This is a genomic window from Weissella cibaria KACC 11862 (assembly GCF_000193635.1).
Lineage (GTDB): Bacteria > Bacillota > Bacilli > Lactobacillales > Lactobacillaceae > Weissella > Weissella cibaria.
In genome coordinates this window covers 1-57,671 of record NZ_AEKT01000012.1, presented here as the reverse complement: position 1 = coordinate 57,671, position 57,671 = coordinate 1, and the positions used below count along the sequence as shown (strand labels likewise).

Here is a 57,671-nt window from a genome sequence, read left to right as displayed (position 1 = left end):
ACCAGCAATTGAGCCCGCTTTTTTATCATCCACATCATAAATTTCAGTTGATGATTGTAATCGCGCCTTTAAGTCTGAGACATCCGTTGTTTTAGCTTCAAATGTCCCTACTGCACTAATCACAAAAATTAATGCCAAAAAGGCCACAATCAGCCATCTCGTTAGCTGGAACCGCGTCCAAAACGGGCCGATTTTCCGATTAATCCAGGCTAACGCACTTTTTATTCGTTCCATCATATTTATTGCATCCAATTATCAAAATCTGCTGCTAATTTTTCGGCAGCTGTGACAGACGGGCTTGTCACGTAAATTGTGTTGTGCCCCGCTAACGTCGCAACGACCTCAGGAATGTTGGCGTCATCAATAATTGCGGCCAGTCGATTACCATTTCCCTGCGTCGTCTTGACAATTGTCATAAATTCAACGCGCGTAATTGAGACCGCTGTTTCGGCAAATACTTCCTGAACATGCGCTGTATCCACAATCGGCGCGTCTGACATCACTTGATAACGTGGTCGTCCAGTGGCGTCAGCCCTCCGAACAATGCGCATTTCTTTAATATCTCGCGAGACAGTTGCTTGTGTCACATCAATACCAGCATTTTGCAGGTGGTGCATCAGCCCTTCTTGTGAATCAACGACCTCACGCGCCAAAATATCTAAAATCAGCGCTTGTCGTTCTTGCTTTTTTAAAGCCATGGTTTTTAGTCCTCTTTTTTTGCATATATAATTTTATTATACAGACTTTTGGACCATTTGCCTTAAATTACACCGAGCAAAAAGTCTGTGCAATCGACACAGACCGGCGCTTAATTCAAAATTGTCTGGATACCTGTGGCGAAACTTGTCACGTGAAAATCAGGAAACCGTCGCATAAATTTATCGGTAATAAACACATTATCAAATTGGTACCGAACCAAAATTTCTAATTGTTCAGCCCGCATACGATTCGTGGTTGCTTCATTTTGAAATACTGACAACGGTATCACATCATACGGAATTGGCCGCCCGACGACTTTTTCAGCTAACGCCAGTAATGCTTGGTAACTAATACCTGGCGCCACTGGCAAATGCCAAGTTTGGCCATAGGTATCTGGGGTATTCCCGAGTAACGCCAGGGCCCGGCTCGCATCCGGTGTCCAAATAAAGGTGCGCAAGGCCGTATCACTAACCGGAATTTGTGGACGTTCACCCGCTTTGATTCGGTCGAACACCATACCGTTGGTAATGCCCTGTGTCCGATCAGGTCCATAAAATTCTGGTGCGCGGCCAATAACCGCTTCCAATCCCTCGTTCGTCATCGCCTCAAAAAGCCGGGTTGCCATTTTCGCCCTAATGACCGATTTACGACCAACCGGTAAGAATGGACTCGTTTCTGTCTGTGGTGTGGCATCTTTTTGATACATGTAAGTGTTATCAAAGAATGCCAACTTGGCATTTGATTTAATAGCCGCTTGAATGACATTTTCTGTTATTTGTAAAAATTGCGCTTCCCAAACAGACGTATCCATCGGCAAGCCAACTGTGAAATACACCACATCACTGCCCTGAATCGCCTGGAACGCTTGGTCAGCATCTGTTAAATCTGCGACAACGACTTGATCAGTGTCATGAATTTTTTGCGGATGCCGTCCGACCAATCGGAGTTCCTTTGTATAATTTTGATACAACTCATTAGCCAATTCGTAACCGATTTGACCATTGCTGCCTAATATTGTTTGCATCGTTAATGACCACCTTCCCTGTCCTAAATATAACACAATACCCACACCTAATTCTTTGTTTACCCTGTATTTCCCAAGAGTGCTAGTTATCAGGTTTTGCCAGCTTTTGCTTCAAATCCTGATAACCGTATATACCTCTAATTCACCCTACTTTTTGGTTATTATTTTGTTATTTTTTATGCTGTTTTTTCCTTAGACTTTTTAATGAGACGCAACTTTTTATTATCTGTCTCCCCAAATTCATGAAACTTCATCATCTTCTAAAGATTTTCTCCAATCAATTTGTGAATCAATATGAATCCCCCCTTGATTGGCATGACTCCAAGTTAAGCCAGCCGCTTCTCCATACCGAGTCCCATTCAGATAACAGAATTCCACAAATAAACGGTAACGGTGTTTGTTCCGGCGCAATAGGTAACTTCTTCCCTCTTTTTCGTCTTTTATCATGAGTTCTTTTAATTTCTTAAACTCATCAGAGAAGAAACCCTTGTCTTTAATTTTATCCAGTTCTGCCTGTGTCATTGGTTGGCCCTTAAAACGTAACTCATTCATTGGCGATGCGGGTTCGTATCTAACCAGCAATAATCAAAGAACATATTGAGGTTAGAGCGAACGTTGACTTTAGAATTTCGAGAAATTTCATAGGCATCTAAAAAGTCTTTTATATCTTTTCCTCTGATTGCCTTAATTCGCCAACTGCCAAACTTCTCTTTAAACTTCTTTAGAATAGCTTCTGACTTTTCTTGGGTTGTATCAGCGAGCATTCCCTCTTTTAACATGAATATCAGCGGTGTTAATCGGGACGAAGTAAGCGGCGTTTTGTTTCAAGAGGGTATAATCGGGAAACGGCGCCACATTCACGATCTTGAAAATCCGAAAATAGAGGTCATCATCAATCGGGTAAGAGGCAGGAAGTCGTGGAATAAATAGAAAGCCATTCTCTGTCACTTCCACATCAAAGGAGTTGGCGTAGCTGGTCTCATTGCCAATGTCTAGCGCCATGTTTAGACTCTGGACAATGTAACGAATCAGTTCTGAGAGGGTAAGGTTCATTTGATAATCCATTGTAATTCTTTTACAAAATTCTAAAAGAGTCATTTTGGGGGTAATTTTCTTGTTTTTGACCCCCTTTTTAAACCACGCAAAAAAGCCCCATTTCTAGGGCTTTCGGTCTCTCTTTTCACTTTAGACTTATTTCGCAAATCTCACAAGTTCATCATCGGTTAATAATTTAAGTAAGAGATACTGAGTATCTATAAAGTGTTCAATGGAGTCAATGGCATTATCATTGAGCCGTTGTTGTAGTCTCAAAGAAATCTGGCTGTTATTCGTCAAATATCCTGGAATGGATTGGTGTTCAAATTTGAAAGAACTATTTTTTGGTTCTGTGAGTACTGATAGAAAGCGCTGGCGGCTCCTTCAGCACTCATTTTTTCCGTTTTTCAATCGCTTGATCAATCTGTTGCAAAGCTCTGTCCTGACGCTTTTCGCTGGTGCGATAAAAACCATTGGCAACGCCTAGCGCTGTCAAAATTAAAAGCGCGAGCAAAGTTTTGAAAAGCAATCCGTGCGTGGTCAACTGCGCCACAGCCAAATAGGTCTCGGCTACCGCCAAAAGCCAACCGCCCAGCGCCACGTAAAACCAGCCCGTGGCCTTGTCCAGAAAGCCCACCACCTTTCGCAGTTGGTCGCGGCTGACTTGATTTTCTGCCAAAATCGTCAAAATTCGCTCTTTTTCCTTGCGCATTTTTACCGGCGGCAGCAGCCACAGCCAAGGCGAAACCTTGTCTTGACTGGTCTGAATCGGCTGCTCGCGCACACTCGCCAGTTGCCCCGTCAACTCCAGCAACCCCTGATACAGCGAAAACGTGAAAATCAACCAACTACTCAGAAATTCTAATAGTAGAATCATAAAAACCTCATTTCTTATTTTTGACAGCTTTGTCAAAAGGTGTGAGTACTACAGAAAGACCGTCAGTACTGATGAAAAGTGCTGACAGTTTCGTCAGTATTTTTTTGACAGGTCTGTCAAAAAAATCTCACTTAGATTTTGCTATCATCCGCCAAAATGACTTGCCAATCAATCCGAATCAGTTTACCATCCGCATCACTCGGCAAAATATCGCTCAACTTATGGTTAGCTAGTCGCTCACGATAGGCCTGCTCAGCTTCATTTAGAAGATCAATCAAACGATTTGATTTTTCCTCGATCAAAGTTGGCGTGATAAAAATACCTTGCGCGATTTCAACGTCAAAATTTTCATGGAAAGCCTCCCCCGACTCAACGGCATCAAATAAGTCAAGAAAACTGATTTCCTCGGGCTTTTTAGCCAATGAATAGCCACCATTTTTAGAAGCCGATGAGGTAATCACCCCCGCGTCCTTGAGCTTTTTGGCGATTTTCAAAAGATAGGAGTGCGACACCTGCATACGGGCGCTCATCTCCTGCGATTTCAGGGTTTCGTCCTCGGGCAATTGGGCCAACATGACCACAATTCCCACCGTTTGAAAAAATGCTTTACTAAGTTTCATAAAAAATACCAATCCTTTTTTATTTGCTTTTCCTTATCCGTGGACATATAATATCCAAAGATAATAATCATCCAAAGAAATGTAAAATCTTTCACAGATAATTCTTATCTAAGGATAAACAAATATCCACTAAAAATTCAATTCAAAAAGGCAAGCAATCTCATGAAAAAGAAAGTTATTTTCACGCTGCTCATCGGCTTCTTAACCATTCTTCCCTCTCTCTACTCCGGTCTTTTCCTCGGCGCCATCCGCGACCCTTACGGAAAAATCAATCAACTTCCCGTGGCATTGGTGGCAAATTCAACCGACCAAGCAAGTCCCATTTATCAAAACATCAAATCAAGCAAGACTTTTGGCTTCAAGCAAGAAAGCTTGAGCCAGGCCAAGCAGGAGCTCAAAGCGGGCAAGATTTTTGGCATTCTGGACTTCAAAGCTAATTTTTCAAAGTCACTTGAAACATTCGCGATGACGCAAAAACCCGCACAAATCGAACTTTTCACCAGCAGCGGCCTGAATTTCTCTGCTCAGAAAATCCTGACAACAGCCGCCAATCAGATGGTGAACGACAGCAACCAAGCCATCGCGCAAAGCACCATCGCCAAGCTAAATAGTGCCAAAATGGCTGTTCCAACGGGAATTTCGCAAGCCATTGTACTCAAAACTCACGATATTTCCCCTGTCAAAAATAACGCTGAAGGCCTCGCACCTTACTTCTTTGCCCTGACGCTGTTTGTGGGCGGCATCATCATAAATCAAGTTTTCATGCGCCTTTTCGCAAGCAAAAAAGGGAAATTCAAAACTTTTTATCTGTGGCAATTTGCCTTACCCGCAGGAATGTCGCTGATTCAGGCCGCCGTTATGACGCTTTTGACCGCTGTCATTTTCCATTTCTCAGTGCTTAGCTGGACTGGTCTGTTTGGCTTATTAGTCCTTCTCGCCTTGACATTTGATAGTCTGATTATTGCATTAAATAAGCTTTTCCCTCGTTTTGGGGTCTTAGTTGTTTTGGTTATTTTAATGCTGCAAACGGCGATGGCGGGAGGCTCTTACCCACTGGCCTTGTCAGATAAAATCTTCCAAACGGGTTCCCACTTTCTGCCGATGACTTACGGTGTGCTGGGGTTGCGTAAGCTCTTTAACTTAGGGATGTCTGACATTTGGTCACAAATCTGGCCTCTACTGATTTTCCTTGTCATTGGACAAATGCTGCTCATACTCGCTTATTTTTGGCACAACCATGGAGAAAGAATCCTCGAAAAATGACCTCAAATCTTCTCATTTCATTACTTTTGCTCGTTTTGATTTTAATTCGTCAGTTAAGCGCACGAGTCGTGCTGCATCAAACACGGACTTTCCTGATTCTCATTGGAATTGGCTGTCTCCTTGCTTATCAAGGACGTAGCACAATTCATTGGAACCTTCTTTTGCTGAGCGCGATTGGGTTCGGCGACATTTTCTTACCTATTTTCTTTGGCTGGCTGCGGGCCATTTCGAGCAAGATTTGGTTTGATTCTGAAAAGCAGCTCATTTTTTGCAAAGGCACGCTCATCACAGCAGGACTTTGGCTGGCCTACATTGCCTTGCGGGGCATGATAGGCTACCTTATCAAAGGGAGTGATAATTTTATGCTCATTTCACTTGGGCTTTCACTTTTGACGCAGCGCGAACTGATCTGGCAGCGTGTCAGCCGTTTATTCCCCAGAGAAATTTCTAAAAACCAAGCTTTCCAGCTGGAACACGACAAAAAAGACAAATAATCTATTCACAGTGCCATTTTAAGGACACCTAAACGCTGTGAGTACTTACAAAAAATCATTGGCAGGACTGTCAGTGATTTTTTCATTATCAGCGCTATCAGAGGTATCTATCAAATTAGAGGCAGATTTTTTAGCGCAATGACATTGCTCACAGGCAGCAGGATAATGATCAAAAGTAAAATGGCGAGTTCCATGACCCACTTAGAGCCTGACAGTTAACAGATATAAAGATTCACAAAAGTCCTATTCTTGCGTTGAGAGTTTGCAAAAAAAGCAACGCCGTTTCCGACGCTGATTTCTGACAATCTTCCATTTTGTTGACTTTTCGGTTATTACCGTGGTTATTTGCAATTTTGAAATTGAGCTTTAAACTGAAAGGGATTGCTGTGACAGCTTCCATGGGATAAAGCAAATTGTTATAACACACTTCAGCGTCTCACTTGAAAAACCAGAAGAAAACTTAATTTTTGGCAATAAAAAACACTCATCAACCTCGCTGCTGATGAGTGTTTTAGCTGTTAACCGACTTTCGTGAATTGCGAGTTGTACAGTTTCGCATACTCTCCGCCAGCCGCCAAAAGATCATCATGACGGCCACGTTCCACAATATTACCATTTTCCATGACCAAAATTTGGTCCGCATAACGAATCGTTGATAAGCGGTGTGCCACTACAAAACTTGTTCGACCCGCCAATAATTTAGCCATGGCATCTTGAATCATGCGCTCAGTTCGTGTATCGACCGAACTCGTGGCTTCATCCAAAATTAAGATTTCGGGATTTGCAATAAACGCACGCGCAATCGTTAACAATTGTCGTTGTCCCTGCGAAATATTCGTGGCGTCCTGATTTAGGATCGTGTCATACCCGTCTGGTAACGTGCGAATAAATTCATCCGCATGAGCCATTTTTGCAGCTGTGATGACATCATCGTCCGTTGCTTCAAGGCGTCCATAACGCAAATTATCCATGATACTACCTTCAAAAAGCCAAGTCTCTTGGAGCACCATTGCGAAATGCTGGCGCAAGTCTTCACGTGTCATACCGCGTGTATCGGCTCCACGTAACCGAATCACCCCACTGGTTGTGTCATAGAAACGTTCCAACAAATTAATCATAGTAGATTTACCGGCGCCAGTTGGACCAACAATCGCAATCATTTGTCCCGGCTTAACCGACATACTGTAGTCAGTCATCAATGGTTGGTCAGTCTGATAACTAAAGGCAACGTGTTCAAACGTCACGATGTCATCAGTCGTAATTGGGCCAACCGGGGTTAATTCGGTCATTTCTGGTTCATCCAGTACCTGAAAAATACGTTCGGCTGACGCAACCGTTGCTTGAATCGTATTTGTTAAATTAGCAATTTGTGTAATGGGCTGACTAAATTGATTGGTGTATTGCAACATAGCTTGCACATCACCCAAACTAACGGTACCGCTGGCCACTTTAATCCCACCAATCACCGCCATAGCTAAATAATCCAAATTATTAACAAACCGCATCGATGGAAAAATAACGGTCGATACAAATTGTGCTTTCCAAGCGGCCTTGTAATAATCTTCGTTTTGCGCATCAAACTTCATAATCATTGGTTGCTCTTGGTTAAATGTTTTCACCACGGTGTGACCAGCAAAGGTCTCCTCAACCTGGTCATTCAGCAACCCCAAGGCCGCCTGTTGCCGGGCAAAATAACGTTGTGATCGTGGCGCGATAATCCGGACAATTAACAAAGACAATGGCACCGTCAAGAAGGCCACCAACGATAATTGCCAGCTAATTGTTAGCATGAAATAGATAACACCAACAAACGTCAGAGCGGAATTGACCAATTGAATTAACGACTGGTTCAACGTCCCTTGAATATTGTCCATATCGTTAACCATGCGGGACATGATATCCCCATTTTGATGTGAATCATAATAAGAAACTGGCAGGCGCGCCATTTTATCCTTGAAATCCTTACGCAACTGGTAAACCGTTCCTTGGGCAACCCGGGTCATGATGTACTGCTGGATTACCGAGAAAAGGGCGGCAATTAGATAGAGGGCCGAAACAAGCATTAAAATTTGCACGACTTTATCCATCTGAATATGCAAGGCTGTGTGCTGACGCATCGACTTTGTGACATCATCAAAAATGACCGTTGTTGCTTCACCTAAAACCTTTGGTGCTCGTACTGATAAGACCACGGAAATGGCCGTGATAACTAACGAAACAATGACACCGGCCCGATAATTACCGAGATAGCCAAATAATCGGCCGATGGTTTGCCAGAAATGAACCGGCTTCTCAACCGGTTGATTCATGCCCCCACCACGGCCACGTCCGCCACTTTGAAAACTACGCATCGACGCCCACCTCCTTCAAATCTGCATCCGACAACTGACTTCGCATAACTTCTTGGTAGGCAGGGCACGTTTGCGCAAGTTCTGCGTGTCGGCCAGCGCCAACCATTTTACCGTTGTCCAACACAACAATCACATCGGCATTCATGACTGTTGCAATACGTTGGGCGACGATAATCTTAATAGCTGGTTGCAAACGCGGCGAATCATTAATCGCCCCACGCACCCGACTATCCGTCTCAAAATCCAACGCAGAAAACGAATCATCAAAGACATACACTTGCGCCGCTTTAATAAGGGTTCGCGCAATTGCGAGTCGTTGACGTTGACCACCTGAAAAGTTGGCACCGTCTTGTTGAACAACCATATCCAACCCACCACCAGCTTCAATAAAATCAGTTGCTTGGGCAATTCGAAGGGCCTCCCACATCTGATCGTCCGTTGCCAACGGTAGCCCAAACTGCAAATTTGACCGAATGGTGCCGGCAAACAAAACCGCCTTTTGCTGCGTAATTGAAATTGCAGCATGTAAGTCTGTCTGAGACAACTGGCGAATGTCCACGCCATTCAACGTAATGGTTCCAGATGTCGCATCTAGCAATCTTGGTATCAAATTCAGAATTGTTGACTTACCTGAACCCGTGCCACCAATAATTGCCATGGTTTGGCCAGAGGAAACTTTCGCCGTCAAACCAGACAGTGCTGGCTTCTCAGCTCCTGGAAAACAATACAAGACATGATTAAATGCCAACTCAGGCGCTGTTGCGGGCAACTTTTGTGGTGTGGCAACATCCACAATTGTATCTTCAGTATCCAAAACCTCATTAATACGATCAGCAGAGGCTTGCGCACGCGGCACCATCACAATCACCATTGACAATTGCATAAAGCTCATCAGAATTTGGGTGGCATACGTCAAGAAGGCCACCAAATTCCCCATCGGCATCAAGTTAGCACCAATCAACTTGGCACCCAACCACACAATACCAACGTTCGTAAATGACAAGATAATTGTCATTACCGGCATCATCATTGCAACCGTCGTAAAGACAACTCGGGCTGTGTGCGTTAAATCACGGTTGGCCGTATCAAATTTCTCACGTTCAAACCCATCGCGACCAAACGCCCGAATGACGCGCACCCCAGTCAATCCCTGTTGGAACACCAAATTAATTCGATCAACCTTTGTTTGCATTGTCTTAAAACGCGGTACAGCAATTTTAACAATCACAAAGACCGCGATTGCTAAGATTGGCAGTGAAAAAGCGAAGACTGTTGTTAGGCGCGTATTCAAGCGCAACGCCATAATCATGGCGCCGACGAATAGGAACGGCGACATCAACATCATGCGCAACGCAGTCTGAAACACATTCTGCAATTGCGTCACGTCATTCGTCGTACGCGTAATCAGCGTGGCATCCCCAAATTTTGACACATTGCTGGCGTCCATATAAGTCACTTTTTTAAACAAGCTACTCCGTAATTTCGACCCTAACTTCTGACTTTGGGTGGCCGCAAAAAACACATTTAACACGGCACCCGTCCAACCAAGAATGGCGATAACCAACATTACCCCACCCATTTGCCAAATATATCCAATGTTTTGTTTTGCAATCCCCTTATTAATGATGTCGGAGGTAATCGTCGGCAGTGATAAATCTGCTGACACCTGGACAATCAAGAATATAACTGCTAACAAAACAGGTATTGGCTCGAGATACTTTTTTCCAATCCGTATCATTTGCTATGGCCTCTTTTTCGTTATAGTTAAGCCTTATTAAACCACACATCTGCCAATATGATTAGAATTTTTTGTTGTCCTTGTGTTATTTAAACAAGGCATGATGACATTTAGTTATTTTCTAAACATAAACAAAAAGAGTCTGGGACAGCAGTATCTGTCTCAGACTCTTAGTCATTATTTCTAAATTACATTTCCTTAGGTGCCTTAACACCCAACAAACGTAGTGATTCTGTCAAAACTTGTGACACAGCCGTTACCAATGCCAAACGGGCGTTCAATTGCTCGTCCTCTGCCAAAATCTTTGAGTTTGCATAGTACTTGTTGAACGTGCGAGACAAGTTCAATGCGTACTTGGCAATAACTGATGGTTCGCGATCACGCCATGCGCGACGAACAACATCACCAAAGTCAGCCAACAACTTCTCAGTTTCCCAAACGTTCTCATCATCGATAACCAAGTTAGACATATCTAGCTCTGGGTTACCAGCCTTGCGCAAAATTGATTGCGCACGGGCGTTCGCATATTGTACGTATGGACCAGTATCACCTTCGAAACGAACCACTTCTTCCAACTTAAAGTCGAAGTTTCCAATACGCTCGTTCATCAAGTCGTGGAAGACAACGGCACCCGTTCCAACTTCATGCGCAACCAATTCCTTGTTACCCAAAGTTGGGTTCTTTTCGTTGATTTGTTGCAAAGCCAAATCAACAGAGTCCTTCAACACATCCTTCAACAAGATGATACGACCTGAACGCGTTGACAACTTCTTACCATCAACCGTAATCAAACCAAATGGAATGTGTTCAACATCATCTGACCACTCGTAGCCCATTTCCTTCAAAACGGCCTTTAATTGCATGAAGTGTTCACGTTGTTCGCCACCAACCACGTACAATGACTTGACGAAGTTGTAGTTCTTCTTACGGAAAATAGCTGCCGCCAAATCACGTGTCATGTACAATGTGGCACCGTCAGTACGTTGAATCATTGCAACGTTCAAGTTGTACTTTTCCAAGTCAACCACTTGGGCACCTTGCGACTCAATCAACAAGCCCTTTTCCTTCAACGTGTCGATAACGCCATCCATCTTATCGTTGTAGAAAGCTTCACCGTTGAATGAATCAAACTCGATGTCCAACGTCTCGTAAAGCTCCATGAATTCCTTCAATGACTCTTCACGGAACCATGACCACAATTGACGGGCCTCTTCGTCACCATCTTCAAGCTTCTTAAACCAAGCACGACCTTCATCGTCCAAAGCTGGATTTTCCTTCGCTTCTTCGTGGAAACGGACATAGTACTTAACCAGCGTGTTGATTGGATCAGCTTTCACTTCGTCTTCTGAACCCCAGCGCTTGTAAGCTGAGATCAACTTACCAAACTGTGTTCCCCAGTCACCCAAGTGGTTAATCTTGATTGGTTGGTAACCATTGGCCTTTGAAATTTCAGCCAATGAATTTCCAATAACCGTTGAACGCAAGTGACCCATTGACATTGGCTTAGCAATGTTAGGTGATGACATATCAATTGTCACATGACCTGCTTCACCGTCCGTGTTGTGACCAAAGTCTTGGTTCATCAAAACAGTTTGCAAAACATCCGTTCCAAATGTCAATTGGTTCAAGAAGAAGTTAACGTATGGGCCCGCAGCCTGAACGGCCTTAAAATCGGTTGCGTCAATTGCTTCCGCGACCGTCGCAGCAATTTGGTTGGGCGCCATGTGACGTTCCTTAGCCAACAAGAAAGTTGGAAAGGCAAAATCACCCATCGTTGAATCCTTTGGCACTTCAATCTTTGACAAAATTGTCGCTTCATCTAGTTCTGGCACAACCGCTGCAACGGCTTGGGCCACTTGATTCTTGTAGTCCATTGTTATTCCTCTTCTTCGTCCTCTTCCTCGGCATCATCGTCTTCCAACTTGATGTCTTCTGGAATTTCTTCTTCGTCCTCTTCCTCTTCGTCACTCTTACGTGGCGCAGGGTTGTCAGTCTTTACCAAAATCTTAGTTTCTGACATGCGAACGACAGCACGGTGATTGTATTCGTTAACCGTTGCCGTATCTTCTGGGTCGTTCTCCGTAATCAAGACCAACAATGAGTGCTCGTAAATCTTTTCCACGATACCCTTAAAGTCGTGTTCGAAGTTAGCAAACTTCTTACCTTCAACGAAGTCGCCCAAGTCGAACTCTGACGTGTTTTCTGCAGGTTCCTTAGCCATGGCACTATCCCCTTTTAATTCTCTGCACATTTAATGCATTTATTTATTATTAGTAACACAAAAAATCGCCGTAACAACGGCAATTCTGTTTATTATAGCAAAAATTCGCTTTAAAAACTAGGCTTCCAATTCGGAAACGACGCGTTGGGCAACTGCCCAGTCGTTTTCATACGGTGTATCAACACCGCCAATCTTTTGATACTCATCCAATCCCTTCGCTGCCAAAACAACAACATCGTTGGGACCAGCTGCCTTAATGGCCTCAGTAATCGCAATCGTGCGGTCCATTTCACGGTTAATCACCACATGATCATTGGTAATCGCTGCTTGGATTTCATCAGCAATGGCGTTTGGATCCTCAAATTGTGGATCATCACTCGTTAAGTAAACAACATCCGCACCCTCGCTGACCGCTTGCCCAATACCTGGCCGACGCGAAACGCCCTTGTTGCCAGGTGCACCAACCACAATCGTTAACTTTTCGACGGTCTCATTCGTGCGGACAAAATTAAGTAAAGCCGCGATTGAGGCATAGTTGTGTGCATAGTCAACGTAAATTGTACCGTGGTTTTGGGTCGTTAATACTTGCATTCGACCCGGGATTTTAACCACTTCGAGTCCTTCATGCATCGCATCTGTGTCAGCACCAACCAGACGCGTCGCAATCATCGCTGCCACGGCATTTCCTTGGTTAAAGTCACCCGGCATATCCAGATGATAGTCACCTGCAATACCAAGGCGTGCCGCTTGCTGACCAGCTTCACGTACAGCGAAGGTGCTACCCTGCAAGTCCGCTTCAACAGTATCGTAATAGACGTCTGCCTTTGGTGAATCTTCGTCCTCGCGACCATATAGCCAAATCCCATCACGTGGTACCGCTAGCTCCGCGTGCTCAATCAACTCACTAAAATGATCTGAATCAGCATTCAGAATGATTTGCTCGGAGTGATCAAACAACATCATTTTGTGTTCCAAATAATCTTCAAACGTTGGGTGCTCATTTTCCCCAACGTGATCGGGACTAATGTTCAAGAAAACACCGACGTTAAAGCGTAGCCCGTAAACCCGTTCCATCTTGTAGGCCTGCGATGAGACTTCCATCACCATGTGCGTCATCCCATTTGCGACAGCCTCTGCCATCCAACGGAACAAATCCAATGATTCTGGTGTCGTCAAATGTGCGCGGTAATGGAACTTTGGGTCAGCCCCGGTGATAACTTGTAACGTCGATGACAAAGCCACCTTGTCGTCAGTAGCCACCCGAAGCATTTCGTATGCCATATAAGTGGCTGACGTCTTGCCTTTGGTACCCGTGATACCAATCAACGCCAACTTATTTTGTGGGTAATCATAGAAGGCCATACTCAAAACACTCATCGCCGCTGGCACGTCATCAACCACCCAAGTTGGCAAGTCAGTGTCGTGCGTGAACGACGTAGGCGCAACGATGGCCTTAACCCCTTTTGCAATCGCGTCTGTTAAATATTCAGCCTTGAAACGTCCTTTGATAAACAACAACGTTTCAGGTGCTACATCATTTGAATTATAAGCTAAATGCTTGAGCTCACCTTTAAATTCTGGCGTGCTGATCAATAAATCCTGATCAGCCAAAATTTCTGTAATTTGTTGTGCTGTGAGTGCCATCATTTAACTCTCCTATATCTACTTGTTCTTAATTTGCCAATTCGCCAGCTGACCGTAATTGCGCCAACATATCAATGGCAGCGCGGCCCCGGTGAGCGTAATTGACACGGTCCGGCATGTCAATTTCAGCCAATGTTTGACCGTTTTCCGTGACCATGAGCTCGTCTAACCCATTACGCCCGCCACGCGGTTCCAGTGCTAACGTGACACCGCCACGTGCCTGGCTGAAATAACGCTGACCAGTTGGTGTAATTACCACAAAGTCTGCTTGCAAATACGCCGTGCGATCCGCGCCGTCTGGTAGTTGTGCCAACACATAAGCATTAATTTCCGCATCCCCACGTAGTTGATGGGCTTGGAATTCACGCATGGTTGTGACACCAAAATGATCCGGAATGGCTGGAATAAACATCGCTGAATCGTCCGCCAAAATGTATTCATCCGGTAACAACGCATGGATGGTTGCCGCTTTAACTTGCGCATTTTCCGCCATGTCATCCGTGGTTTCTGCTGGAAAAGCAATCTGATCGTGTAACTCACGATAATTGATAGCTGTTACCCCTAATGTTTGCAAGTAATCTACCATTTCAGCGGTTTTATGTGAATTATTCGATGCAATTACGAGTCGTGTCAGCATTACATCTCCTCCGTTTCAATCGCGCGCAAGGTATAAAATGACCCCGTGACAACAATCAACGCTTCTGATGATTCACGCACCCGACGGGCCAATGTAATCGCCGCACTCGGGTCATCCGCGATTTCCACATCGACATTGCTCATCATCACAATCTTAGCGGCCAGTTCGTCCGCAGACATCGCACGATCTGAATCCGGCGTCACCGCAATGACTGTATCAACGTGTGGTAACAATTCCTCCAGCATGTCGTGGTATTGCTTACCTTGTAATAACCCTAAGACCACAACTGGCTTAAATGGTAAATGCCAAGAACGAATGGCTGCCACCAAACTGATAATGCCATCTGGGTTGTGGGCCCCGTCGAACAAAATATTACGCTTTTCATCAAATTCCATCCGGCCTTTAATTTTGACGTGCGCTAACGCTTCAGCAACTGCGACGTCTTCAATCGTATAACCACGTTCCTTTAAGACCGTCACAATTTGCAAAACTGTACTCAAATTATTGGCCTGATAGGCACCAGTTAGTGACAGCTTCAACCCTTCAAATTGATCGGCATTCAGCTCCAAACCGCGTGGCGATGACTTAACGATCGTAATTGCCGGCTTAGGATGCGTGTTCCATTTCGCCCCAACGGCAATCGCTTTTTCTTTCAGCAAGCGATACACTTCGATATCCTGACCCGGATAATTCACGATGGTTGCACCCGCTTTAATCGCACCTGCTTTATCAGCCGCGATTTCAAGTAAATCATTTCCCAACAAACCGATGTGATCATATGAAATTTTCGTAAATGCAACAACCAATGGGTTATCAACCACATTCGTGGCATCGCGTAAGCCACCCACACCAGCCTCTAAAATCACAAAATCCATTTCAGTGCGGGCGAAGTGATCCAAGGCAATCAATGTCCACCATTCAAACTTGGTCAACGTATCCTCATCACCACCATGCGCTTTAATTTCTTCTAAGACATGTTGATAGCTTTTAACGAAGGCTTCTTCACTAATCATCTCACCATTCGTTGTAATCACTTCGCGATCATTCAAAATTGCCGGTGTCGAAAAGTGACCAACCTGGTAACCAGCCGTCTCCAAAATACTAGCCAGCATCACCCCAGTTGACCCTTTACCATTGGTACCGACGATATGAATAACCTTTAATTGTCGCTCAGGATTACCCATCCAGCGCAAAATTTCTTGCAACATGCCGACACGATTACCGTGTTCATCAGGTCTTACTCGCCAAGCACCACCCATTTTTGATGTAATTTGTCGATAAGTTTCAGCCGCACCCATGATTTACCTGTCCTTATAATAATGAAGAAATCGTGACCGAGTGACCATTCACCCGTTCCGTGTTGGCATTCGATATAATATGGCCAACAAAACTGTTTTTCTAACGGTTAATTTTACCATAGATGGGCAGTATCGGAACGCTTGGACTTATCATTTACCAGCTAATTAACTAATTTTAGTCGTATTGTTCGGTTATATAAAATATGATGGTTTTTTCATATATAAAATATTAACTTTTTCGTTTGTCAACCCGGACAAAAACTGGTAGATTGTTATGCGTCATTCTTTTTTACTTTTGAAAAGTAAGTATATATGAAGGGATTTGCATATGTTAACCATCTCAAATCTGACTGTTGGGTACGAATACGGCCCGATTTTTACAGATTTATCCATTTCATTTAACGATAACGAATTGATTGGGATTATCGGACCAAATGGGGCCGGTAAATCAACGTTAATTAAATCCATCCTAGGCATTATTCAACCAAGTGCTGGTGACATCACCCTAAATGATGTCCCGGTCACCAATCGTCTGCGCCGTGACAAATTCGCTTATGTACCACAACGCAGCGATTTGGACTTAGACTTCCCAGTAAATGTCTTCGATTTAGTGATGATGGGCGTTTTGTCCCAAATATCACGTTGGCATAGTGTTGGTAAAACTGAAGAAGCACTGGTGCAACAGGCGCTTGAACGGATGGACATTGCCCATTTGGCAAATCGTTCTTTAAATGAATTGTCAGGTGGACAACGGCAACGCGCATTAGTTGCGCGAGCATTAGTGCAAGATGCGGATATTTACCTCCTCGACGAACCATTCGTCGGCATCGACGTGGCATCTGAAGCCCAAATTATGGATGCCTTACGTGAACTCCGGGATGCGGGTAAAACCATCATTATTGTGCACCATGATTTAAGCAAAGTCGCTAACTACTTCGACTCGGTTGTCTTACTCAACCATGGCATTCTAAATCAAGGTACGCCAGAGCAAGTCATGGATGCAACGAGCTTGTCGCAAGCCTACGGTGATCATTTGATCATCATGGATCGTCACAATCACATTGTGCAAGGAGGCTAAAATGGCAGCACTTTTGAATTTTTTCCACGCTTTCGGACAGTACACTTTTTTGCAGAACGCTTTGCTCGCTGGTGTTATCATTGGTTTGGTTTCCGGCGTGATTGGCGCGTTTAGTATTTTGCAAGGGACGGCACTAATCGGTGATGCCATGTCGCACGCGGTTTTGCCAGGTATCGCCATCGCGGCTTTACTCGGCATCCCCTACTACTGGGGCGCTGGTGTGTTTGGTTTGCTAGCCGCCCTCATCATTAACTTCATCGCGGAACATACCCCGTTAAAGACTGATGCGGCGATTGGCCTCACGTTTAGTAGCTTCTTTGCATTAGGCACAATTATTATGACAGCAGGTCACTCAACCACCAAGTTAACTGATATTTTATTCGGAAATATCCTCGCCGTTTCTGGTGGTGACCTCATTTCAAGCCTTGTGATTGGCTTAATTGTTATCCTAGTTGTTGCTATTTTCTACCGTGAGTTATATCTCACAACTTTTGATCGATCATATGCGCAAGCGCAAGGTATTCGTGCAAATCTATTCCGAAACCTGTTGGTCGTCATGATTACTTTGGTTATCATTGTGGCATTACGCGCCGTCGGGGTCATTTTGGTAACGGCCCTGCTCATCACCCCAGCAGCAAGCGCCCGATTATTAGTTAAGCGTTTCCAACCAATGATTTGGTTATCTGCGGCATTTGGTGTGTTGAGTGCTTTTGTTGGTTTATTTCTTAGTTACACGTTTGACTGGCCATCTGGTCCCGCCATCGTTGTGACTGGTGCGGTTATTTTTATTTTATCGTTTATTGCTCATACAGGTTTGCGATTGCAAAATCGTCACGCCTAGTCTTTTTAAACAATTAGGAGTTTAGTTTTATGAAGCGCATTATTGGGATTATTGTTGCCCTTGTTGTGGTTGTTGCTGTTGCATTTGGTTTGATGCACCGCAACGATCAGTCAGATGGTCGTGCAGCTGACGGCCGTTTGAACGTTGTCTCATCATTTTCAATTATTAATCAAATTTCTGAAGAAATCGGTGGTAAGTACGTTAATGCCCACACGATTACCGCAATTGGGGCTGACCAACACGATTATGACCCTACCCCAACCGATGTTAAGCGTACGCAAGACGCCGCAATCGTCTTTGCAAACGGCTTGAACTTGGAAAAGGGTGGCTCAGGTTGGTTTGATAAGTTGATGAAGACCACCGATAAGCACGCTGGTAAGGAAATCTTCAACGTGACGGACGGCATTAAGACAATTAAGCTAACGACAGCTGGTGTGGCTGGTCAAGATAACCCCCACGCTTGGAACGGTGTACTAGAAGGTAAGACTTACGCTGCTAACATTGCCAAGGTCCTTGAAAAGAAGGATCCTGCCCACAAGGCTTATTATGCTAAGCGTGCAACGGCTTATGAAGCAAAGTTGCAAAAGTTGTATGACAAGTGGCACGCTAAGTTTGCCGCTTTGCCTGCTGATGATAAGAAGTTGGTTACGCAAGAAGGTGCCATGGCCTACTTCGCCCGTGACTTTGGTTTGAAGCCATACTTCATCTGGGAAATCGATACTGAATCAAATGGTACCCCTTCACAAATCCGCACGTTGGTTGAAGCTTTGCAAGGCGAAAAGGTTCGCGCAACCTTTGTTGAGCAAGGTGAATCAGACAAGCCAATGCAAACGGTTATCTCACAAATCAACTCACACATTGCTGGTGAGTTGTGGACGGATTCTGTTTCAAAGCAGTCTGGCGTTGTCCCAACGTACTACGATTTGTTGAACCACAACGCACAAACAATCTATGATGGTTTGACGTCAAAGTAAAGTATTACAAAAGCACCCGCTTAGGTTTTAGGCCTAAACGGGTGCTTTTTACGTCTATAAAAAAAAACGCCGTCCCTGGTGCAGGACGACGTCTAAGATTACGCTGTACCTTTATAATAGTCTAAATTCGTGAAAAAACAACTATTTGCGTGCGATGAAACCATGCCCCGCCATCAGTTTATATCACGCCGTGTGATGACATTATGATTTAATAATGTTTTCAATATTAAATCATATGCCTGGTTTTGCTGCATATCACGTAGCGTCGCCACCAAATCACGGTCACGCGTCGTTAAATCTGGGCTAAGCAGCAACGACTCAAGATATTCCGCTGCGATCGAGGCTTGTTCATCGCGCTTCGCTACAAACACAGGTCGCATCTCTTCAGGATCAACATAAAATGATACTGATGTCAGACCCTCACCGCGACGACCATCTGGTTGTGACACATCAACATGTAAACTCTGTCGCTGCGTGGCATCAGTTGGCAAGGTATCTAATTGTGCCAATGCAATTGCCATATCCCATGCTCGCTTAGTATGATGGGCTAATTGTTGGTAGAAAGCGTGCTTTGTATTAGCAGGCTGCGCGACACTGGTTTTCTTTTTTCCAAACATGTTCATTCCTCACAAAAGAGCCTACCAGAACATCTGGCAGGCTCTTTTTTTACTTGTGTTCATCCAATAAGATTGGGGCCTTAATCAAGTTATCACTTGGCATATCATCAACATTCGCAACCATTGCGATGTGGGCGTGATAATTCTTAAAGACGACCGGTGCATCCCCACCGTACTCGCCATCCAAGTTAATCATAATCTTAGCATTTTCATCTAATGGTGTAATTTCAACATTTTCTGATTTTACATACAACAAGTTTGGATCATCGACGTGCTTACCAGTTAGCACTTCTGAAATTAAGCCCAAGATTTCAGCGAACTTTGTTGTCTTAACCACCAACAACGTAAACTTACCATCGTCCAACTTAGCATCTGGCACGATTTGTTCAAAACCGCCGACTGAATTAGTTAAGGCCAGGAAAAACATTGATGAAGTACCTTCAAATTCACCATCGTCATACTTAACGCGCAAATTCATTGGTGCCACACGAGTCAACATTTCAGCACCCTTCACAACATAGGCCAGGTATCCATACATTGACTTAAGCTTTGATGGGACTGAATACGTCAATTCAGACAATGAGCCACCAGCTGCGATGTTAATAAAATACGTGTCATTGGCGCGTCCAACATCCATCTTAGCGGCCTTGCCCTTTAGGATGACCTTAGCAGCCGCTAGCGGATCCTCACGTGGAATGCGCAAAGCACGTGCATAGTCATTGGTTGTCCCAGCCGGAATAATCGCCAACATTGGGCGCTTATCCAATGGCGCAATGCCGTTAACAACTTCATTGATTGTACCGTCACCACCGGCCGCAATCAGCAAATCAAACCCAGCTTCCGCAGCTCGACGCGCCTCATTTAACGCTGAATTAGGCTCAGGCGTTGTAGCAAACGCACTGGTTTCATAACCAGCTTGTTCATAAACATTTAAAATATCAACCAAATCACGACGAATCGCCTCACGCCCAGAGGTTGGGTTATAAATGATACGTGCACGCTTCATAGCTGTGTTTCTCCTCTTAGAAATAATTATATGTACTGCCCGGTATAGAGTTTCCTACACCGAGCCTAAAGTTAGCTTTACAACAGAGTGTTGCTTGCGCTTCTTATTCGGGCTTACGAGCTTGCAAACCAGCCATCAACAATTCGTTAACAACATTTGGATTTGCATTACCCTTAGTTTCCTTCATGATCTTACCAACCAAGAAGCCAACCGCACGGTCCTTACCATTGTGGAAGTCAATGATTGATTGCTCATTGTCATCCAAAATACCGTCAATAATTGGCGTCAAAACAGCTGGATCAGACAATTGCTTCAAGCCATTGGCCTCAACGTATTCGACAGGGTCTTCACCTTGCGTAATCGCTGCAAAGACCTTCTTAGCCATCTTCGTTGAAATCGTACCGTCATCAATCAACTTAATCATGCCGGCCAAGTGTGCTGGTGTCAAAGCAGTCTCTTCCAAATCAACTTGCTTCTCGTTCAAGTACGCGTTGACATCACCCATCAAGTAGTTAGCTGAACGCTTTGGATCGGCACCTTCTGCAACGGTTGCGTCGAAGAAGTTTGCCATCGCCAATGTTTGCGTCAAAACTTCTGAGTCATAGACTTCCAAACCAAGTTCATCAACATAGCGCGCCTTACGTTCAGTTGCTGATTCTGGCAACTTCGCACGGACTTCTGCAATCCATTCGTCAGTCACATGGACTGGTGTCAAATCAGGTTCTGGGAAGTAACGATAATCATCAGCCGTTTCCTTCTCACGCATCAAGATTGTCTCACCAGTTGCTTCATCAAAGCGACGTGTTTGTTGCTTGATTGTGCCACCAGCCATGTAAATCTTAGCGTGACGATCTTCTTCGAACGCCAATGCCTTACGCACATAGTTGAATGAGTTCAAGTTCTTCAACTCGACCTTTGTACCGTATTCCTTAGAACCGACTGGGCGAATTGAGATGTTGGCGTCGACACGCATTGACCCTTCTTGCATCTTAACGTCTGAGATACCCGTAAATTGGATGGCTTGACGCAAAGCTTCAAGGTAGGCGTAGGCCTCGTCTGGTGATGAAATATCAGGGGCCCCAACGATTTCAATCAATGGTGTTCCTTGACGGTTCAAGTCAACATATGAGTAGCCATCCGTCCCGTGGGTGTTCTTACCAGCATCTTCTTCAACGTGCAGTTCCGTGATACCCACACGCTTCTTCTCACCCTCAAACTCGATCTCCAACCAACCATTACGGCCGATTGGTTCTTGTTGTTGTGTGATTTGGTATGCCTTAGGGTTATCTGGGTAGAAGTAATTCTTACGGTCCCAGTGCAAATCACGTGTAACCTCAGCATTCAAAGCCAAAGCGGCCATCATACCGTATTCCAACGCACCCTTATTTGCTTGTGGCAAAACACCAGGGTAACCCCAATCAATGACATTTGTATTTGCGTTAGGCTCAGCACCATATTGTACAGGTGATGGTGACATTGCCTTTGAGTTTGTCTTCAACTCAACGTGGACTTCAAGACCAATCGTCGTTTCAAAATTCGGCACAGCCATTACTTGTTACCCCCCGGTACTTGTTCGAACAAACGTGTTGCTTGCTCATAAGCGTAGGCAGCACGGTAAATTGTCTCTTCTTGGAAGCGGTTTGCAATAAATTGCATGCCAACTGGCAAACCGTTAACAAAACCAGCTGGTACTGACATTCCTGGCAAACCAGCCATGTTAACTGGAATTGTCAAAACGTCATTCATGTAAGTGACTTCAGGATCATCCTCATTGGCACCAAAGTTGTAAGCAACATTTGGCGTCGTTGGTGCGATAATCAAATCGTACTTCGCAAACACATTTTGGAAGTCTTCGTTCATCAACGTACGCACTTGCGCAGCCTTCTTAAAGAAGGCATCGTAAGTACCGGCTGACAATGAATACGTTCCCAACATGATACGGCGCTTCACTTCGTCACCGAAACCTTGTGAACGCGTTTGGACATACAAGTCATCCAAGTTCTTCACACCTTCTGGACGGAAGCCGTAGCGAATACCATCGAAACGTTGCAAGTTTGACGATGCTTCAGCTGAACCCAAAATGTAGTAAGCTGCCACGCCGTACTTGGTGTGTGGCAATGACACTTCTTCGACTTCTGCGCCGAGCTCTTGCAACTTAGCAATACCAGCCTTGATTGTGGCCTTAACATCGGCATTGATACCAGCTCCAAAGTATTCCGTTGGCACCGCAATCTTCAAGCCCTTGATATCACCCGTCAAGTTCGCTGTGAAATCAGGCACCGCAATATCTGATGATGTTTGATCCTTCTCATCTTGTCCAGCCATCGCTGACAAAACGCGAGCGTTGTCCTTAACCGTGCGGGTGAAGACCCCTACTTGGTCCAATGATGACGCAAAGGCGATAACACCCCAACGTGATACACGACCGTAAGTTGGCTTCATACCAACGATACCGTTAAAGGCCGCTGGTTGACGGATTGAACCACCCGTGTCAGTTCCCAATGCAAATGGCACTTGACCAGCTGCAACGGCAACGGCAGATCCACCAGATGAACCACCAGGCACCTTGGTTTGGTCCCAAGCGTTCTTCGTCTTACGATAATATGACGTTTCGCTGGTTGAACCCATGGCAAATTCGTCCATGTTCAACTTACCAACGCCAACAGCACCGTTAGCGCGCAACTTTTCGATAACCGTTGCATCGTAAATTGGCTTAAAGTTTTGCAAAATCTTTGAAGCAGCAGTTGTTGTGACACCCTTAGTTACCAAGTTGTCCTTGATACCATATGGAATACCTGACAAGATGTTGTCTGGGTCAATGCCGGCTTCATCAATTGCCTTAGCTTCTGCCAAAGCTTCATCCTTCATCACTGTGATAAAGGCTTCATACGTATCGTCAGTTGCAGCAATGTTTGACAACGTTGCTTCTGCCAACTCAACGGCTGTGATTTCCTTGTTCACGAGTTGTTCGTGCAAGGTTTCCAAATCTGTGTGCAAGAAATCCATTAGCCCTCTGCTCCTTCATCAAGAATAGCTGGCACCTTAATCAAGGTATCCGTGTGTTCTGGTGCGTTTGCCAACAATTCTGCTGACTGGTGGGCGTTTACAGCCACATCTTCACGCAACACTGTCCGCATTTCAGTAACTGAATACGTTGGTGCAACACCTTCCGTATCAACTTCTGACAATGTCGTGACCACTTCAAAAATCTTCTCCAAGTGATCCGTGAACATGTCAGCTTCTGCGTCCGTCAAAGTCAACTTTGCCAAGTTGGCAACGTGTTCAACTTCTTCACGTGTAATTTGCTCGTTTGCCATGTGCATTCCTTTCAACGCTGTAATAATTCTATCTTACCAAAGAATAACGCAGTTTAGTACATATCGTCAGACAATTCGTTTTTCTCTTCGCGAACTTGGAAACGTAACCCCTTCGGATAGAAGTTTTTCATTTGACCATCAACCAACTTACCAAAGCCAGTACCGTTTCCACCAATTTCTAGCAAGTACCAGCCATTTTTGTACTGCTCACGGTCACGAATCATAAATGTATCACCGTGAACATACTTGGCCCATTCTTCATCAGTCACTTCGTAGCGACGGGTGAATTGATCCGGGTGCAATGCTAACGCCAATGCCAAACTTGGCTCAAAACGCTTCTTTTTCAGCGTTCCTAAGTGGACCCCAACCCGCATCACTTGTAGGCCGGTCAAATCAGGCGTTCCTTCTGGGGCCGCGTAGACTTGATCACCGAACGCAATCAACAACGCTGGGTCGTAATCCGGTAAGAAATCAGTTCGGAAATCTTGCCAAAGTGCTCGTTGGTCCTTCGTCAAGTTTGACTTCGCCAACTTAGGTTCCTTAGCAACATAGTCGTCTTCGGTTTGATTTGAAACTAACTTGGCCATGAAGTGTCCTTCACCATCTGAGTGGTGTGGGAACAAACGGGCCGTCTTCTTCAAATCAGGGTTTCCGTCAGCCCATTCTGGCTTACCATCATCCATGCCTTCATATTTATCTGCATCGACAATTTCCAAGTCAGGACGTTCACTGATTAGCCAAGCGATAATGCGCTCATCTTCTTCAGGGGCGAACGTGCAAGTTGAGTAGACCAATTGGCCACCTGGCTTTAGCATCTTAACTGCTTCTTCCAAAATCTCACGTTGACGGGTGGCGTTCTCTTCTGGGTAGTGCTCATGCCAATACTTAATCGCAGCGGGATCTTTACGGAACATCCCCTCACCTGAACATGGCGCATCCAACACAATTTTATCGAAGTATTGTGGGAACTTCGGTGACAATTCCTGTGGTGAATGATTCGTCACAATCGCGTTTTGTACCCCAAAACGTTCGACATTTTCACTCAAGATTGCTGCTCGCTTACGGAAGATTTCGTTAGACACTAACAAACCCTTTTGCTCCATAAACGACGCCAAGTGGGTTGTTTTACCACCTGGTGCAGCCGCTAAGTCCAACACGCGTTCACCAGGCTTAGGCCGGGCTAATTCGCCAACCAACTGTGCAGACGGTTCTTGTGAGTAAATGACACCCGTTGTGTGGTCAACAGAGTGGCCTTTCACGGCCCCATAGTTGCCCCATTTTCCCCATGGTACTTTGCCGTCGGACTCAGTGTCATATAAGTCCATATTGGCCTTCAAGGGGTTCTGGCGAAATGCCTTTACGACAGGCTTATCAAATGATTCGATAAATGCATCTGCCTCATCGCCTAATAGTTGGCGGTATTTTTCTTCAAATCCTTCTGGTAACTCCGCCATCACAGCGCTCCTTTTATTATGTATTCAAACTCTATTTTACACGTTTTTACTGCGCAAAAAAAGCACTGCTCTTGCACAGTGCTTTCACATTTGTTAAGTGATTTTTAAAGGGACAATTTTAGTAACTTTTCAAGGTAACGTGCCAGCCCATCTTCTTCGTTGGTATAGTCCGTCATATCATCCGCGATGGCCTTTAATTCTGGATTCCCGTTCTTCATCACCACGCCATGTGTGGCATAGCCGATCATCTCGAAATCATTCATTTCGTCACCGAACGCATAAATATCATCGCGCTTAATATCATAGGCTTTGCGCAAGACATCTAGGCCAGTATCCTTTGAAACCCCGGCTGGTGCGACTTCAAGCACTGGTGACTCACCACCCCATGTCTTGACATTAACACGATCAGCCCCGTAACGGTCCGTCACGAAATGTTGAATTTGTGATTGATGCAAGGCATTTTCGGCGTGAATCAGAATGGCATTAACATCCGTCTGTAGATTCAAGCGGTCTAACATTTTGCGGCCTGTTTCATCTTGTGGGAAGAAAATAGCATCTTCCGTCCCACGCTGCGGACCATTACCGTTTGCCCAAACATCATTCTTACTTTCGGCTACCACCGTATCAATCCCCATCATCTGCGCATTTTCCAATAAATCAAACGCAATTTCACGGTCGATATTAAATGAATACTCATGATCCCAGTGTTGATAAGGCTTGTGCCCCAATGACCCGTTAAAATTAATCATCGGTGATTGCAATCCCAACGTGTCATAGATGTCCATTGACAAACGCACTGGTCGTCCAGTCACAATCGAAACAATGTGACCTTCACGTTGCGCAGCTTGTAAAGTACGACGCGTGCGGTCAGATACCTTGCCTGCGTCATTTAGTGTTGTTTTATCCAAATCTATGCCGATTAGCTTACGATCCATCGTCTGCCCCCCCTCGTTCTAAACTCAATTGTTACCATGGTAGCATAAAGTGGCAATGACGCGGAAAAATAATCCTATTTTTGTGTGTTGTCCTGTAATGGCACAATTAACTGGCTTTGTTCGACATCGATGGTGTAACGAATATCTTGGTTACCGCGCACCGTCATTTCAAAGTCAGTACCATAAATAATCACACCAAGCTGATGACCAGCCGGCAATCGATAACGGGTTGGTTGCAGGGTGAGCGCCACGTCAACAAATTCGTCTGGCACAAGGTCATCCACACGCCATGGTGCTGTCCGATTCTGAAGATTGATGTGACCAATACTAATCATCTTTTCAGTCGTTGGTTTTGCCAATTGAAATTCCACTAATGGCGTCGGCTGCCATCCAGTACCACGATCAATTAGCACGCCCTGCGGTCGTGGTGTCGCTGCTAGACGCCGGGCTTCACCATAATCAACCAGCATGGCGCTCACTAAGCCAACATCTGCCGATGACTTAATCCGTAATTGTAACGTCACTTCACCATCAATGACCATATCCTTTTCAAAAGCAGGTTGCACAAAAACCACCCGGTTCACATCTAACTTGTCATTCTCACGTTGCAACATCTGTTGGCGCCACGCGTTGAAATCTTGCTTATACGCGGCAAAATCGTCCGCGATTTGCCAGTCTTCATACTGAACTGTCGCCGTTTCAGCAACTAATGGCAATGTTGTAAGCGTCGTCGTCCCCCACTCATGCCCGGTCTCCCAAGTCTCAGCTTGATCATTTGCTTGCCAAGTAACATCTGGTAACTGGCTAGCTGCTTGATTTTGGACACCGTAGAGCTTATAGCTCAACCACAAATTCATTTGATCCGCAAAATCAAGGGAGCGGTTATTGTTAATGTAAATATGTTGTCCTTGGTGAAGATACAGTTTCTTAACTACTGGCAATTTTTGTAAGTTTTGCCATAAGCGGAACACCTGACGTGGTTTAACATTCCAATCATTCAAACCATGGACCATCACAATATCAGCCTGAATATTTGGCACATTATTTAGGTAATTACGCGCATCCCAGTACGTATTGTAATCAGCGGTGGTACGATCCATATGCTCAGCCGTTGCATGCTGGAACCCATGCCATTGCATCTTGGTACGGTGCCAATCCGCACTATCCAACATGCGCGAATACACTAATTCCGCCAAGACATCCATATCCTCGCCAGGGAAACCACCGGGCGCAATGACCAAACCGTTATCACGGTAGTATTGATACCAATCCGAAATCGCCGCTTCAGAAATCACCGTTTCCAGACCGCGTACGCCGGTTGTTGCCACCGCGGTCGCCAGTGTCCCCAAGTAAGACTTACCCGTCATCGCCACTTTACCATTCGACCAGTTTGCTTTAATGGTTTGACCACTGTGCTTATCGATGAATGCCAGCCGGTCACCTGCCAACCACTCAACAACAGCCCGCATGCTAGCCACCTGTTCTGGTGACCCTGTATCCTGCATCCCGTCCGAATGACGCGTCCCGACCCCAGCTGAATAGACAACCGCAAAGCCACGTGCCAAGAAATAATTGTTTAAATCAACATGTGACGTACCAGTAAACGATTCTGTCGTTTCAGTCACCTCGCCTGCAATTTCGTGGGCTTCGGGCAAGGCTTCTTGTTCAGGCTCATATTTAATCTCTTCATACGTCAACGTGTTGGGTGTTTTGCGTAACAGTGCGACGTCAACATTGTGAACCAACGCATCATTCGCTTCATTATTTAGCCCTTGGTAATAAGGTGACGCGGTAAAGAGCGTTGGCACCTTAACGCCAGTATCTGGTCGAATTACCTCGGCGCGCACCAAATCTCGGACACCATCGCCATCAGTGTCAACGTCCGTCTCAACGTACACCACTTCACGAATTAACGCACTCGTATCAAATGTGGCCATTGCCTTACCATTGAAAAACAGTGGCACGTTGTTCTTCATAAAATACCCACGACTAGCTAGGTCGTCAATGAATTGCAGCCCATTACGTGTATGCGTCACCAATAATTGGTACCAAGCTGTCAAAACATCATCCGCATCCCAACGTCGCGCCTTGTGATAGAGTGGCAAATTAATGGTCGCCACGGCTTCAGCCACTTTGTCGAACGTATAATCAACATCCTCAACAAAACCTAACAATTGCAAAGCGACGGCGTTAAACACCTCTTCCGTCACTGGCGCACCACTATTTAAGTACCCAGCCAAATCCTCACGAGTGTTAATGGCAATATCACGGAACTTCACACGACCGTCCTGCACTTCTGGAAAGGCAATCCGTAATAACTCCCGCCAAACCGCCGTCGCATTTTTTGCGTGTGCTACCTGAACTGGTTCATCATAAAAACCAATTGTCGCGAGTTCTTTTAATTGTGTTTCAAACGGTGTGTCGACCACCGCAAATTGATTAATTTTCATTGCTGTCACCCCTTTAATAGTCTGATTATACCAAAGATTAAAAAATTATTAGAGCATTAACGTGAAAAACACGGCGTCTCGTTCTGAGTCGCCGTGTTTTGCTAGTTTATTTTTTTAATTGAATCATGCCATTAGTTGTCTGCACGTGTAGCGCTTTATTTTGATCACCTGTTTGGTAATCTTTAGCACCAGCTGGCAAGTCAAATCCTTGGGCCGTCAAATAGCCACTATCTGTTTTAATTGCCATCCCAGGTGCAGTCACCCCTTGCAAAACAACTTGGCCGTTTTCCGCCGTAACATCGCTCGTTTCCGTTAAGGTCGTATTGTTTAGCTTTACCTGACCATTATCAGTTGTGATATGTGCCGACTTCAGGGTCACATTCTGCAGACGCGTTGCCCCGTTTTCTGCTTCACTTTTCACTGTGTCGCCGGTAACGTTCTCCAAACGAATACCACCATTATCATTGCGCAAAAGTGATTGCGTCACAGCCAAGCCTTTCACTGCTATGCCGCCATTTTCACTCGTCAAATCCAATTTATCCAGTTTCACCCCATCGGGTACCGTAATCGTGACAGCCGGATCATAACTCATCGTTGTCATCACATTATCCTGGTCCGTGGCATGGACAGTCAGCACGCCATCGCGTAACTGCGTGCTCATGTGTGCATTAATGGTTGTCATTTTGACACGCCATTCTGTCCCGCGCTTGATTTCAACGTAATTATTATCATTCGTCACCCGAAGCTGTTTAATATCCTGACCGGCAAAAGTTTTATTAATATGCTTAATATTGACCACCTTTGGGCCATCATGCCAAGCAACATTCAGATTGGCACCGCTCATGTAGCTACCAGCCATCATCACGCCACCAATTGCCATCCCAACACCACCAATAATCAACGCGTGCTTTAACTTCATCACTTTAACCCTCCGTTACTGGCGTGTGCTTCTTTGACAAGAAACGTCGACCAATCCACTTCAAAAATGTCACAAACATCTCAAACAACGCTTTCGTCACGGCCCAAACTAGCGGCGTGAAGAAAATAACTGCTGCCGTCAAAGCAATGCCCAAGCCCATGTAGAAAATGCCAGTCCCAACGGCTTGCGTGAGTACGCCAATACCAAGTACAAACATGAACAAACCACCGGCTAACGCCCCAACGATTCCCATATAGATACCAGCTAAAATCATCAGAAAAATAGCTAACACGCTCATAATACCAACCACTACGACGATGGCTAGTGGAATCAAAATTGGTGAGGCAAAGAGACCGAGAACAATTAACAAAATCATCATTGTCAAATTCTTTGTACGCTTACCTGCTGGCGCATCCTGCGCGGCATCATTATCTGACTCGATAAAATATTCGACTTTTAACGTCCGGGCAAATTGCTTAGGTGAACCATACTTCGCCACAATTTCATCTGTTGTCAGCCCCGCATCCATCATTTGCTCCTCATAAAACTGCAAGAGTTCATCGCGTTCATCTGCCGGAATACCTGACATATTTGCTTTCACTTCTGCTAAATACTCATTAACCATATTGCCTACTTCTCCTCCAATAGTGAATTAATAGCTTGGCGGAAATCGCCCCAAGCCGCCTTGATTTCTGTTAAATGTTCTTGCCCGGTTTCAGTCAAGCGATAATAACGTCGAATGCGGCCTTCAAACGGCTGATCATATGTCTCCAGATAACCATCTTTCTTTAAGCGTCGTAGAACCGGATACATCGTTGATTCGCTGACACCCAATAAATCCTGCATCGCTTTGGTAATAATATAGCCGTACGTATCTTCTTTAGCTAATAGTGCTAACACAGATCCGTCCAGCAAAGCGGTTGGTACTTGAATGTTCATCACCGCATCTCCTTTGTTTTATATAACACTATTTATCGTATAACATTATGTTATATGAGATATAATGTTATGTCAAGAATAAAGCCGTCAGCAATTCTTATTACTGACGGCTTTACTGTTATTTAGTTTAAATAGGGCACGGGTTTCAAATTATCTTATCGTCGCTCCAGTTTAATCAGTTCCAACGTTGTCATGATGACCTGCCCCTTCCGAAGCTTCGTATTATAGGACTGCACATACATGCCATCTTGCGAATCAGTCCCCATCATTTCATTAATAAAGCCTTTTTTGGTGCTTACTAAATTACCAGAACCTTGTACAGCAGTAATCTTATACTTACCAGGTTTAATATCTTTACCCACCTTATACACACCCGCATGTAGGTCACCTGACTTAATTGCCTTGCGCTTGGTAACCGCTTCAAAATGGGCCGTAACCCCACTTAAAGAAATATTAACCTTTTTCTTCAAATCCAGGGTATAAGACGAAACATACATGTCAGTACCCATATCTGCATTAGGATCACCTAGAACGACATTAGTATCGCCTGTCGAACTTGTAAAATTCCCACTTGTCCCATTAGTTGGCGTGACAATGTATCGACCAGGTTTGATATCTGTTCCGACTGTATAATCACCTGCAGTCAAGTCGGTCGTCTTGCCGGCCGCGTTGACTGCTGTCATCATGCCAAAGACTGCCGCGCCGACAGCTAATACGATTAAAAATAATTGACGTAATTTCATCATTTCAATCCTCCCATCTGAATGTACGTTCAGTATAGGAATCCTTTATGAAGATTTATTGTTCGGTGCTCAAAACGATAAATTCCGCAAAAAAGCACCTCAATCCGAAGATTGAAGTGCTTACTTAATGTTTATAGCCAGTTCGCAATGATTTGAACGACCAATTGAATGTTCAAACCTGTTAGCACGATAAAGACCAACCAGGCTAGAATTGTCATCCACTTCGGGTTAACGAAATCTTCCCCCATCACCTTCTTAGATGATGTAAACAAAATCAACGGTGCCATGGCAAATGGCAAGGCGATTGATAGGAACACCTGTGAGTTAATCAACAACGTATCCAACTTCGCTTCATCCCCACCATACATCAACGTAAAGGCGATGACTGGTGCCAAGGCTAGTCCACGGGTAATCATACGACGAGCCCACATTGGAATCTTCAAGCGCAGGAATCCTGCCATGACAACTTCACCAGTTAGCGTCCCCGTAATCGTTGAGTTTTGTCCTGATGCTAACAAAGCGACCGCAAACAACGTTGACAAAACCGGTGATGCAATCGCACCAGCAACCGTACTATCTGACAACGCCGTGTACATTTGACCGAACGTTCCAACTGAATCACCGTGACCGAAGAACAATGATGCTCCCAAAATCAACAACAATGAGTTAACAACAAAGGCCAACGTCAATTGGATGTTTGAATCCCAGGTCATGAAGCGCACCGCTTCCTTCAATTCAGCCTTGTTTTCACGGTTGATCTTACGTGTTTGTGAAACTGATGAGTGCAAGTACAAGTTGTGCGGCATCACCGTTGCACCAACAATTCCCAAGGTCATCAGCAATGGTGAATCAACACCCTTAGGTGCATGTGTGCTAACGGCTTGTAGCTGTGGCACATAACCACCTAGCATCGCCACGATATCTGGATTTGATGACACCACCAAATAACCAAAAATAAACAAGATGGTCAAAATCAATGTAATGACAATTGCTTCGATTTTACGGAAACCAAAACGCATCAATAATAATAGCAAAATAACATCAAATGCCGTTGTCAAAACAGAGGCAATCATTGACCAACCAAATAGCAAGTGCAACGCAATGGCCCCACCGATAACTTCGGCAATATCCGTTGCAATCAACGCTAATTCAGTCATAATCCACAATACAAAGCCACCTGACTTTGATGTGCGGGCACGCGTAGCTTGCGCCAAATCTTCGCGCTTCACCATTCCCAATTTACCAGCCATGTATTGTAACATCATCGCAATCAATGATGAGACCAAAACAACTGACAAAAGCGTGTAGTGGTAGTTCGCACCACCCGCTACTGATGTCACCCAGTTACCCGGATCCATGTATCCGACCGCAACCAGTGCACCGGGCCCTGAAAAAGCCCACAATTTGCGCCAAAATGAACCGTTCGTTGGCACTTCAACTGAACCATTCACGTCGCCTAGACTTGCGTCAGCAGTTGCATCGCCGACGAAGTGCTTCTTTGTCATTTCTTCCTTAGACATGACAAACCTCCTATATACGAGAAAAAGTCGTAGTGAGGAGGGTTCCCCAGTGTACTATTCACTTTTTAGTTAATAGTGCTAAACAAATTTCATAAAGGATTTCGTCCAACTAACCATGTTAGTTGAAGGCTTATGACTTTCGCTTAACCGGGGCTCCTCACCCGCAAGTGCTAGTATACAGTTCATATTATGCATAAGCAACCCTATTTTTTCACATCTGTCAAAAATAATTCAATAAGGTGAATTATTCTAGTTTTCTTAATAAAAAATAAGCAGAGCAATCATGCTCCGCTTACAAATTCTTCATACTTTATTTTCTTACTTGGCATCAACAGCCGTGTCACAGCGGGCAATCATTGACGATACTTTGGCGTGACGAGCCACATAAACGGCTTGTGACCCAAGTGATTCCCAGAAGCCCTTCTTTGAGTGGGCCCCGATAATAATCAAATCCGCCCCAATCTTAGGCGCCAAGACGTCAACTAAGACTTCACCAGCCCGTTGGCCACTATCATATACCACTTCAACCTGCTTCACGCCGTGTGACTCCGCATATGCCTTGTAACGATCAAGATTAGCAGCCAAGTTGTCTTGCATCATTTGCACCGCTGGCAAATTCAACACATCAACCGCCGACAATTCACCCAATTCCAGAATTGATGCAATGTACAACGTCGCATCGTCCTCAATTGCCTGGTGAATCGCATTGGCCAACGCCACATGTCCTTGTTGTGACTCATCGACACCAACCAAAATCTTTTGGAAATGCATTGGTTCGATATTCAAGTTCAAGTCTTCTGTCATAGTGATATCCCCCATATCTATTGTTATGGGCTCAGTATAGCAAATTGGGTCAGTATTTTCCGTGCCGAACCCTTGAAAAAAGCTGGATACCATTGGCACCCAGCTTCACAAATTATTCTGTTTTACCCGCTTCAGCGTTATCACGGAAAGTTATGGCCATTCCTGCTAATAATTTACGCATAAATTGGTCACCAACAACCAAATATTTAGGATGTCCTTTGCGACGTAGCATCGCACCAACTTCCCCCTTGGTGACTGTAAAGCCATCGGCCGTCCAAAAATCAAGCAAGTCTTCATTTGAATAAGTCATCGCAATCTTCAACTTTTTGATCACAACGTTATTAATATCATTATCACGTTGCATACTGTAATCAGGCTCAATTGGATTACCGTCTTCGTCCTTCTTCACACCACGTTGCGAAATAATCAGCCCATTCATAAAGACTTCTAAGTCATGCCGACTCAACTTTTCATCACGTGGTGTATCCGGTTCTTGCTTCGTCATGATGTCTTGATACTGTTCCTTAGTCATTTTCAGACCACCCAGTTCAAAAATTTTAATCATGTCAGCATTCTTAATATTAAAAATAAAGCGGATGCGACGCACAATATCGTTATTATTCATTACAAATCTCTCGTTTCGATTGAAAAAGGCTGGGACTCACCCAGCCTTTGCAAGCTTAACCACGTGAGGCATTCACTTGATCAAGCGTTGGAATTGATGGTTGTGCACCGGCACCTTGGACCGTAATAGCTGCCGCTGCATTTGCAAAGCGCACTGCATCTTCAACATTACGCATGTCGGCGTCAAGCTTCGTTGTTAGCGCACCGATAAACGTATCACCAGCCGCCGTTGTGTCAACTGCCTTAACCTTCAAGGCCGGCACAAACCCATTTTCACCATCAGCCATGTGGAAGTACGAGCCGCGTTCGCCAACCGTAATAATCACATTTTTGGCACCCATTTCTTGTAAGCGCTTGGCGGCACTTTCCATTGATAGGTCATCAGTTACTGGAATACCCGTAATAATTTCGGCTTCTGTCTCATTTGGCACCACTAAATCAGTCAGTGCCAACAATTCAGCGGGAATATCCTTGGTTGCTGGCGCGGGATTGAGCACCGTCATGACATCAGCAGCCTTGGCCGCTTTAAATGCGCTCAGTGTGGCAACCATTGGCGTCTCAAATTGGGCAATCAACACGTCTGACGCTTTAATCGTTGCATCGGCTGCGGCAACATTTGATTCATTCACTTGGCGGTTCGCGCCACCGAGAATCAAAATGGTGTTGTTTGAGTCAGCCTCAAGCATAATGTATGCAGCACCTGTTGCAACACCTGATAGTTCAGCCACATGGGCTGTATCAATACCATCCGCTTGTAATGCATCTAGTAATAGTTGCCCGTTCTGGTCATCCCCGACGGCGCCAATAAAATTAACGTCCGCACCTAACCGCTTTGCTGCGACCGCTTGATTGGCACCCTTACCACCAGGCGCCGTTGAGGCATCATCCATTGCCAACGTTTCACCTTGTTGTGGCAAGTGTGGAATGTGCAATATGGTATCCGCATTCAACGAACCCAATACAATAATCTTCTTCATCACCAATGTGCTCCCTTATTTCTAGTCAATTTAGTATATCAAAAAAGATGGCCACTTGGAAAAGCGACCACCTTTCTTATCAACTACTTATTGTTCAAAATGGCATCAATCTTAGCCAGTTCTTCTGCAGACAAGGTCATGTTGTCCGCTACCTTCACGTTGTCCAACAAGTGATCAACTGAAGATGCGCCAATCACGATTGATGGCACGCGCTTGTCACGCAGCAACCATGCCATCGCCAATTGGGCCAACGTCTGACCACGGTCAGCAGCGACCGCATTCAAAGCGTTCAACTTCGCAACCGTTCCCTCAGGATCTTCCTTAATGAAAGCATTCGTGCGGTGCAGCGGCATATCAGCTGGGAAACCGTCCAAGTAACGATCCGTCAACAAGCCTTCAGCCAAAGGCCCATACGCAATCAGACCGGCATGGTGCTTATCCAATTCGGCCAACATATCCGTCGTTTCTGCTTCACGATTGAACATGTTGTATGACATTTGGTTACCAATGAATGGCGTGTGCAACTCATCAAAAATTTGACCGATTTCAGCAACTTGTTCCGTGGTGTAGTTTGAAACACCAACATACAATGCCTTACCTTGACGGACAATCAAATCTAACGCCTCAGCCGTTTCACGCAAATTTGTATTTGGATCCCAACGGTGTGCGTAGAAAATATCAACATAGTCCAGGTGCATGCGTTGCAATGACATATCCAACGCTGCCGTCAACGTCTTCTTACCAGAGAATTCACCCAAAGGACCTGGCCACATGTGGTAACCCGCCTTGGTGGTAATCACCAATTCGTTACGGTATGGCTTCAAATCCTTTTCGAAGACAGCTCCGAAAGTCTCTTCGGCTGAACCATCAGAAGGCCCATAATTAGAGGCGTTGTCAAATGAAAAAATACCATTATCAAACGCTTTTAACATCACTTCACGTGAGTTAGCAAGTGGCTTTTGGTCACCCAAATTACGCCACAAACCAAATGATAGCGCTGGCAAAATCAAGCCAGAATCAGCCACACGGCGGTATGGCATCACATCATAGCGATTATCAGCTGCTGCATAAACCATTGTAAATACCCCTCAATGTTCATTTTATTGCATGTTATTTCAATACCATCATAACATATTATAATTTGGCATCTGGATTATTCCGTGACTTTAGCAAGATATCCAACGGACGATTTTCATGGATGCGGACGATGGCGTCAGCCAATAATGGTGCGACTGACAGACGCGTAAACTTCGCACTCTGCTTTGCCTCTGGCATCAACAATGTATCCGTGAAGATGTAGTGGGAAATATTCTCGTCGGCTGCCAAGCGTTGAGCTGAATCACCCGATAAAACGGCGTGCGTTGCCACAACGAAGACATCGGTTGCCCCGTTTGCTCGCAAGGCGCGGGCTGTCATTTGCACACGGCGCCCCGTATCAACAATATCATCGACAATAATTGCCCGGCGACCGGCAACCTCACCCACAATCGCATCTGGCGATTCAGGCGTCGTCATCGCCACGTTGTCATTTACCACACCCCATGGGGCGTTCACCAAGTCAGCAAACTTGCGGGCACGCCCAGCACCGGTGTGATCCGGTGACACGACAACCAAGTTTTCCAACATGTTGCGACGATAGAAGTAATCGGACAACAACGGTGCCGCTTGCAAATGATCAACCGGGATATCAAAGAATCCTTGCAATTGGTCAGCGTGCAAATCGACAGCCAAAACGCGATCGATGCCGTCCATTTCAAGTAATGAAGCCACCATCTTGGCCGTGATTGGCTCACGCGACTTAGCCTTACGGTCTTGACGTGCGTATCCAAAGTATGGAATCACCACGTTAATGTGGGCGGCTGAAGCACGTCGAAGCGCATCAACGGCAATCATAATTTCCATGAAGGCATCATTCACCTCTTCAGCAATTGGTGCCACAATATAAATGTCATCACCACGAACACTTTCCAACACACGTTCGTAGATTTCACCATCAGCAAAACGCTTGATATCAATTTGACTTAAAGGTTGATGCAACTCATCTGCCACTGCTTCAGCTAACTCATGGTTAGCTGACAGACCGAACAACTTAATTTGGCACTCCTCCACGGGTGAATTCCTCCATTTTTCATTCAATATCTATATTCTATCAAATATTCAGTATAATTTCTCTGCTTAACTCACCAGCTAGTTGCATTGTACCTGCCAAGCCCCTATACTTACTTTAACGAATCAAACAAGCTGGGGTGCCAAGTGGCTGAGATGATACCCATAGAACCTGAGCAGGATAATGCCTGCTAGGGAGCTTGGTTTGTTTACGACTTAAAGTAAGCGAACCCCAGTATTGCCAAGACGGTTGATACTGGGGTTCTTTTTATTTTCCGAAGCTTTGGGCGATTCGAATTATATGAACGGGGGTTTGCACGTTATGCAAACAGTACAAGAACACAAGCGCGGATGGGCGCTACGTGATGTTATTTTTCTAGCCATTATCGCGATTTTTTTCGGGGTTATTTATCAGGTTTGGGGCGCGTCTTATTACGCCTTAGCCGCAATTCCAGCGCTCAAGCCATTCGCTAACGATATGACAATCGGGGTGTGGTTGATGGCCGGTCCATTAGCCGGGGTACTCCTTCGCAAAGTTGGCGCAACCTTGATTGGTGAAGTGTTGGCGGCCGTCGTTGAGATGCTCCTCTTCTCAAGTTGGGGTGCCGCTACTTTACTCTACGGTTTTGTTCAAGGAATCAGTTCCGAGCTTGGTTTCACCTTAACTGGCTACAAGAACTGGGATAAAATTGGGCTGACGCTGTCCGTGATTACTAGCACACTGATTACGTTTGCTTGGGACTTGTTCAACAGTGGCTACTTGGCCTATAAGCCTGGCCTATTGATCACCTTGTTCATCATTCGTTTGATTTCAGTCGGCTTTTTCGCCGGTATCCTTGTTTACTTGATTAAAGTCCTTGTTGAAAAGTCAGGTTTATTAAAGCGTTAATATGACAACATTAGCAGTTAAAAACTTTAGCTTTGCCTACGATACGGGCCAACGAAATATTTTAAACAATATTTCGTTTTCACCCGTTGCCGGCAGTTTTAATTTATTAATTGGCCCCTCTGGTTCTGGTAAGTCAACGTTGTTAAAAGCGATGGCGGGCCTGATGCCTAAATTTGGTGGTATTGTCACCGGTGGCCAAATTTTGTTAGACGGACAAGACATTCAACCCGTGGCACCTTTTGAACGTGCCAAACGAGTGGCCATGCTATTTCAAAATCCGGATCGCCAATTCGCGATGCGGACCGCTCCTGAACAAATTGCTTTTGCACTTGAAAACATCCAATTACCAGCTGAACAAATTCAAGACCGGGTGGCCGATGTGATGACCCGCTTAAATTTGACAGCCTTTGCTGAGCAAGATTTGATGACCCTATCCGGTGGCGAAAAGCAGCGCGTTGCCTTAGCCACCATTTTGGCCATGGATAGTGACATCATTCTACTCGATGAGCCGTTTGCAAATGTTGACCCACAAGCTCGGCAGACGTTACTCCATGACTTACAAGCGCTCCAGCAAACGCAAGGTAAGACAATTGTGATTTCAGACCACGATTTATCGGGTTACGCCGAGCTTGTTGATAATCTCTACGTCTTGGAGGCCACAACCGGCACACTGCAGTCGGCGTCATTAACACGCCTCACAAACTTGGCGCCAGTTGTCCCTTTCACTGGGCACCCTAACCCGGCTGGTGACTTGGGTTGGCGCCAATTACACGTCAGCGTTGGTGAACGAACATTGCTAACAGGCACGACATTCACCGTACCCAGTCAGCAAATCGGCTTGATTTCCGGGTCGAACGGCATTGGTAAGTCCACCCTATTTAAGGCACTGACCAAACAAATTGCAGCGACCGGCACAATTACCTGGGCCGAGCAAGATGCGCGCAAAATCAAAGCAAAAGCCTGGGCAAAACGGGTCGCTTTGATTTTCCAAACAGCCACGGACCAATTTGTAACCATGACCGTCGCGGAAGAGTTGGCTTTGTCACAACGTCAAACTGCCTACCCTGATTTTTGGACGGCTGAACGCGTGGCTGATGCGGTTGCCCAACTCAATCTAACCGGTGTGATGGATCACATTGTCTATCAACTATCAGGGGGCCAGCAGAAAAAACTACAAACCTTGGTCATGCTAATCATGGGACAACCAGTGCTCCTCCTCGATGAACCCTTAGCCGGTCTCGATCAGGATTCTGTCCAGGCAGTCATGACCCTGTTACAATCGACCGTGCACGCGACCCAGCAAGCCATTTTAATGATTTCACACCAACGACAAGGTTTGGCAGACTTCATTGACTATGAACTGGTATTTGCTGAACAGCAACTTCGTTTAGTTGGAGGTGCAACGCATGCCTAAATTGAATCCAACGGTTTTACTCGTCATTATGATTGGGATTGGCTTCCAAACAGCCTTCGTTAAATCAATCACGATGAATCTTATCGTAGCGGGTGTGACGTTACTTTATTTGCTATTAGCTGGTGTTAAATGGCGGTATCTCGGGGTGATGTTCGCAATTTCACTCCCCCTTGCCTTTGCGACGTGGGTGTCATTTATCGCCTTTGGGACAGGGAACACCACCCATTTGGCCTGGGTCTATGCAACTCGCTTGTATGCCTACCTCTTTTTAGGCGGGGCATTAACACTAACCGTCGCGGTGAAGGATTTATTGTTTAGTCTCCACCGACACGCCCATTTATCGAGTACTTTTACGTACGGCTTATTGGCGGCCTTTAATTTGTTACCGCGTGTGCGCCGACAGGTTAAAACCATTCAGTACGCAGCCAGCTTACGCGGTGTCACGTATCATCTCTGGAGTCCGCACTTGTATTTCAAAGCCGTGCTGAGTGCCCTACAATGGTCGGACGACCTAGCCTTAGCAATGACGTCACACGGCTTTTCCGAGGGTTTTCCGCGGACGGATACCATTAATGATCCCCTGCCAAAATGGCAATGGCTAGTTGCAGTCTTGTTAATTGCAGCTTATGCCGTTGGTGCATGGGTGATTCAACCACGTTAAAACCAGTTTGAAAAACAAAAATCCCGGAACAGCCTAATTAATGGTCTGTTCCGGGATTTTTAAATTGTTGGCATTGAATTTTGTATTCAAACCAATGCTAATGTATTTCCAAACTTTGAATTGTCAAGAACTCACCAACTATAGATTGCAATTGCTAATCCTGCAGCGATTTTCTTTAATTTAATCATAGGTTCAATTCGTTAATCGGTGATTAAATTATCCAATATTTCCCCACTTATCGCTGTTATTACCGTTGTCAGTAGCGCCTGCATCAAATCCACCGTTTTCACCAGGTTGAACCTTGTTGTTACCACCGTTACCAGGGTTTGCTGGTTGGGTATTGCGCAAGAAGAACGTGCCATTATTACCGAAGTAGTAATTCTTGCCACCGATATTGCGCCAACCTTGGACAGCACGGCCTTGGTTATCTGTGTAGTATGTCATACCCCAAGCGTGGCGCCAACCATTGTCTTGACGAATACCATTTTGGAACCAGTAGAAAGTGCCCATGTAGAACTTAAATCCAGTGAACATCTTTCCATTTTGAACCCAGCGCCAACCAACACCAGGCACGTTTACGTAAGCATCCTTCACAACGCCACGCACGAAGAATGTGCCATTGTTACCGAAGTCGTAGACAGTTGAACCCACCTTGTAAGTCCCTTGTAAGGCACGACCAGTGTTATCTGTGAAATACGTCATGCCCCAAGCTGTACGCCAACCTTGGTTTTGACGAACACCGTTGATAAACCAATAGTACGTACCCATGTAGAAACGGAAGCCAGTGTATAGCTTGCCGTGATCGTACCAACGGTAACCGCCGTTGTACTTTGAACCATCCTTGATGTAACCGGTCGTTTGAGACGTAATGCGTGCAGCACTTGCTGTTTGCGTAGTTACTACGGTGCTAACGCCAGCCAATGTAGCAACCACTGCTACACCCGCAACAATCTTCTTCATATTAAAACTCATATTTAACTCCTTAACCAACATATAGTTCTAACTAAAAATTAGTGTATCATAATTCTGTTTAGTTTGAACGAAACAGGTTATTTTTACCACTACCCAAACACACAATCCATTAAAAAAGATTGGCTTGCGTCTGTTCAGGTTGGTGGACCTTCACTGGAGGCTGTTCAACCTTTCGATTTAGTTCAACCCGCTTCTGGTGTTGCTCTATCATCATCGTAATGAATTGTTTAACGGATCCGCGAGTGTACAGGGGGAACGCTTGATTAGCCTGAATAGCTGCATCCGTTCCTTGCGCTTGTTTCGTGTTAGCGATATAGTCATCACCTTCATAACGTCGATAATCTGGTACTGCTAAAGGTCGGCCCTGTCTGCCAGAATGACCCATTGCAATCTGGGTACCACCCTTTACACCGGTCTCAAGAGCCAAAACACCATCAGACATACCAGATTGCCACTCATCTCGAGCCGCTAAATATTGTGGCATTAGTTTTGTACCAGCTGGGTACTCAGATACTAACGCACCACCTTCAGTAAGAATCTTTTCAGCTAATTCTCTGTTTTTAGCTGGGTAAACTGGTTCGTCCAATCCAGCTGCTAAAATAGCCACCGTTTTTCCACTATTTTCCAATGTCGAAACGTGTGCATTGGTATCAGTACCGAGCGCTAACCCACTTACCACGACAAACCCATCATCGACAAGCGAACCGATATACTTCTCGGTCAATGCCAAACCATTATCAGTGGGGTCACGTGTGCCAATAACTGCGATTGATTTTTCTGCATTCAAAAGTAGCAAATTACCCTTGACGTATAAAACAGCTGGAAACTTCTTTGTTTCCACCTGCTTTAAGTTTTGTGGATAATCAGGCATTAAAAAATCAATAATTTCAATATCCAGCTGTCGATGTTTTTGAATCATGTCAGTCGCAGATTCTAACGTCTGACGCCAAACAACGGCATCTAAATTCCCACTGTCAATCATCGATTGCACTTTTTTAATTTGCAACGTTTTCACAAAATTAAAGTCCGACTTGATATCATCGGGTGCAAATGATTCCAATGCGTTGATGATTGTCTTTGACCCAACCCCTTTAATTTTCATTAGGGCTAAAATTAATTTAGTAGATTCCACCATCCTGCAGTATATACCTACAACTTTCTTGAGAATATTTGTTGTTTAAAATTCTGGCTCCATTATGTCAAAATCTGGGTCGAATTCATAAACATCCAATTTGTCCATTTTTACATTTTCTGACTCTGCCTGATGTGCCTGACGCAACTGGTTAACTAATCCGCGAATTTTTTCTTCCGAGTCCAAAACGTGATCGTCATCTAAACCAAATGTATTATTAAACGCAACTTTATTATATACAGTCACAAGATATGGTTCTACCCCAGCTGCACGGTATGCCAAAATATCACTTTCTTGATTACCAAATCCGATAATACGTCCTTGTTTTCCATCACGTATTTTTTCGACCATTTTATTGAGAGTGGTAATATCTGGCTTCTTAGCTCCGGTCATTACCCATTCGGAGTCTTGATAAAATAATATATTCTTGTTGTTGCCTTCTTTAGTTTCATATTGACCAACATTAAATAAATTCTTATACACCAATTGAGACTTAATAGAAACTTTAGTATTATTCCAATCACGGTTAGTCACGACGGACGTCTGAATAAACTCTTTAAGCTTTAGTAACTCGAGATTAACATGATCAAAATCCACTCCCGTATTAAATGGCAACTCAATTTTTGTTTTAAGAATTTTTTTGTCTCTGCCCCCATAATAAAAAACAAATTTTCCGAAATTTTTATAATACCTATCTGTGTCTATGATGGTATTATCTAAATCAAAAATGGCTCCCAATATTGGGCCGTCGGAAACTGGAGCTTCGATCCTACCTTCCAAAACAGCTGCGTGCTGTTCCCACGTTTCGTTTGTTTGTCCTTTTATTGTTTTTCCATAAGCCAAATTCGTATACTGCCAATCTGGTAATTCTTGATTCAACATTTGATTTACAGCTACAAATGAACTTCCGCTTGTGACAAAATCATCAAAAATAACGATATCCGTTTCTGTGGAAATACCCTCTAGAATCTTTTTGTTAATTGACATCGTGCCCATATTATTTCTTATAGAGTTAGCGTCTTTATACTGCTGAACCTTTTGAACTGGACTGTCCTCTTCCAGATGTTTTAGTCCATGGGACGATGGTTTCTGAAGCGTACGAACAATCAGTTGCGATCCATCTATAATCTCATTTGGGAAATCATGAGCTAGTTCCATAATTATATCTTGAATAACAGATGTCTTTCCCACGGTTGAAGAAGGAATCGTTGCAACAACCTTTCTTTTTCCTGTTAACAAAGCTTTTTTGATATTTGTCAACACTTCATCACGAATGGCATTTCGTTCGTAAGATGTATAACTATCGCACCACTCATTTTTTAAATAGTTACGTTGGTTACCTACCTTCTTCGCTAACCCACTATCATTCCGCATTTTTCGCCACATTGAGTAATATGGCTTGATAAAGAAAATCGGCTGGACTTCATAAACAGTCGGATTTTCCCAGTCATCTGCTACTTCCGCAACAAACTTCGCCTCTTGTGACAGCAAGTGAACATTTTCGTGATTCAACGTTGGCAAATCTCGTGGGTCTACTAGATCATAATTGTACACTTGATACATCCAATCGTAATAATGAATAATTGAAATGTCTGTTCCTTCATGTTCGCTCTCGTTATAAGCATCCGCCCAATCTTGAACCGAGCCATTGTGTTGTGAATTAATCGTCCGTGCCCAATCAATTGCAACAGGTACTTTCTGCCCGCGACCAAATGTAACAGGTAATGACGCTTCATCAGTCAATGAATACCCTTTGTGAATTAACTGTAAGGCTTCCTCTAAAGCATCCCAATTTTTGAAATCTTCAATGACTGGCATATCTACTTCAGTATTTTTTAGCGACTCTTTGCCATTTGTCATACTTTCAATTTCTGCGAGCCATTGTTGAAGTGCACCCAATCTGTCAGTTTTCAATTTCTTTCTATCAACCACTACTCTATTCATCTTCTACTCCTCTTTCTCTCTACTTTAGAATCCGAATATTTTCAATTTATAAATAAATAATCCATAAATACATACAAATAATTATAACTAATCGTATAAAAATGTGCGGATGTCGCTTAACCCTACGAGCATACAAAAGCGTTCCGTTTTTCATATCTGAATTGTTTCGTCCATCCAAATTAATGGATTTAACTAAAGTAAATATCCGTTTCTTACACTACAAAACAATGAGCAGCATATTATATCTCGGGTAAAGAAAATTTGATGCAGTCCAGGTTGGCGTAGGCAGTAATGAAAGTGTATCGATAATAAAAAACCGGCATCCACTTTTAAGTAGATGCCGGTTATAAATGTATTTATTTAAATGCACAGTTAATTTTCGAAATCAGCAATTAGCACGCGGTTACTTGCTGCATCATCATTTGGTTTAGCCGCGCCAAATGCGGCTTGCATTGTTCGCAGGTTGGCCGTTTCCACTCCGAAATAATCGCGAATCAAATCTTGCATGAACGTCATTAACGCTGTACCATCCAGCTCCGTTTCACTATGGAGCACCTTTGCCTCATTCCGGTAGACACCAGCATTGCGCAACGCATCAACCTTCACTTCTAACGCAGGCAACCCGGCAACCAAGTGATAGAGGGTATGGTTTTCATAGGTCCACTTGGTCAAATGCACCACATGACGTAAATCCTGCAATCCAAATGGCAGCACCAAATCAGCAGCGACACCGGCTAGCACAACCGGCTCACCTGTTAATTTTTGAATGGCCGCCCGCAACTCGGTGGTTGGTAACGTAAAGTGACCATTGTAATCTAACGCAGCTTGTCCCAGTAACAGTTCCGAACGCGTCATAAATCCAATGCGATCAAACTGAGCATCACCCGCCATTGCCGTGGCTAATGCCTGTTTAAACATTTCCGGTGCGCGCCAATCAAAGCGCAAAAATGCCCGGTCCAAGCGAATGTCATCCCCAACCGCATGAAATGGAATTGGGGTATAACCCATCGTCCCAGGTACACTATCCACCAGTTGTTGCCTCGCTTCTTCAAAGTATTGACTATGATAAATGGCCATTTTTAATCCTCCAGCAATGTCAATAATGTCGCTAAATCCAGTTGACCCGGTGCAGAAGCTGCCCCGAGTGTTGCAAATGTTAATTGTGAGCCATTACGACCACCAATTGTGCGGGTGCGTTGCCCGAGTTCACCCATTGCCATCGTAATCAATGGTTTGCCTTCCGTGGCAAACTGTTGGGTTGTCGCAAGTAGGCGATCAACATCGGCATCAGTTTGCGGCATCGTCGCGACTTTAATCACGTCCGCTGCGGTCATAAGTGCCTGTCCAAACACCTGGTCTAAATTTATCGGTGTATCAGCAAAAAAATGTTGCGAGTTGATAATTGGTACCTGGGCAGTGTGGGCATCGGCTACCAAATCGGCTACCTGGGTAAATAATTGATGCTCGATATCAATTGCCGCGACACCGGTTTTAATCGCTAACCGGTAGACTAATTCATACAAGGCAATGTCGAATGGGCGTTGGCCACCCTCGGCCGCAGTACGCCACGTGAAAATAACGGGTTTGTCCGCATTAAATAAAATTGTTTGTACGTCAGCGGCTCGCAAGTTTACTAAATCCGTTAAGTAATCTACGCGCCACTCAATCACGTCAGCTCGTGACTCGTTGATTTGTTCAACTTGTCCAAGCACCGCCGAAATAGTTGTTCCGGTAACCGGCACCGCAATTAATGGGCGATTTTGTCCAGCCGTAGCCGTACCCAATGTTAATGTCGTCATATGTTAACCCTCAAATGCAACCTGAAGCAGACGGGCAATGTCACGCGGCGTTTTCCCATCGGTTTGCACAGTAGTTGTTGCGGCTGCATCATACTTTGGCAACCGACTACGCCATAATGCGGCCACCTCTAGCAACGTCTTTGTACGCAAAATAGGCCGGGTATCATCATCTGCCAGGCGTTCTAATGTCTGACCAAACGAACCTGATAAATAGTAAACCGGCACGCCAGCTTCGGACAGTAGCTGAATATTGCCAGGTGTTTCGACAATCCCGCCACCGGTCGCAATCACACCACCCTTGTGAATGACATCTTGCAAGACGGTGTATTCTAATTCACGAAAACTTGCTTCGCCAGCCGTCGCAAAAATTTCACCAGGCGTCTGACCCGTTCGGCGAATAATTTCTTTGTCGGTATCAATTAAAGGCAACCCTAGCAATTCAGCCAGCTCACGGCCAACTGTGGTCTTACCGGCCCCCATAAACCCAATTAAAACTGCTGTTTTCATTCTGCCACAACTCTTTCTAGGTCTGCAAAAAAGCTTGGATACGAGACACTCACTGCCTCTGCCTTCGCTAAAGTGACTTCGCCATCAGTGATCAAGGCTGCAATTGCCAACATCATCCCAATTCGGTGATCGCCACATGAATCAACCGTAGTTGGCTCAGCAACGCGCAATGGCGTCCCACCATGTACCACAAAGCCATCTTCACGAGCTTCAATGTTCGCCCCTAATTTATTTAATTGCGTGGTCACCGTTGCAATCCGATCCGTTTCTTTCACGTGCAACTCTTGGGCGCCGGTTATCACCGTGTCACCCAACGCTTGTGTTGCCGCTAAGACTAATAGTGGAATTTCATCGACCGCGGTTGGCACGTCATCCCCGTTAATATGGATACCCTGAAGCCCCTGAGTGGTGACTGTTAAGTCAGCATATGGTTCACCACCATCAGCTACCACATTAGCCATCGTAATCACTGCCCCCATGCGTTGCAATAATCGCAAAATGCCAGTGCGGGTGTCGTTGATACCAACTTTGGTTAAAGTCAATTGGCTATTTGGCACAATTAAACCAGCAATCAACCAAAAGGCGGCTGATGAAATATCACCAGGCACCTGAATCGTGGTTGCATGAAGCTTTGTCGTGGGATTCACAATAATATCTTGCCCATCGCGAGTAATTGTCACGCCAAATTGCTGCAACATACGCTCGGTATGGTCGCGGGTCGCCAATGGTTCTGTAATCACCGTCTGCCCTTCAGCTTGCAGGCCCGCCAAAATCAAAGCACTCTTTACCTGTGCCGAGGCAACCGGTAACCGATAGTGAATCCCGTGTAAGCCTTGGGTCGGCACTTTTGTTGCCGGCAAGCGCTGGTTTGTGGCCACATAACGGGCGCCCATCTTCCCTAATGGATCAATAACGCGACCCAGCGGACGAGTACTTAGACTGGCATCCCCACTATACGTAATTGGAAATGGTTGGTTGGCCAACAAGCCCATGAGCAACCGCGTCGAAGTCCCCGAATTACCCATATTCAACGCATGACTGGGCTCCTCTAAAGCTGTCAGCGGGCGTCCATGAACAATGACGTCTTGATCATGCCACTCCGCTTCGACCCCCATATCAGCCATCGCCCCCAAAGTACTGCGCACATCATCTGAATCTAAAATCCCTTTAATATATGTATCACCGTCAGCAATGCTTCCCAGCATGACCGCACGGTGTGAAATACTTTTATCACCAGGCACTTCGAGACGACCACGTACGCCTTGGACTGCAGTTTGCAATTTTCGGTCTGTCATTTTTCGTCTCGCTTTCTGTCTTTTGTGTGTTTGTTAACTTAAAAACGCTTAATTTCTTCACGATAAGCAGCTAGTTGTTCCTGCAAGCGATCCATATTATCGGCATCAAACTTATCCAAAACAGCCTTTGCAAGCTCAATCGCCACCATTGCCTCAGCAATGACGGCTGCCGCGGTTACGGCAGTCGTATCCGAACGTTCAATTGACGCCCGGTGATCCTCATGGGTATCAATATCAACACTTTGCATCGCGCGGTACAAGGTTGGAATTGGCTTCACAACCCCCTTCACCACAATCATCTCACCAGTGGTCATACCACCTTCGAAACCACCCAAATTGTTTGAGCCGCGGTAAAAGCCACGATCAGCATCCCAGTAAATTTCGTCCATGACTTCGCTACCGTACTTTTCGGCATTTTCAAAGCCACCACCAAATTCAACTCCCTTGAATGCGTTAATGCCAACTATTGCACGGGCAATCTTAGCATCAAGTTTCTCGTCAGCTGACACATATGAGCCAAGTCCAACTGGAACACCTGTCGCCATCACTTGCACGGTCCCACCAACCGTATTCGCGTCACGCTTCGTTTGATCAATCACTTCGCGAATCTTTGCATCCGTTTCAGCGTCTAAAGTGCGGGTTGGGAAACTTTCGGTTACTTCGCGTAACTCTTGCAGCGTACGATAGTTCGTTAACACACTCGTATCTGCCCGGGCTGGTCCAACGTTCAAGACAAAGCCGTGCACATCAACGCCAATTTCAGCCAATAACTTCTTGGCAACAGCCCCCACCGCAACACGCATGACCGTTTCACGCGCTGATGAGCGTTCCAAAACATTCCGCAAATCAGCTTGGTGACGGTATTTCATACCACCAACCAAATCAGCGTGCCCGGGACGTGGTCGCATCACCTTGCGCATTGTGTTTTCAGCATCAGCTGGCACGTTGGGGTCCATAATTTTGGTCCAGTGGTTGTGGTCATCATTATGGACGTTCAATGCAATTGGTGAGCCTAACGTCACCTGATGACGAACACCCGCCATAATCGTCACTTTATCCGTCTCAATCACTTGACGTTGACCACGACCATAGGCGTGCTGACGACGGGCCAATTGTTCATCAATATCGGCTTGTGTCAACGTTAAACCAGCTGGAATCCCTTCAATAATGGCGACTTCTTCTGGCCCATGACTCTCACCTGCTGTCATATACCGCATAATTGCTACCTGCTTTCTACAAAGGCTGGCATATCAGCTAGGTCCTTCAGAACAATAGTCGGTTGACCAGGAACTGAAATGGCAACTAGCTGAAGCGTACCGGCCGCGTTTTTCTTATCATTTTTTAAGTGGTCATAAAAAGCCACTTGCCCTATCAAAGGTGATGTTACTGGTAAACCAACAGCTACCAAACGGTCGCGTAGCAACGCTGTTATGCCTGATTCAGTGATGCCAGCTTTTTCAAACCGTTCTGAAATGGCAACCATGCCAATGGCAACCGCTTCACCGTGGCGCAACTCGCCATGCGCCATCAACTCAATCGCATGTCCCAACGTATGACCGAAGTTCAAATACTTCCGGACGCCACCTTCTTTTTCGTCAGCCACCACAATGTCGCGTTTATACAACACCGACCTCGTGATTAACGTCTCGGCCCGTTCACGAATCGCGGCCACCGTTTTAATATCACCGGTCAGACGCCAAAAATCGCCACCTGCTAAGACGCTTGTTTTAACAACTTCAGCGTATCCCTCAACTAAGTCACGATCAGACAACGTTTGCAAAAAATCCGGGTCAATCAACACCATATCCGGCTGATAGAACGACCCCATGATATTTTTAACTGTTGCCATATTAACGGCCGTTTTACCACCAACACTTGCATCAACTTGTGCGGTCAATGATGTCGCAATTTGGGCGAAGGCAATCCCACGCATGTACAATGATGCGATAACCCCGGTTAAGTCACCCACCACACCACCACCAAGGGCAACAATGGCATCCTGCCGGGTAAAGCCATACGCTGCCATTTCACCAACGATTTGTTCAACCATCTGCAATGACTTCGATGTCTCACCCGCAGGTACGGTTGTCGTGTGGACCGTAAAACCATGTTGTGCCAGACTAGCACTGACATCAGCTAAATACAAGGGACCCACGTTCTGGTCTGTCACAATCATCACCTGACGCGGTTGCCAAATTGTGGCAAGTCGTTCACCCACTTGATGACGAACGCCACTAGCAATGACCACATCATAGGCTTTCGAGGCCAGTTTTACATGAATCATCCGAACTTAACCACCTCTCGAATGGCAACCGCCTTTTTTGCTAGCTCCGCAAACTGCGTTGGTGTCAACGCCTGGGCCCCATCAACAAATGCGGCCGCCGGATTGTCGTGGATTTCAACCATCAACCCTTGCGCACCTGCGGCCACTGCGGCTAAACCAACAGCCGCCACGTGTTGCGCAACACCAGCCGCGTGGGATGGATCCGCCACCACGGGGTAGTGCGTCAATTCTTGCAACACCGGAATCGCACTCACATCCATCGTATTACGCGTATATTTGTTATCGAAAGTTCGGATACCACGCTCGATTAAGATAATCTGATCATTACCACCAGCCGCAATATATTCCGCAGCACTCAACAATTCATCAATGGTTGCACTCATGCCACGCTTCAAAGCAACTGGTTTGTTCTGAGCCCCTAGCGCCTTCAATAAACTAAAATTCTGCATATTACGGGTACCAACCTGGAAAATATCCGTATATTGGCCCACGATTTCAACATCTCGTGTATCCATAATTTCCGTAATCATATCCATGCCGAGGGCATCCGCGGCCGCACGATGCATACGCAACCCTGCTTCTCCCAGCCCCTGGAAACTATAGGGACTCGTTCGTGGCTTGTATGAACCACCACGGAGTAATGTTGCGCCAGCTGCTTTTACCGCTTCACCCATACGTTGAATATGTTCAGCCGACTCAATTGAATCTGGACCGGCCATAAAGACGAAATTATCACCACCAATTTGCGAATGCGCTGTGGTAATGATGGTATCGGCTGGGTGGAACAAACGGGAACTCTTCAAGGCGGCCGGATGTTTCGTAATCGTCTCAACAACTGCCGTTTCATCAACAAATGGCACTTCCGCCAATGTCTTTACAGTCGCAAATCCCACACGGTTTTCATTCAAAAAAACATGTTCAAATCCCGCTGCCGTGGCTGACGCTAACGTTTTTTGGGCCGTCGCCACATCTTTCATGACAAGAATCATCTTTGCTTGCCTCTCTAATCTTCTTTATTAATCGCACGTTTCATCGCTTGCACATTCGGAAGTTCGCCCCGCCATTGCTCAAAGCTCAATGCACCTTGACCGACTAGCATAGCTAAGCCATCATCAGCTTGGCGATTTGCGGCCCGAGCTGCTGCCACAAACGGCGTTGGTTCAGGCTTATAAATAATATCAACCACTTGTACATCGGGCTGCGTGTCATAAAACTGCTCGGTCGATAACACTGACCGATTGTCACGCATCCCCACATTCGTCGCATTCACAATTAAATCAGCATAAGGTAGATAAACATCAATTTCATCTAAATCATGTAATTCAACTTGCGCTAAATCTTGAACCTTAGCGGCTTTTTCCGCAAAATGTTCGCCCATACGATTGAACACATGTAAGGTCACTGATTTAGGTGCCGTCGCCATAATGGCGCGTGCCGCACCCCCGGTCCCAATTAAAATGACCGAGTCGACCGGATTGCGTAGTGTCCGCCAAAAGCCCATCCCATCAGTTGAATCACCAATCGTGCGACCATCTTTGACCGTGATGGTATTAACTGACTCTAAGCGGGTTGCTAATGGTGTCGCTTCATCAAGATACATCATGATTTGTTGCTTAAAGGGCATAGTTACATTGAAGCCCTTCACCCCTGAGGCAACCAAACTCTTAAATGTCGCTGCCAAAGCCATTGGCGCCACTTCAAACGCTTGGTAATTGGCATCGATATTTGCAGCTTGAAAAGCGGCATTTTGCATTGCCGGCGACTTTGAATGGCGCGCCGGATACCCCAGTAGTCCGTATTGATCTGTCACTGTCTTGGCCTCCGACCTTTTGTACTAGCTTACCAAATTTCAGTAGTCTTTAATACCGTATCCGCCTATATAAAAAAGCTGAGATAAACTCAGCTTTTGCTTTAATCTATTCTACTCGTCTTAGAAGAACAAACCAATACCATAGTGGATGGCAATGGTTAGCAGGCCAATCACGACATTACGCTTGATGGCTTTTTTGGCGAACCCATGGCCAATCTTCGCACTTAGAAAACCCGTTAAAGCAACTGCCACAACGGTTGCGGCAATCGTTGCTTCAAATTGCCACTGAACTGGTGAAAAATACAGTGCCAACAGCGGGAACGCCCCACCGATGGCCGCGCAAATCAACGATGAAATAGCGGCCGACCACGGTCCAACATAGTGCCCTAATTGGACATCATACTTCGTTGCTAAGATCGTCCTGAGTGGCGCCTTTTCCATCAACTCCGCCACAATTTTATCCGCTGTTGCTTCAGTGACACCACGGTCCAGGTAGAATTCGCGAATATCTGCCGCGACACCAGCTGGATTAACACGTAGTCGTTGGGTCTCCCGGTCAACAACAACCTTTTCCGCATCTGCCTGCGAGCTAACCGAAGCGTACTCACCTGACGCCATTGATAGCGCGCAGGCAAACAAATCTGCCAAGCCAGCAATTAAAATTGTGAATTGATGGTTAGTGGCAGCCCCAACTGAGAAGAGTACGCCAACCACCGTTAGAATCCCATCATTTGACCCTAATACGCCGGCACGTATGGCATTCAGTCGTTCTTCCATCGTTTGATGTTCTTTTGCTTGCATACCTTAGCCCCCCTAACGACCAATTAATGACCCAATCAAGTAGGTCACAATCATTGTAAAGATACCAGCAACCACATTACGGACGGTTGCCCGGCGTTCATTCGCACCAGACAAGTGCGCGGCCGCGTAACCTGTGAACGCCAACGCAATTAAAACGGCCCCCGCCGTTGCTGGTACGCGGACGTGTGGTGGCAACAACGTAATCGCCAACATTGGCAAGACTGAGCCCAATGGAAAGGCGATCATTGAGGCCACCGCTGCCCCAATCGCCGACACTTCATGATGAAGCGTAAAGCCATAGCGTTCGCGAACCGTTGTTCCTAAGGCATCTTTCGCCATCATTTCGCGGGTTGCCTGGGCGGCCAAATCAGTTGAAATGCCTTGATTCATATACTTTTGTTGCACAAACGCAAACTCGGTCGCGTAATCCGTCTTTAAAGCTTGGGTTTGCGTCTCTTCGGCTTTCACTTGGGCATCATTTTGTGAGTGGACAGACACGTATTCCCCCATCGCCATCGACACCGTGCCTGCGAGTGCCCCCGCAAAACCAGCGATAAAAATGGCAAACGAATTCGTGGTCGCCCCAGCCACTCCGATTACAATCCCTGAAACAGACAAAATACCATCATTCGCTCCCATGACGGCCGCACGAATTAAATTGTTTCGTTGGGCCAATGTTTGTTTATCTGTCATTTACTCTTCCCCTTGTTCAGAATGTCACTTATAAGTTTACACCAACGCGAAGAATTTGTTTATATGACTTAAAGTAAGGGAAAGAGAGTGGGTCAGTTCGCGTTACATTAAGGGGTCAGCCTTTCGGCACAAGTTTAAAAGCCGCCAATCCTCCGATTTTAAATCGGGAGATTGGCGGCTTTTAAAGGATGAAACAGCTAGTCAATATTTAACGTTACTGTTGGGTACGCCGATTAAACGCAGTTAGCACCGGGATCCCAATCAACGGTACTAAGATAGCACCGACAATCATTTCAAAAATGCCATTAAAGCCAGCGATTGAAATAATTAACCAGTTTGCCAAGCCTGAGTCAGGAATACCAGTAAATGACGTATTCATCACTTTGAACCCAATCCAGGTCAGACTCAAAACTAACGCGGTATTAATGAAAGCCGATAGCGCACCTAGGCCAACCAACCAGGCTGATTGTTGCGCAATTGGACGTTCCTTCACAAAACGCCAGTAAAGATAACCAATAATGAACCCAACTAGCATGCGAGGCGCAATGGCGGTAATTGGATTACGGAAGATTAGCGCCCCGATACTAGGCACCGATGTCCAGGCATGCCACAACGAATAAGCGCCCCAAATAAAACCAAGTAGCGCCCCGGTCTTAGGCCCCAAGACCATTGCCCCAATGGCCACCGTAAAGGTAATAATCGTCACCGCTGCCCCGATTGCAAAGGCCCCTAATGGGAGCGTACCTAGCCAAGGCACAATTGATTGCAACAAAATAATGGCAATAAACAACGCCGTCAATACCAAATGACGGCTCGAAGTTTGACGTGTCTTCATGAATTTGTCCTCTATAAAATATGAAAGTAACAGAGTAATTGCTTACTACAAATTATAAGTGTTCGTTTACGTAATGTCATTAACCACTCACTTTTAAAAAGCAGAACACGACGAATCGCGTTCTGCTTAAATGGTTATTATTCACCACGACGTTCGGCAAAATATGCCGTCATACGCTTCATGGCTTCTGCCAAATCCTCATCTGAGGCTGCGTACGAAATTCGCACATACTCTGGCGTGTATTCTGAGAAAGCATCCCCTGGAATAATCGCAACCTTCGCCTTTTCAGCCAAATCGACCGCAAAGTCAAAGCCGCTCAACCCCATATCCGCTGGAATTTTAGCGAAAATATAGAATGCCCCTTCCGGATTCACCACTTCAAAACCTAGTGCTTGTAGTTGTGGCGTCAACCAATCACGACGACGCTTGTAAACATCCCGCATTTCATCAGCCACTTCAGCCGCATCGGTCACCGCCACTAGGGCACCATCTTGGAGCACCTTTGGCAATGAGAATGTCAATGCACCGTGCACCTTTTGGGCTTCATCGATAAAGGCCTTTTCACCCAAGATGAAGCCAATGCGATACCCTGTCATGGCGTGTGACTTAGAGAGCCCTGTAATCAACACTGTTTGATCAGGAATCAAGCTGGCTAATGAGACGTGCGCTTGATCGTACGTCAATTGTGAGTAAATTTCATCCGAAATCACCCACAGGCGGTGCTTCTTAAAGACCGCTGCCAAGGCCCGCAATTCATCCTCTGAATACGTTACGCCAGTTGGATTTGACGGATAGTTAAACAGGATTGCCTTAACCGGCACCTTAGCTTTTTCCATCGCTTCGTCAACCTGATCCGGTGTCAACTTGAAATCAGTTGGTCGCGTATTGATTGATACCTTCTTACCATGTGCCAAATCGAGCGAGGCAAAATATGGTGGGTACGCAGGTTCTGGTACGATAACCCCTTCGTTATCGTTTAATAGTGTTAAGAAAACCACATTAATTGCTTCTGACACACCAATTGTTACAATGATATTGTCTTCACCGCTATAGTTCAAATCGTACTTCTTGTTGAAGTACGCAACAGCGGCGTTTCGCAAATCACGTTCACCCTGTGAGTCGGCGTAATGTGAGTTATCTTCTTGAACTGACTGAATGATGCGGGCCTTGATGGCGTCATCAACATTAAAGCCAGGCTCTCCAAACGTTAATCGTACCAAATCTGGAATATCGCGGACAGCAAGTTGGAAATCCAACAAGCCATCTGGTGCCAAATTAGTTACAATTGGATTAAGCGGTTGGATGAAATCTTTTTTAATCATACTAATTATTCTCACATTCTTCCCAAAGTAACTTATATTATAGCAGTAATTGGGTGGAATGCCAGTTGCGATTTTTGAATAAAATGTGAACATAACATGCCCTATCAATACGGAGGAAATACACATGCTAGAATTTACCGGTATTGCAATCGAAACCCCACTGCAAACATGGCGCTGGGATGACATTCAGGCGACCCCGATTAAAGCGGTTGCTGAACCGCTTGTCTCGCTCAGTTATTTGCCAGAAAAGATGGTTATCAGTCCCCAATATTTCATTCAGCAGTTGCCTGGTGCGAAAGCAGACTTATTCGCCCGTGAAACGGTGCAACGCAAGCTCAACGAAGCGGCCGATTTGCTCCCCTATGGTTATAAATTTGTCATTTTCGATGCCTGGCGCGACATGGCCACCCAACAAGCCCTCTTTGATCAAATGCGAGCGTTTGTAAAACGTGATCATCCTGATTTTGATGACCAACAGGTGACTCAAGCCGCCTTGCGGATTGTCGCATTACCATCAACTAACCCGGCCAAACCGTCCCCACATAATACTGGTGGATCAATTGATTTATCAATTGTTGACGAGAAAGGCCGGTTCTTGCCAATGGGCAGTCCGTTTGACGACATCAGCGAACGAGCCCGGACGGATTATTATGAAAAAGCACCTGACAGCGACGACACCATCACGTACCGCGAAAATCGGCGCCTACTCTATCACGTGATGACACAAGCCGGGTTCACGAATTATATCGAAGAGTGGTGGCATTTTGACTACGGCAACCAAAACTGGGCCACAGTATCAAAGCGTGACTTTGCCGTTTACGGGGCAACTAAGCCTGATTTCCCTTGGATTTAACCTTCATTTTTATTACAATGTTCGTGCACTAGCACGACACTCACAATAATTTATTAGTCTAAAAAACGGCCCCAACACGCAGTCATCACTGCATGTTGGGGCCGTTTTTCACCTCATATTTACTTCACAACAGCTGCAATGTCAGCTAACCAGGCTGACATCGTCTCAAAGACGCCGTTGTCACTTTCTGTAATACCCGTAGGCAAAACTGTTCCCATATAGTGTTGTGCCAACAATTGTGATAACACCAATCCACCGATAACATCTAGAATGTATGTGTCATTTAGTGTGCGGAACGTCAATACATTGTCCGTATTAAACGCAATGTGGAAACGCTCAACCGCAAAGGTAATTGTCTTGGCAATGTCACCGATACCAGCGACTGTTGAACTAGCCGTATCGAATGCATTAAGTTCTGCTTGCAATACATCCTGCCAGTTGGCCAATGGCACTTGACGGGGTTGTTCGCGTTGCAAATCTGTTAGTGATAATGACATGATTGTCACCGCCTCATTTTTGTAATGATTTCATTATAGCGAATCACTAACTATTCGTCACTTTTGTGCATTCACATAATCAACAAAGTCTTGGAAGACGCGCAAATGTGTCTTATCACGTTCGAACATCATTTCGGGATGGTATGCAAAAAACCTTTACATCACTGGCTTCACGTCGTTATTGGTGCGAATATTCATCCCAAATTAGATTGATATACGCTTTTAAATTCATGTATTCGACCTAGTTATCAGCTCGTATTACGGGCCAGTGACTAACGAGTGACCAAAAAAGCCCGCCTAGATTAAGCGCAATGCACCTAGTCCAGACGGGCTTTTTAATTTAATATCTTCTTCTAAATTGTATTCAACTTTGCAGGATCATATGTCTTATTGATTAGCTTTAGAAAAGACGTTTGCTTGAATTGTTCAATTTCATTATCGTTTCGCATCTTTTCGATTTCATTTTGTGATCGCTCATAAACTAAATCTAGCACTTCTTGTAACATAGTGATTACCTCCTGTGTTGATTATCAGCAGCCTGTTGCAACTTTTCAAGTTTATTTTCCAATTCTTTCTTTTCTTTGTCAACTGATTCGTACTCTTGCTTATTCTTCCACTTTTCGTATAACGTAGTTAATTCCTTATAGGGCGCTTCATCACTTCTGACACTATTAAATAAATCGGCGTTCTCATCAACAACTCGAATAAGTACCTTATGTAGACCAGGGTAAACCATATCTTCCACAACCAAGCCATAA

At 45.2% G+C, this 57,671-nt stretch carries 58 protein-coding genes, 1 pseudogene and 1 riboswitch (1 of these 60 running past the window's edge); of the genes and pseudogenes, 9 read left to right on the top strand and 50 right to left on the bottom strand.

The features are described 5' to 3' along the window. The 7 genes and pseudogenes from ESE_RS0102070 to ESE_RS0102035 form a co-directional block, all read right to left on the bottom strand. Positions 1–234: the start of a transglycosylase domain-containing protein gene (locus ESE_RS0102070; RefSeq protein ID WP_029237429.1), read on the bottom strand. The gene continues 1,857 nt to the left of window position 1, outside the view; the window shows 234 of its 2,091 coding nt (coding positions 1–234); its start codon is at positions 232–234; its stop codon lies off the left edge, out of view. A gap of 5 nt (positions 235–239) precedes the next feature. Next, positions 240–698, bottom strand: a complete 459-nt coding sequence (locus ESE_RS0102065; RefSeq protein ID WP_010370443.1) for an arginine repressor — start codon at positions 696–698, stop codon at positions 240–242. 110 nt (positions 699–808) lie between these two features. Further along, positions 809–1,723: an NAD-dependent epimerase/dehydratase family protein gene (locus ESE_RS0102060; protein WP_010370440.1), complete on the bottom strand. Its 915-nt coding sequence runs from the start codon at positions 1,721–1,723 to the stop codon at positions 809–811. Between the two features lie 240 nt (positions 1,724–1,963). Continuing rightward, positions 1,964–2,245: a site-specific integrase gene (locus ESE_RS0102055; RefSeq protein WP_010370437.1), complete on the bottom strand. Its 282-nt coding sequence runs from the start codon at positions 2,243–2,245 to the stop codon at positions 1,964–1,966. A gap of 243 nt (positions 2,246–2,488) precedes the next feature. Further along, positions 2,489–2,776: pseudogene (locus ESE_RS11315) on the bottom strand (cell division protein FtsK); the annotation flags it as partial. Positions 2,777–3,149: 373 nt separating this feature from the next. Next, complete coding sequence (locus ESE_RS11310) at positions 3,150–3,635, bottom strand: hypothetical protein (RefSeq protein ID WP_010370428.1); 486 nt, start codon at positions 3,633–3,635, stop codon at positions 3,150–3,152. Positions 3,636–3,766: 131 nt separating this feature from the next. Beyond that, positions 3,767–4,255, bottom strand: a complete 489-nt coding sequence (locus ESE_RS0102035) for an Rrf2 family transcriptional regulator (protein WP_010370425.1) — start codon at positions 4,253–4,255, stop codon at positions 3,767–3,769. Positions 4,256–4,417: 162 nt separating this feature from the next. Between ESE_RS0102035 and ESE_RS0102030 the strand changes: the two genes are divergently transcribed. Next, a complete protein-coding gene (locus tag ESE_RS0102030; protein WP_010370422.1) occupies positions 4,418–5,518 on the top strand; it encodes a YhgE/Pip domain-containing protein in 1,101 nt (366 codons plus the stop codon). After that, positions 5,515–6,012 carry a hypothetical protein gene (locus ESE_RS0102025; RefSeq protein ID WP_010370419.1) on the top strand — a complete coding sequence of 166 codons (498 nt, stop codon included), beginning with the start codon at positions 5,515–5,517 and terminating at the stop codon, positions 6,010–6,012. The genes ESE_RS0102030 and ESE_RS0102025 overlap by 4 nt, the downstream gene beginning before the upstream one ends. 518 nt (positions 6,013–6,530) lie before the next feature. Here the strand turns inward: ESE_RS0102025 and ESE_RS0102020 are convergent. The 7 genes from ESE_RS0102020 to ESE_RS0101990 form a co-directional block, all read right to left on the bottom strand. Then, positions 6,531–8,363 (bottom strand): ABC transporter ATP-binding protein, encoded by a 1,833-nt coding sequence (locus tag ESE_RS0102020; RefSeq protein ID WP_010370416.1) that lies wholly within the window; start codon positions 8,361–8,363, stop codon positions 6,531–6,533. Then, complete coding sequence (locus tag ESE_RS0102015; protein WP_010370413.1) at positions 8,356–10,101, bottom strand: ABC transporter ATP-binding protein; 1,746 nt, start codon at positions 10,099–10,101, stop codon at positions 8,356–8,358. The genes ESE_RS0102020 and ESE_RS0102015 overlap by 8 nt, the downstream gene beginning before the upstream one ends. Positions 10,102–10,289: 188 nt before the next feature. Then, positions 10,290–11,975 carry an arginine--tRNA ligase gene (argS, locus tag ESE_RS0102010; protein WP_010370410.1) on the bottom strand — a complete coding sequence of 562 codons (1,686 nt, stop codon included), beginning with the start codon at positions 11,973–11,975 and terminating at the stop codon, positions 10,290–10,292. A 2-nt stretch (positions 11,976–11,977) separates the two neighbouring features. Further along, positions 11,978–12,322 (bottom strand): hypothetical protein, encoded by a 345-nt coding sequence (locus ESE_RS11305; RefSeq protein ID WP_010370407.1) that lies wholly within the window; start codon positions 12,320–12,322, stop codon positions 11,978–11,980. Positions 12,323–12,439: 117 nt separating this feature from the next. Further along, on the bottom strand, positions 12,440–13,966 hold the full coding sequence (gene murE, locus ESE_RS0102000; RefSeq protein WP_010370404.1) for a UDP-N-acetylmuramyl-tripeptide synthetase: 1,527 nt from the start codon (positions 13,964–13,966) through the stop codon (positions 12,440–12,442). A 28-nt stretch (positions 13,967–13,994) separates the two neighbouring features. Beyond that, on the bottom strand, positions 13,995–14,603 hold the full coding sequence (locus ESE_RS0101995) for a non-canonical purine NTP pyrophosphatase (protein WP_010370401.1): 609 nt from the start codon (positions 14,601–14,603) through the stop codon (positions 13,995–13,997). After that, positions 14,603–15,901: a bifunctional folylpolyglutamate synthase/dihydrofolate synthase gene (locus tag ESE_RS0101990; RefSeq protein ID WP_010370399.1), complete on the bottom strand. Its 1,299-nt coding sequence runs from the start codon at positions 15,899–15,901 to the stop codon at positions 14,603–14,605. The genes ESE_RS0101995 and ESE_RS0101990 overlap by 1 nt, the downstream gene beginning before the upstream one ends. 328 nt (positions 15,902–16,229) lie before the next feature. Here ESE_RS0101990 and ESE_RS0101985 point away from each other — a divergent pair, with 328 nt between their 5' ends. The 3 genes from ESE_RS0101985 to ESE_RS0101975 are packed head-to-tail and all read left to right on the top strand — an operon-like array spanning position 16,230 to position 18,794. After that, a complete protein-coding gene (locus ESE_RS0101985) occupies positions 16,230–16,979 on the top strand; it encodes a metal ABC transporter ATP-binding protein (protein ID WP_010370396.1) in 750 nt (249 codons plus the stop codon). 1 nt (position 16,980) lies between these two features. Next, a complete protein-coding gene (locus ESE_RS0101980; RefSeq protein WP_010370393.1) occupies positions 16,981–17,820 on the top strand; it encodes a metal ABC transporter permease in 840 nt (279 codons plus the stop codon). Between the two features lie 29 nt (positions 17,821–17,849). After that, a complete protein-coding gene (locus tag ESE_RS0101975) occupies positions 17,850–18,794 on the top strand; it encodes a metal ABC transporter solute-binding protein, Zn/Mn family (protein ID WP_010370390.1) in 945 nt (314 codons plus the stop codon). Between the two features lie 173 nt (positions 18,795–18,967). Here ESE_RS0101975 and ESE_RS0101970 read toward each other — a convergent pair whose 3' ends face one another. The 18 genes from ESE_RS0101970 to ESE_RS0101885 form a co-directional block, all read right to left on the bottom strand. Next, positions 18,968–19,411: a hypothetical protein gene (locus ESE_RS0101970; RefSeq protein ID WP_010370388.1), complete on the bottom strand. Its 444-nt coding sequence runs from the start codon at positions 19,409–19,411 to the stop codon at positions 18,968–18,970. 49 nt (positions 19,412–19,460) lie between these two features. Further along, positions 19,461–20,417, bottom strand: a complete 957-nt coding sequence (locus tag ESE_RS0101965) for a diacylglycerol kinase (protein WP_010370385.1) — start codon at positions 20,415–20,417, stop codon at positions 19,461–19,463. A 103-nt stretch (positions 20,418–20,520) separates the two neighbouring features. After that, entirely contained in the window at positions 20,521–21,966 is a 1,446-nt protein-coding gene (gene gatB / locus ESE_RS0101960) for an Asp-tRNA(Asn)/Glu-tRNA(Gln) amidotransferase subunit GatB (protein WP_010370382.1), read from the bottom strand. After that, the gene (gene gatA / locus ESE_RS0101955; protein ID WP_010370379.1) at positions 21,966–23,423 is read right to left on the bottom strand and encodes an Asp-tRNA(Asn)/Glu-tRNA(Gln) amidotransferase subunit GatA; all 1,458 of its coding nucleotides are present in this window, start codon (positions 23,421–23,423) and stop codon (positions 21,966–21,968) included. Before gatA ends, gatB begins: the two co-directional genes overlap by 1 nt. Continuing rightward, the gene (gene gatC, locus ESE_RS0101950) at positions 23,423–23,734 is read right to left on the bottom strand and encodes an Asp-tRNA(Asn)/Glu-tRNA(Gln) amidotransferase subunit GatC (protein WP_010370377.1); all 312 of its coding nucleotides are present in this window, start codon (positions 23,732–23,734) and stop codon (positions 23,423–23,425) included. The genes gatA and gatC overlap by 1 nt, the downstream gene beginning before the upstream one ends. A gap of 53 nt (positions 23,735–23,787) precedes the next feature. Continuing rightward, positions 23,788–25,188: an RsmF rRNA methyltransferase first C-terminal domain-containing protein gene (locus tag ESE_RS0101945; RefSeq protein WP_010370374.1), complete on the bottom strand. Its 1,401-nt coding sequence runs from the start codon at positions 25,186–25,188 to the stop codon at positions 23,788–23,790. A 104-nt stretch (positions 25,189–25,292) separates the two neighbouring features. After that, positions 25,293–26,123, bottom strand: a complete 831-nt coding sequence (locus ESE_RS0101940) for a Cof-type HAD-IIB family hydrolase (RefSeq protein ID WP_010370371.1) — start codon at positions 26,121–26,123, stop codon at positions 25,293–25,295. A 74-nt stretch (positions 26,124–26,197) separates the two neighbouring features. Then, the gene (locus ESE_RS0101935) at positions 26,198–28,573 is read right to left on the bottom strand and encodes a Xaa-Pro dipeptidyl-peptidase (protein ID WP_010370367.1); all 2,376 of its coding nucleotides are present in this window, start codon (positions 28,571–28,573) and stop codon (positions 26,198–26,200) included. 106 nt (positions 28,574–28,679) lie between these two features. Continuing rightward, positions 28,680–29,492 (bottom strand): DUF4097 family beta strand repeat-containing protein, encoded by an 813-nt coding sequence (locus tag ESE_RS0101930; protein WP_010370365.1) that lies wholly within the window; start codon positions 29,490–29,492, stop codon positions 28,680–28,682. A 4-nt stretch (positions 29,493–29,496) separates the two neighbouring features. Then, positions 29,497–30,117 carry a DUF1700 domain-containing protein gene (locus ESE_RS0101925; RefSeq protein WP_010370361.1) on the bottom strand — a complete coding sequence of 207 codons (621 nt, stop codon included), beginning with the start codon at positions 30,115–30,117 and terminating at the stop codon, positions 29,497–29,499. 5 nt (positions 30,118–30,122) lie between these two features. Further along, complete coding sequence (locus ESE_RS0101920; RefSeq protein WP_010370357.1) at positions 30,123–30,431, bottom strand: PadR family transcriptional regulator; 309 nt, start codon at positions 30,429–30,431, stop codon at positions 30,123–30,125. Between the two features lie 155 nt (positions 30,432–30,586). Then, positions 30,587–31,177, bottom strand: a complete 591-nt coding sequence (locus ESE_RS0101915) for a hypothetical protein (RefSeq protein ID WP_174855496.1) — start codon at positions 31,175–31,177, stop codon at positions 30,587–30,589. Positions 31,178–31,305: 128 nt separating this feature from the next. After that, on the bottom strand, positions 31,306–32,694 hold the full coding sequence (locus tag ESE_RS0101910; protein ID WP_010370351.1) for an Nramp family divalent metal transporter: 1,389 nt from the start codon (positions 32,692–32,694) through the stop codon (positions 31,306–31,308). Positions 32,695–33,012: 318 nt separating this feature from the next. Next, positions 33,013–33,498, bottom strand: coding sequence for a universal stress protein (locus ESE_RS0101905; protein ID WP_010370349.1), 486 nt, complete (start codon positions 33,496–33,498; stop codon positions 33,013–33,015). A gap of 112 nt (positions 33,499–33,610) precedes the next feature. Further along, positions 33,611–34,123 (bottom strand): YehS family protein, encoded by a 513-nt coding sequence (locus ESE_RS0101900; RefSeq protein WP_010370346.1) that lies wholly within the window; start codon positions 34,121–34,123, stop codon positions 33,611–33,613. A gap of 55 nt (positions 34,124–34,178) precedes the next feature. Continuing rightward, positions 34,179–35,099: a ribokinase gene (gene rbsK, locus ESE_RS0101895; RefSeq protein ID WP_010370343.1), complete on the bottom strand. Its 921-nt coding sequence runs from the start codon at positions 35,097–35,099 to the stop codon at positions 34,179–34,181. Between the two features lie 83 nt (positions 35,100–35,182). Next, positions 35,183–36,175, bottom strand: coding sequence for an aldo/keto reductase (locus ESE_RS0101890; RefSeq protein WP_010370341.1), 993 nt, complete (start codon positions 36,173–36,175; stop codon positions 35,183–35,185). A 58-nt stretch (positions 36,176–36,233) separates the two neighbouring features. Then, on the bottom strand, positions 36,234–37,208 hold the full coding sequence (locus ESE_RS0101885) for a ribose-phosphate diphosphokinase (protein ID WP_010370339.1): 975 nt from the start codon (positions 37,206–37,208) through the stop codon (positions 36,234–36,236). Positions 37,209–37,331: 123 nt separating this feature from the next. After that, positions 37,332–37,420, top strand: a riboswitch (TPP riboswitch). Between the two features lie 107 nt (positions 37,421–37,527). Here ESE_RS0101885 and ESE_RS0101880 point away from each other — a divergent pair. The 3 genes from ESE_RS0101880 to ESE_RS0101870 are packed head-to-tail and all read left to right on the top strand — an operon-like array spanning position 37,528 to position 40,169. Then, entirely contained in the window at positions 37,528–38,094 is a 567-nt protein-coding gene (locus ESE_RS0101880) for an ECF transporter S component (protein WP_029237427.1), read from the top strand. 1 nt (position 38,095) lies between these two features. Beyond that, complete coding sequence (locus tag ESE_RS0101875; protein WP_010370333.1) at positions 38,096–39,508, top strand: ABC transporter ATP-binding protein; 1,413 nt, start codon at positions 38,096–38,098, stop codon at positions 39,506–39,508. After that, positions 39,501–40,169 carry an energy-coupling factor transporter transmembrane component T family protein gene (locus ESE_RS0101870; protein ID WP_010370329.1) on the top strand — a complete coding sequence of 223 codons (669 nt, stop codon included), beginning with the start codon at positions 39,501–39,503 and terminating at the stop codon, positions 40,167–40,169. The genes ESE_RS0101875 and ESE_RS0101870 overlap by 8 nt, the downstream gene beginning before the upstream one ends. Positions 40,170–40,385: 216 nt before the next feature. On the opposite strand, the gene ESE_RS0101865 is transcribed toward ESE_RS0101870, so the two are convergent. From ESE_RS0101865 to ESE_RS0101795, 15 genes are all read right to left on the bottom strand, one after another. After that, a complete protein-coding gene (locus ESE_RS0101865; RefSeq protein WP_010370327.1) occupies positions 40,386–41,141 on the bottom strand; it encodes a hypothetical protein in 756 nt (251 codons plus the stop codon). Between the two features lie 109 nt (positions 41,142–41,250). Continuing rightward, positions 41,251–42,243 carry a DNA-processing protein DprA gene (locus ESE_RS11810; RefSeq protein ID WP_050790579.1) on the bottom strand — a complete coding sequence of 331 codons (993 nt, stop codon included), beginning with the start codon at positions 42,241–42,243 and terminating at the stop codon, positions 41,251–41,253. Positions 42,244–42,318: 75 nt separating this feature from the next. Further along, positions 42,319–44,217 carry a hypothetical protein gene (locus ESE_RS0101855; RefSeq protein WP_010370323.1) on the bottom strand — a complete coding sequence of 633 codons (1,899 nt, stop codon included), beginning with the start codon at positions 44,215–44,217 and terminating at the stop codon, positions 42,319–42,321. Positions 44,218–44,589: 372 nt separating this feature from the next. Then, the gene (locus ESE_RS0101850; RefSeq protein WP_010370321.1) at positions 44,590–45,294 is read right to left on the bottom strand and encodes a hypothetical protein; all 705 of its coding nucleotides are present in this window, start codon (positions 45,292–45,294) and stop codon (positions 44,590–44,592) included. A gap of 2 nt (positions 45,295–45,296) precedes the next feature. Continuing rightward, on the bottom strand, positions 45,297–46,016 hold the full coding sequence (gene aroD, locus ESE_RS0101845) for a type I 3-dehydroquinate dehydratase (RefSeq protein ID WP_010370319.1): 720 nt from the start codon (positions 46,014–46,016) through the stop codon (positions 45,297–45,299). Between the two features lie 3 nt (positions 46,017–46,019). After that, entirely contained in the window at positions 46,020–46,523 is a 504-nt protein-coding gene (locus ESE_RS0101840) for a shikimate kinase (RefSeq protein ID WP_010370317.1), read from the bottom strand. Next, positions 46,520–47,818, bottom strand: a complete 1,299-nt coding sequence (aroA, locus tag ESE_RS0101835) for a 3-phosphoshikimate 1-carboxyvinyltransferase (protein WP_010370316.1) — start codon at positions 47,816–47,818, stop codon at positions 46,520–46,522. The genes ESE_RS0101840 and aroA overlap by 4 nt, the downstream gene beginning before the upstream one ends. 38 nt (positions 47,819–47,856) lie before the next feature. Further along, positions 47,857–49,035, bottom strand: coding sequence for a chorismate synthase (gene aroC / locus ESE_RS0101830; RefSeq protein ID WP_010370313.1), 1,179 nt, complete (start codon positions 49,033–49,035; stop codon positions 47,857–47,859). Positions 49,036–49,040: 5 nt separating this feature from the next. After that, the gene (gene aroB, locus ESE_RS0101825) at positions 49,041–50,102 is read right to left on the bottom strand and encodes a 3-dehydroquinate synthase (RefSeq protein WP_010370311.1); all 1,062 of its coding nucleotides are present in this window, start codon (positions 50,100–50,102) and stop codon (positions 49,041–49,043) included. Beyond that, positions 50,099–51,091, bottom strand: coding sequence for a 3-deoxy-7-phosphoheptulonate synthase (aroF, locus tag ESE_RS0101820; RefSeq protein ID WP_010370309.1), 993 nt, complete (start codon positions 51,089–51,091; stop codon positions 50,099–50,101). The genes aroB and aroF overlap by 4 nt, the downstream gene beginning before the upstream one ends. Before the next feature lie 14 nt (positions 51,092–51,105). Then, on the bottom strand, positions 51,106–51,912 hold the full coding sequence (gene aroE / locus ESE_RS0101815) for a shikimate dehydrogenase (protein WP_010370307.1): 807 nt from the start codon (positions 51,910–51,912) through the stop codon (positions 51,106–51,108). A gap of 120 nt (positions 51,913–52,032) precedes the next feature. Continuing rightward, complete coding sequence (locus ESE_RS0101810) at positions 52,033–52,713, bottom strand: VIT1/CCC1 transporter family protein (RefSeq protein ID WP_010370305.1); 681 nt, start codon at positions 52,711–52,713, stop codon at positions 52,033–52,035. Positions 52,714–52,725: 12 nt separating this feature from the next. Further along, positions 52,726–53,406, bottom strand: a complete 681-nt coding sequence (locus ESE_RS0101805; protein ID WP_010370303.1) for a VIT1/CCC1 transporter family protein — start codon at positions 53,404–53,406, stop codon at positions 52,726–52,728. A 214-nt stretch (positions 53,407–53,620) separates the two neighbouring features. Further along, positions 53,621–54,241, bottom strand: a complete 621-nt coding sequence (locus tag ESE_RS0101800) for an ECF transporter S component (RefSeq protein WP_010370301.1) — start codon at positions 54,239–54,241, stop codon at positions 53,621–53,623. A 137-nt stretch (positions 54,242–54,378) separates the two neighbouring features. Beyond that, on the bottom strand, positions 54,379–55,563 hold the full coding sequence (locus tag ESE_RS0101795) for an aminotransferase class I/II-fold pyridoxal phosphate-dependent enzyme (protein ID WP_010370299.1): 1,185 nt from the start codon (positions 55,561–55,563) through the stop codon (positions 54,379–54,381). Between the two features lie 124 nt (positions 55,564–55,687). Here ESE_RS0101795 and ESE_RS0101790 point away from each other — a divergent pair, with 124 nt between their 5' ends. Then, complete coding sequence (locus ESE_RS0101790; RefSeq protein WP_010370297.1) at positions 55,688–56,416, top strand: M15 family metallopeptidase; 729 nt, start codon at positions 55,688–55,690, stop codon at positions 56,414–56,416. A 119-nt stretch (positions 56,417–56,535) separates the two neighbouring features. Here the strand turns inward: ESE_RS0101790 and ESE_RS0101785 are convergent, their stop codons facing one another. The 3 genes from ESE_RS0101785 to ESE_RS12210 form a co-directional block, all read right to left on the bottom strand. Further along, positions 56,536–56,913, bottom strand: coding sequence for a hypothetical protein (locus tag ESE_RS0101785; protein WP_010370296.1), 378 nt, complete (start codon positions 56,911–56,913; stop codon positions 56,536–56,538). A 353-nt stretch (positions 56,914–57,266) separates the two neighbouring features. Next, positions 57,267–57,419, bottom strand: a complete 153-nt coding sequence (locus ESE_RS12215; RefSeq protein ID WP_010370294.1) for a hypothetical protein — start codon at positions 57,417–57,419, stop codon at positions 57,267–57,269. A gap of 5 nt (positions 57,420–57,424) precedes the next feature. Then, the coding region (locus ESE_RS12210) for a hypothetical protein (RefSeq protein ID WP_010370292.1) at positions 57,425–57,671 on the bottom strand (247 nt) is incomplete at its 5' end.

What these genes read in the sequence shown, in the direction of transcription:
- ESE_RS0102020 (WP_010370416.1), bottom strand. Translation starts at nt 8,363, where the DNA reads ATGCGTAGTTTTCAAAGTGGCGGACGTGGCCGTGGTGGGGGCATGAAT.
- ESE_RS0101880 (WP_029237427.1), top strand. Translation starts at nt 37,528, where the DNA reads ATGCAAACAGTACAAGAACACAAGCGCGGATGGGCGCTACGTGATGTT.
- ESE_RS0101970 (WP_010370388.1), bottom strand. Translation starts at nt 19,411, where the DNA reads ATGTTTGGAAAAAAGAAAACCAGTGTCGCGCAGCCTGCTAATACAAAG.
- ESE_RS0101785 (WP_010370296.1), bottom strand. Translation starts at nt 56,913, where the DNA reads ATGTCATTATCACTAACAGATTTGCAACGCGAACAACCCCGTCAAGTG.
- ESE_RS0101920 (WP_010370357.1), bottom strand. Translation starts at nt 30,431, where the DNA reads ATGAACATTCAAGTACCAACCGCTTTGCTGGACGGATCTGTGTTAGCA.
- ESE_RS0101990 (WP_010370399.1), bottom strand. Translation starts at nt 15,901, where the DNA reads ATGGGTGCGGCTGAAACTTATCGACAAATTACATCAAAAATGGGTGGT.
- ESE_RS0102015 (WP_010370413.1), bottom strand. Translation starts at nt 10,101, where the DNA reads ATGATACGGATTGGAAAAAAGTATCTCGAGCCAATACCTGTTTTGTTA.
- argS (WP_010370410.1), bottom strand. Translation starts at nt 11,975, where the DNA reads ATGGACTACAAGAATCAAGTGGCCCAAGCCGTTGCAGCGGTTGTGCCA.
- ESE_RS0102065 (WP_010370443.1), bottom strand. Translation starts at nt 698, where the DNA reads ATGGCTTTAAAAAAGCAAGAACGACAAGCGCTGATTTTAGATATTTTG.
- ESE_RS0101890 (WP_010370341.1), bottom strand. Translation starts at nt 36,175, where the DNA reads ATGGTTTATGCAGCAGCTGATAATCGCTATGATGTGATGCCATACCGC.
- murE (WP_010370404.1), bottom strand. Translation starts at nt 13,966, where the DNA reads ATGGCACTCACAGCACAACAAATTACAGAAATTTTGGCTGATCAGGAT.
- ESE_RS0102060 (WP_010370440.1), bottom strand. Translation starts at nt 1,723, where the DNA reads ATGCAAACAATATTAGGCAGCAATGGTCAAATCGGTTACGAATTGGCT.
- ESE_RS11810 (WP_050790579.1), bottom strand. Translation starts at nt 42,243, where the DNA reads ATGAAAATTAAAGGGGTTGGGTCAAAGACAATCATCAACGCATTGGAA.
- ESE_RS0101795 (WP_010370299.1), bottom strand. Translation starts at nt 55,563, where the DNA reads ATGATTAAAAAAGATTTCATCCAACCGCTTAATCCAATTGTAACTAAT.
- aroC (WP_010370313.1), bottom strand. Translation starts at nt 49,035, where the DNA reads ATGCGGTATATGACAGCAGGTGAGAGTCATGGGCCAGAAGAAGTCGCC.
- ESE_RS0101940 (WP_010370371.1), bottom strand. Translation starts at nt 26,123, where the DNA reads ATGGATCGTAAGCTAATCGGCATAGATTTGGATAAAACAACACTAAAT.
- ESE_RS0101995 (WP_010370401.1), bottom strand. Translation starts at nt 14,603, where the DNA reads ATGCTGACACGACTCGTAATTGCATCGAATAATTCACATAAAACCGCT.
- ESE_RS0102030 (WP_010370422.1), top strand. Translation starts at nt 4,418, where the DNA reads ATGAAAAAGAAAGTTATTTTCACGCTGCTCATCGGCTTCTTAACCATT.
- ESE_RS0101975 (WP_010370390.1), top strand. Translation starts at nt 17,850, where the DNA reads ATGAAGCGCATTATTGGGATTATTGTTGCCCTTGTTGTGGTTGTTGCT.
- aroA (WP_010370316.1), bottom strand. Translation starts at nt 47,818, where the DNA reads ATGACAGACCGAAAATTGCAAACTGCAGTCCAAGGCGTACGTGGTCGT.
- ESE_RS0101850 (WP_010370321.1), bottom strand. Translation starts at nt 45,294, where the DNA reads ATGGCCATTTATCATAGTCAATACTTTGAAGAAGCGAGGCAACAACTG.
- ESE_RS0102025 (WP_010370419.1), top strand. Translation starts at nt 5,515, where the DNA reads ATGACCTCAAATCTTCTCATTTCATTACTTTTGCTCGTTTTGATTTTA.
- aroF (WP_010370309.1), bottom strand. Translation starts at nt 51,091, where the DNA reads ATGATTCTTGTCATGAAAGATGTGGCGACGGCCCAAAAAACGTTAGCG.
- ESE_RS0101900 (WP_010370346.1), bottom strand. Translation starts at nt 34,123, where the DNA reads ATGAATAATAACGATATTGTGCGTCGCATCCGCTTTATTTTTAATATT.
- ESE_RS0101965 (WP_010370385.1), bottom strand. Translation starts at nt 20,417, where the DNA reads ATGAAGCGTGCACGTATCATTTATAACCCAACCTCTGGGCGTGAGGCG.
- ESE_RS0101840 (WP_010370317.1), bottom strand. Translation starts at nt 46,523, where the DNA reads ATGAAAACAGCAGTTTTAATTGGGTTTATGGGGGCCGGTAAGACCACA.
- ESE_RS0101915 (WP_174855496.1), bottom strand. Translation starts at nt 31,177, where the DNA reads ATGATGAAATTACGTCAATTATTTTTAATCGTATTAGCTGTCGGCGCG.
- ESE_RS0101805 (WP_010370303.1), bottom strand. Translation starts at nt 53,406, where the DNA reads ATGACAGATAAACAAACATTGGCCCAACGAAACAATTTAATTCGTGCG.
- ESE_RS11305 (WP_010370407.1), bottom strand. Translation starts at nt 12,322, where the DNA reads ATGGCTAAGGAACCTGCAGAAAACACGTCAGAGTTCGACTTGGGCGAC.
- ESE_RS0101925 (WP_010370361.1), bottom strand. Translation starts at nt 30,117, where the DNA reads ATGGTTAATGAGTATTTAGCAGAAGTGAAAGCAAATATGTCAGGTATT.
- aroD (WP_010370319.1), bottom strand. Translation starts at nt 46,016, where the DNA reads ATGACGACATTAACATTGGGTACGGCTACGGCTGGACAAAATCGCCCA.
- ESE_RS0101865 (WP_010370327.1), bottom strand. Translation starts at nt 41,141, where the DNA reads ATGAGTTTTAATATGAAGAAGATTGTTGCGGGTGTAGCAGTGGTTGCT.
- gatC (WP_010370377.1), bottom strand. Translation starts at nt 23,734, where the DNA reads ATGGCAAACGAGCAAATTACACGTGAAGAAGTTGAACACGTTGCCAAC.
- ESE_RS0101910 (WP_010370351.1), bottom strand. Translation starts at nt 32,694, where the DNA reads ATGTCTAAGGAAGAAATGACAAAGAAGCACTTCGTCGGCGATGCAACT.
- rbsK (WP_010370343.1), bottom strand. Translation starts at nt 35,099, where the DNA reads ATGAAGAAGATTATTGTATTGGGTTCGTTGAATGCGGATACCATATTG.
- ESE_RS0101905 (WP_010370349.1), bottom strand. Translation starts at nt 33,498, where the DNA reads ATGACAGAAGACTTGAACTTGAATATCGAACCAATGCATTTCCAAAAG.
- ESE_RS0101790 (WP_010370297.1), top strand. Translation starts at nt 55,688, where the DNA reads ATGCTAGAATTTACCGGTATTGCAATCGAAACCCCACTGCAAACATGG.
- ESE_RS0101875 (WP_010370333.1), top strand. Translation starts at nt 38,096, where the DNA reads ATGACAACATTAGCAGTTAAAAACTTTAGCTTTGCCTACGATACGGGC.
- ESE_RS11310 (WP_010370428.1), bottom strand. Translation starts at nt 3,635, where the DNA reads ATGATTCTACTATTAGAATTTCTGAGTAGTTGGTTGATTTTCACGTTT.
- aroB (WP_010370311.1), bottom strand. Translation starts at nt 50,102, where the DNA reads ATGATTCATGTAAAACTGGCCTCGAAAGCCTATGATGTGGTCATTGCT.
- ESE_RS0101930 (WP_010370365.1), bottom strand. Translation starts at nt 29,492, where the DNA reads ATGAAGTTAAAGCACGCGTTGATTATTGGTGGTGTTGGGATGGCAATT.
- ESE_RS0101870 (WP_010370329.1), top strand. Translation starts at nt 39,501, where the DNA reads ATGCCTAAATTGAATCCAACGGTTTTACTCGTCATTATGATTGGGATT.
- ESE_RS0101985 (WP_010370396.1), top strand. Translation starts at nt 16,230, where the DNA reads ATGTTAACCATCTCAAATCTGACTGTTGGGTACGAATACGGCCCGATT.
- ESE_RS0101855 (WP_010370323.1), bottom strand. Translation starts at nt 44,217, where the DNA reads ATGAATAGAGTAGTGGTTGATAGAAAGAAATTGAAAACTGACAGATTG.
- ESE_RS12215 (WP_010370294.1), bottom strand. Translation starts at nt 57,419, where the DNA reads ATGTTACAAGAAGTGCTAGATTTAGTTTATGAGCGATCACAAAATGAA.
- ESE_RS0101945 (WP_010370374.1), bottom strand. Translation starts at nt 25,188, where the DNA reads ATGGCGGAGTTACCAGAAGGATTTGAAGAAAAATACCGCCAACTATTA.
- gatA (WP_010370379.1), bottom strand. Translation starts at nt 23,423, where the DNA reads ATGGATTTCTTGCACACAGATTTGGAAACCTTGCACGAACAACTCGTG.
- ESE_RS0101935 (WP_010370367.1), bottom strand. Translation starts at nt 28,573, where the DNA reads ATGAAAATTAATCAATTTGCGGTGGTCGACACACCGTTTGAAACACAA.
- ESE_RS0102055 (WP_010370437.1), bottom strand. Translation starts at nt 2,245, where the DNA reads ATGACACAGGCAGAACTGGATAAAATTAAAGACAAGGGTTTCTTCTCT.
- gatB (WP_010370382.1), bottom strand. Translation starts at nt 21,966, where the DNA reads ATGGCTGTGCCGAATTTTGAAACGACGATTGGTCTTGAAGTCCACGTT.
- ESE_RS0101800 (WP_010370301.1), bottom strand. Translation starts at nt 54,241, where the DNA reads ATGAAGACACGTCAAACTTCGAGCCGTCATTTGGTATTGACGGCGTTG.
- ESE_RS0101980 (WP_010370393.1), top strand. Translation starts at nt 16,981, where the DNA reads ATGGCAGCACTTTTGAATTTTTTCCACGCTTTCGGACAGTACACTTTT.
- ESE_RS0102035 (WP_010370425.1), bottom strand. Translation starts at nt 4,255, where the DNA reads ATGAAACTTAGTAAAGCATTTTTTCAAACGGTGGGAATTGTGGTCATG.
- ESE_RS0101810 (WP_010370305.1), bottom strand. Translation starts at nt 52,713, where the DNA reads ATGCAAGCAAAAGAACATCAAACGATGGAAGAACGACTGAATGCCATA.